Source organism: Pacificimonas sp. ICDLI1SI03 (genome assembly GCF_054740865.1).
The window spans coordinates 57,369-113,203 of record NZ_JBSQAU010000002.1 but is presented as its reverse complement, the minus strand read 5'-3'; the positions used below and the strand labels follow the sequence as shown (position 1 = coordinate 113,203).

At 62.3% G+C, this 55,835-nt stretch carries 57 protein-coding genes (2 of these 57 cut by a window edge); 20 read left to right on the top strand and 37 right to left on the bottom strand.

Features of this window, described 5'->3' with window-relative positions; genetic code table 11:
• Positions 1-940: the 3' portion of a cation diffusion facilitator family transporter gene (locus ACSMXM_RS12510; RefSeq protein WP_460316612.1), read on the top strand. It extends 26 nt beyond the left edge of the window; only the last 940 of its 966 coding nucleotides appear in the window; the start codon falls outside the window, past its left edge; its stop codon occupies positions 938-940.
• Here the strand turns inward: ACSMXM_RS12510 and ACSMXM_RS12505 are convergent.
• Positions 862-1,497 (bottom strand): exopolysaccharide biosynthesis protein, encoded by a 636-nt coding sequence (locus ACSMXM_RS12505; protein ID WP_460316611.1) that lies wholly within the window; start codon positions 1,495-1,497, stop codon positions 862-864. The genes ACSMXM_RS12510 and ACSMXM_RS12505 overlap by 79 nt on opposite strands.
• A gap of 67 nt (positions 1,498-1,564) precedes the next feature.
• On the bottom strand, positions 1,565-2,428 hold the full coding sequence (locus ACSMXM_RS12500) for a 3-hydroxyacyl-CoA dehydrogenase NAD-binding domain-containing protein (RefSeq protein ID WP_460316609.1): 864 nt from the start codon (positions 2,426-2,428) through the stop codon (positions 1,565-1,567).
• 156 nt (positions 2,429-2,584) lie between these two features.
• Between ACSMXM_RS12500 and ACSMXM_RS12495 the strand changes: the two genes are divergently transcribed.
• Both ACSMXM_RS12495 and ACSMXM_RS12490 read left to right on the top strand, forming a co-directional pair.
• Positions 2,585-3,619, top strand: coding sequence for a hypothetical protein (locus ACSMXM_RS12495; RefSeq protein ID WP_460316608.1), 1,035 nt, complete (start codon positions 2,585-2,587; stop codon positions 3,617-3,619).
• A gap of 32 nt (positions 3,620-3,651) precedes the next feature.
• Entirely contained in the window at positions 3,652-4,692 is a 1,041-nt protein-coding gene (locus ACSMXM_RS12490) for a sugar-transfer associated ATP-grasp domain-containing protein (RefSeq protein ID WP_460316606.1), read from the top strand.
• A gap of 52 nt (positions 4,693-4,744) precedes the next feature.
• Here ACSMXM_RS12490 and ACSMXM_RS12485 read toward each other — a convergent pair whose 3' ends face one another.
• Positions 4,745-5,677, bottom strand: coding sequence for an electron transfer flavoprotein subunit alpha/FixB family protein (locus ACSMXM_RS12485; RefSeq protein ID WP_460316604.1), 933 nt, complete (start codon positions 5,675-5,677; stop codon positions 4,745-4,747).
• Positions 5,674-6,423 carry an electron transfer flavoprotein subunit beta/FixA family protein gene (locus ACSMXM_RS12480; RefSeq protein ID WP_460316602.1) on the bottom strand — a complete coding sequence of 250 codons (750 nt, stop codon included), beginning with the start codon at positions 6,421-6,423 and terminating at the stop codon, positions 5,674-5,676. The genes ACSMXM_RS12485 and ACSMXM_RS12480 overlap by 4 nt, the downstream gene beginning before the upstream one ends.
• A 167-nt stretch (positions 6,424-6,590) precedes the next feature.
• On the opposite strand from ACSMXM_RS12480, the gene ACSMXM_RS12475 reads away from it, so the two are divergent.
• Positions 6,591-6,926, top strand: coding sequence for a DUF6481 family protein (locus tag ACSMXM_RS12475; RefSeq protein ID WP_460316600.1), 336 nt, complete (start codon positions 6,591-6,593; stop codon positions 6,924-6,926).
• Positions 6,927-6,979: 53 nt separating this feature from the next.
• Positions 6,980-7,657, top strand: a complete 678-nt coding sequence (locus tag ACSMXM_RS12470; protein ID WP_460316598.1) for a spermine/spermidine synthase domain-containing protein — start codon at positions 6,980-6,982, stop codon at positions 7,655-7,657.
• Between the two features lie 7 nt (positions 7,658-7,664).
• On the opposite strand, the gene egtD is transcribed toward ACSMXM_RS12470, so the two are convergent.
• From egtD to ACSMXM_RS12440, 6 genes are all read right to left on the bottom strand, one after another.
• Positions 7,665-8,636, bottom strand: coding sequence for an L-histidine N(alpha)-methyltransferase (gene egtD / locus ACSMXM_RS12465; RefSeq protein WP_460316596.1), 972 nt, complete (start codon positions 8,634-8,636; stop codon positions 7,665-7,667).
• Positions 8,633-9,802: an ergothioneine biosynthesis protein EgtB gene (gene egtB / locus ACSMXM_RS12460; RefSeq protein WP_460317596.1), complete on the bottom strand. Its 1,170-nt coding sequence runs from the start codon at positions 9,800-9,802 to the stop codon at positions 8,633-8,635. The genes egtD and egtB overlap by 4 nt, the downstream gene beginning before the upstream one ends.
• A gap of 19 nt (positions 9,803-9,821) precedes the next feature.
• Complete coding sequence (locus ACSMXM_RS12455) at positions 9,822-10,376, bottom strand: cob(I)yrinic acid a,c-diamide adenosyltransferase (protein ID WP_460316593.1); 555 nt, start codon at positions 10,374-10,376, stop codon at positions 9,822-9,824.
• Positions 10,369-10,572: an HIG1 domain-containing protein gene (locus ACSMXM_RS12450; protein ID WP_460316591.1), complete on the bottom strand. Its 204-nt coding sequence runs from the start codon at positions 10,570-10,572 to the stop codon at positions 10,369-10,371. Before ACSMXM_RS12450 ends, ACSMXM_RS12455 begins: the two co-directional genes overlap by 8 nt.
• A 65-nt stretch (positions 10,573-10,637) precedes the next feature.
• Entirely contained in the window at positions 10,638-11,144 is a 507-nt protein-coding gene (locus ACSMXM_RS12445; RefSeq protein WP_460316589.1) for a L,D-transpeptidase family protein, read from the bottom strand.
• On the bottom strand, positions 11,141-11,701 hold the full coding sequence (locus ACSMXM_RS12440) for a regulatory protein RecX (RefSeq protein ID WP_460316587.1): 561 nt from the start codon (positions 11,699-11,701) through the stop codon (positions 11,141-11,143). Before ACSMXM_RS12440 ends, ACSMXM_RS12445 begins: the two co-directional genes overlap by 4 nt.
• A gap of 178 nt (positions 11,702-11,879) precedes the next feature.
• Here ACSMXM_RS12440 and ACSMXM_RS12435 point away from each other — a divergent pair, with 178 nt between their 5' ends.
• The gene (locus ACSMXM_RS12435) at positions 11,880-13,649 is read left to right on the top strand and encodes a fatty acyl-AMP ligase (RefSeq protein WP_460317595.1); all 1,770 of its coding nucleotides are present in this window, start codon (positions 11,880-11,882) and stop codon (positions 13,647-13,649) included.
• A 45-nt stretch (positions 13,650-13,694) separates the two neighbouring features.
• Positions 13,695-14,615 carry an NAD-dependent epimerase/dehydratase family protein gene (locus tag ACSMXM_RS12430; protein WP_460317594.1) on the top strand — a complete coding sequence of 307 codons (921 nt, stop codon included), beginning with the start codon at positions 13,695-13,697 and terminating at the stop codon, positions 14,613-14,615.
• Here the strand turns inward: ACSMXM_RS12430 and ACSMXM_RS12425 are convergent.
• From ACSMXM_RS12425 to ACSMXM_RS12385, 9 genes are all read right to left on the bottom strand, one after another.
• A complete protein-coding gene (locus tag ACSMXM_RS12425) occupies positions 14,612-15,100 on the bottom strand; it encodes a hypothetical protein (RefSeq protein ID WP_460316584.1) in 489 nt (162 codons plus the stop codon). The genes ACSMXM_RS12430 and ACSMXM_RS12425 overlap by 4 nt on opposite strands.
• Positions 15,097-15,729 carry a hypothetical protein gene (locus ACSMXM_RS12420; protein WP_460316582.1) on the bottom strand — a complete coding sequence of 211 codons (633 nt, stop codon included), beginning with the start codon at positions 15,727-15,729 and terminating at the stop codon, positions 15,097-15,099. Before ACSMXM_RS12420 ends, ACSMXM_RS12425 begins: the two co-directional genes overlap by 4 nt.
• Positions 15,726-16,256 (bottom strand): RNA polymerase sigma factor, encoded by a 531-nt coding sequence (locus ACSMXM_RS12415; RefSeq protein ID WP_460316580.1) that lies wholly within the window; start codon positions 16,254-16,256, stop codon positions 15,726-15,728. Before ACSMXM_RS12415 ends, ACSMXM_RS12420 begins: the two co-directional genes overlap by 4 nt.
• A gap of 102 nt (positions 16,257-16,358) precedes the next feature.
• Complete coding sequence (locus ACSMXM_RS12410) at positions 16,359-16,754, bottom strand: MerR family transcriptional regulator (RefSeq protein WP_460316578.1); 396 nt, start codon at positions 16,752-16,754, stop codon at positions 16,359-16,361.
• Positions 16,754-17,050, bottom strand: coding sequence for an integration host factor subunit alpha (locus ACSMXM_RS12405; RefSeq protein ID WP_460316576.1), 297 nt, complete (start codon positions 17,048-17,050; stop codon positions 16,754-16,756). Before ACSMXM_RS12405 ends, ACSMXM_RS12410 begins: the two co-directional genes overlap by 1 nt.
• A 67-nt stretch (positions 17,051-17,117) precedes the next feature.
• Positions 17,118-18,098 carry a beta-ketoacyl-ACP synthase III gene (locus tag ACSMXM_RS12400; RefSeq protein WP_460316575.1) on the bottom strand — a complete coding sequence of 327 codons (981 nt, stop codon included), beginning with the start codon at positions 18,096-18,098 and terminating at the stop codon, positions 17,118-17,120.
• The gene (gene plsX / locus ACSMXM_RS12395) at positions 18,095-19,150 is read right to left on the bottom strand and encodes a phosphate acyltransferase PlsX (protein ID WP_460316574.1); all 1,056 of its coding nucleotides are present in this window, start codon (positions 19,148-19,150) and stop codon (positions 18,095-18,097) included. Before plsX ends, ACSMXM_RS12400 begins: the two co-directional genes overlap by 4 nt.
• 76 nt (positions 19,151-19,226) lie before the next feature.
• Positions 19,227-19,406: a 50S ribosomal protein L32 gene (rpmF, locus tag ACSMXM_RS12390; RefSeq protein WP_460316573.1), complete on the bottom strand. Its 180-nt coding sequence runs from the start codon at positions 19,404-19,406 to the stop codon at positions 19,227-19,229.
• Positions 19,407-19,574: 168 nt separating this feature from the next.
• Positions 19,575-20,243, bottom strand: coding sequence for an MBL fold metallo-hydrolase (locus ACSMXM_RS12385; protein WP_460316572.1), 669 nt, complete (start codon positions 20,241-20,243; stop codon positions 19,575-19,577).
• Positions 20,244-20,310: 67 nt separating this feature from the next.
• Here ACSMXM_RS12385 and pabB point away from each other — a divergent pair, with 67 nt between their 5' ends.
• Positions 20,311-22,080 (top strand): aminodeoxychorismate synthase component I, encoded by a 1,770-nt coding sequence (gene pabB, locus ACSMXM_RS12380; protein WP_460316571.1) that lies wholly within the window; start codon positions 20,311-20,313, stop codon positions 22,078-22,080.
• 50 nt (positions 22,081-22,130) lie between these two features.
• Complete coding sequence (locus ACSMXM_RS12375) at positions 22,131-23,333, top strand: pyridoxal phosphate-dependent aminotransferase (RefSeq protein WP_460316570.1); 1,203 nt, start codon at positions 22,131-22,133, stop codon at positions 23,331-23,333.
• Between the two features lie 25 nt (positions 23,334-23,358).
• On the opposite strand, the gene hisN is transcribed toward ACSMXM_RS12375, so the two are convergent.
• Positions 23,359-24,201 (bottom strand): histidinol-phosphatase, encoded by an 843-nt coding sequence (hisN, locus tag ACSMXM_RS12370; protein ID WP_460316568.1) that lies wholly within the window; start codon positions 24,199-24,201, stop codon positions 23,359-23,361.
• Positions 24,198-25,382, bottom strand: coding sequence for a CaiB/BaiF CoA transferase family protein (locus tag ACSMXM_RS12365; RefSeq protein WP_460316566.1), 1,185 nt, complete (start codon positions 25,380-25,382; stop codon positions 24,198-24,200). Before ACSMXM_RS12365 ends, hisN begins: the two co-directional genes overlap by 4 nt.
• Positions 25,383-25,509: 127 nt before the next feature.
• On the opposite strand from ACSMXM_RS12365, the gene ACSMXM_RS12360 reads away from it, so the two are divergent.
• Positions 25,510-27,057 (top strand): glycosyltransferase family 4 protein, encoded by a 1,548-nt coding sequence (locus ACSMXM_RS12360; RefSeq protein ID WP_460316564.1) that lies wholly within the window; start codon positions 25,510-25,512, stop codon positions 27,055-27,057.
• Here ACSMXM_RS12360 and ACSMXM_RS12355 read toward each other — a convergent pair.
• The 4 genes from ACSMXM_RS12355 to ACSMXM_RS12340 form a co-directional block, all read right to left on the bottom strand.
• Positions 27,054-27,941 carry a pirin family protein gene (locus tag ACSMXM_RS12355; protein WP_460316563.1) on the bottom strand — a complete coding sequence of 296 codons (888 nt, stop codon included), beginning with the start codon at positions 27,939-27,941 and terminating at the stop codon, positions 27,054-27,056. The genes ACSMXM_RS12360 and ACSMXM_RS12355 overlap by 4 nt on opposite strands.
• Positions 27,942-28,040: 99 nt before the next feature.
• The gene (locus tag ACSMXM_RS12350) at positions 28,041-28,268 is read right to left on the bottom strand and encodes an Hpt domain-containing protein (RefSeq protein ID WP_460317593.1); all 228 of its coding nucleotides are present in this window, start codon (positions 28,266-28,268) and stop codon (positions 28,041-28,043) included.
• A gap of 132 nt (positions 28,269-28,400) precedes the next feature.
• On the bottom strand, positions 28,401-29,660 hold the full coding sequence (locus ACSMXM_RS12345) for an MFS transporter (protein ID WP_460316561.1): 1,260 nt from the start codon (positions 29,658-29,660) through the stop codon (positions 28,401-28,403).
• Positions 29,660-30,553: a DMT family transporter gene (locus ACSMXM_RS12340; RefSeq protein WP_460316558.1), complete on the bottom strand. Its 894-nt coding sequence runs from the start codon at positions 30,551-30,553 to the stop codon at positions 29,660-29,662. Before ACSMXM_RS12340 ends, ACSMXM_RS12345 begins: the two co-directional genes overlap by 1 nt.
• A gap of 189 nt (positions 30,554-30,742) precedes the next feature.
• On the opposite strand from ACSMXM_RS12340, the gene ACSMXM_RS12335 reads away from it, so the two are divergent.
• Positions 30,743-31,819, top strand: coding sequence for a substrate-binding domain-containing protein (locus ACSMXM_RS12335; protein ID WP_460316556.1), 1,077 nt, complete (start codon positions 30,743-30,745; stop codon positions 31,817-31,819).
• 101 nt (positions 31,820-31,920) lie between these two features.
• Positions 31,921-33,585 (top strand): ATP-binding protein, encoded by a 1,665-nt coding sequence (locus ACSMXM_RS12330; protein WP_460316554.1) that lies wholly within the window; start codon positions 31,921-31,923, stop codon positions 33,583-33,585.
• Between the two features lie 12 nt (positions 33,586-33,597).
• On the opposite strand, the gene prfA is transcribed toward ACSMXM_RS12330, so the two are convergent.
• Positions 33,598-34,692, bottom strand: a complete 1,095-nt coding sequence (gene prfA, locus ACSMXM_RS12325) for a peptide chain release factor 1 (RefSeq protein WP_460316552.1) — start codon at positions 34,690-34,692, stop codon at positions 33,598-33,600.
• Positions 34,689-36,029, bottom strand: coding sequence for a histidine--tRNA ligase (gene hisS / locus ACSMXM_RS12320; protein WP_460316551.1), 1,341 nt, complete (start codon positions 36,027-36,029; stop codon positions 34,689-34,691). Before hisS ends, prfA begins: the two co-directional genes overlap by 4 nt.
• 159 nt (positions 36,030-36,188) lie before the next feature.
• Here hisS and rpmG point away from each other — a divergent pair, with 159 nt between their 5' ends.
• Positions 36,189-36,356: a 50S ribosomal protein L33 gene (gene rpmG, locus ACSMXM_RS12315; protein WP_460316550.1), complete on the top strand. Its 168-nt coding sequence runs from the start codon at positions 36,189-36,191 to the stop codon at positions 36,354-36,356.
• Positions 36,357-36,491: 135 nt separating this feature from the next.
• Here the strand turns inward: rpmG and ACSMXM_RS12310 are convergent, their stop codons facing one another.
• The 5 genes from ACSMXM_RS12310 to ACSMXM_RS12290 form a co-directional block, all read right to left on the bottom strand.
• A complete protein-coding gene (locus ACSMXM_RS12310; protein WP_460316548.1) occupies positions 36,492-37,403 on the bottom strand; it encodes a YihY/virulence factor BrkB family protein in 912 nt (303 codons plus the stop codon).
• 81 nt (positions 37,404-37,484) lie between these two features.
• Positions 37,485-39,362 carry an acetyl/propionyl/methylcrotonyl-CoA carboxylase subunit alpha gene (locus ACSMXM_RS12305; RefSeq protein ID WP_460316546.1) on the bottom strand — a complete coding sequence of 626 codons (1,878 nt, stop codon included), beginning with the start codon at positions 39,360-39,362 and terminating at the stop codon, positions 37,485-37,487.
• On the bottom strand, positions 39,359-39,829 hold the full coding sequence (locus ACSMXM_RS12300) for a nuclear transport factor 2 family protein (RefSeq protein ID WP_460316545.1): 471 nt from the start codon (positions 39,827-39,829) through the stop codon (positions 39,359-39,361). Before ACSMXM_RS12300 ends, ACSMXM_RS12305 begins: the two co-directional genes overlap by 4 nt.
• A 3-nt stretch (positions 39,830-39,832) precedes the next feature.
• Positions 39,833-41,434: a carboxyl transferase domain-containing protein gene (locus ACSMXM_RS12295; RefSeq protein ID WP_460316544.1), complete on the bottom strand. Its 1,602-nt coding sequence runs from the start codon at positions 41,432-41,434 to the stop codon at positions 39,833-39,835.
• Between the two features lies 1 nt (position 41,435).
• The gene (locus ACSMXM_RS12290) at positions 41,436-42,599 is read right to left on the bottom strand and encodes an isovaleryl-CoA dehydrogenase (RefSeq protein WP_460316543.1); all 1,164 of its coding nucleotides are present in this window, start codon (positions 42,597-42,599) and stop codon (positions 41,436-41,438) included.
• A gap of 115 nt (positions 42,600-42,714) precedes the next feature.
• Here ACSMXM_RS12290 and ACSMXM_RS12285 point away from each other — a divergent pair, with 115 nt between their 5' ends.
• From ACSMXM_RS12285 to ACSMXM_RS12275, 3 genes are all read left to right on the top strand, one after another.
• Complete coding sequence (locus ACSMXM_RS12285; protein ID WP_460316542.1) at positions 42,715-43,587, top strand: LysR family transcriptional regulator; 873 nt, start codon at positions 42,715-42,717, stop codon at positions 43,585-43,587.
• A 278-nt stretch (positions 43,588-43,865) separates the two neighbouring features.
• Positions 43,866-45,509, top strand: coding sequence for an MFS transporter (locus ACSMXM_RS12280; RefSeq protein ID WP_460316541.1), 1,644 nt, complete (start codon positions 43,866-43,868; stop codon positions 45,507-45,509).
• 91 nt (positions 45,510-45,600) lie between these two features.
• Complete coding sequence (locus ACSMXM_RS12275; protein ID WP_460316540.1) at positions 45,601-47,754, top strand: PQQ-dependent dehydrogenase, methanol/ethanol family; 2,154 nt, start codon at positions 45,601-45,603, stop codon at positions 47,752-47,754.
• A 34-nt stretch (positions 47,755-47,788) separates the two neighbouring features.
• Here ACSMXM_RS12275 and paaG read toward each other — a convergent pair whose 3' ends face one another.
• Positions 47,789-48,580 carry a 2-(1,2-epoxy-1,2-dihydrophenyl)acetyl-CoA isomerase PaaG gene (paaG, locus tag ACSMXM_RS12270; protein WP_460316539.1) on the bottom strand — a complete coding sequence of 264 codons (792 nt, stop codon included), beginning with the start codon at positions 48,578-48,580 and terminating at the stop codon, positions 47,789-47,791.
• A 101-nt stretch (positions 48,581-48,681) separates the two neighbouring features.
• Between paaG and ACSMXM_RS12265 the strand changes: the two genes are divergently transcribed.
• The 3 genes from ACSMXM_RS12265 to ACSMXM_RS12255 all read left to right on the top strand — a co-directional run bounded on the left by ACSMXM_RS12265 (position 48,682) and on the right by ACSMXM_RS12255 (position 51,203).
• On the top strand, positions 48,682-49,560 hold the full coding sequence (locus ACSMXM_RS12265; protein ID WP_460316537.1) for an alpha/beta fold hydrolase: 879 nt from the start codon (positions 48,682-48,684) through the stop codon (positions 49,558-49,560).
• Positions 49,561-49,792: 232 nt separating this feature from the next.
• On the top strand, positions 49,793-50,056 hold the full coding sequence (locus ACSMXM_RS12260) for a Zn-ribbon domain-containing OB-fold protein (RefSeq protein ID WP_460316536.1): 264 nt from the start codon (positions 49,793-49,795) through the stop codon (positions 50,054-50,056).
• A gap of 1 nt (position 50,057) precedes the next feature.
• Positions 50,058-51,203: a thiolase family protein gene (locus ACSMXM_RS12255; RefSeq protein ID WP_460316535.1), complete on the top strand. Its 1,146-nt coding sequence runs from the start codon at positions 50,058-50,060 to the stop codon at positions 51,201-51,203.
• A 10-nt stretch (positions 51,204-51,213) separates the two neighbouring features.
• Here ACSMXM_RS12255 and ACSMXM_RS12250 read toward each other — a convergent pair whose 3' ends face one another.
• The 3 genes from ACSMXM_RS12250 to ACSMXM_RS12240 are packed head-to-tail and all read right to left on the bottom strand — an operon-like array spanning position 51,214 to position 54,462.
• Positions 51,214-51,699, bottom strand: coding sequence for a hypothetical protein (locus tag ACSMXM_RS12250; RefSeq protein ID WP_460316534.1), 486 nt, complete (start codon positions 51,697-51,699; stop codon positions 51,214-51,216).
• Positions 51,690-53,105 carry a CoA-binding protein gene (locus ACSMXM_RS12245; RefSeq protein WP_460316533.1) on the bottom strand — a complete coding sequence of 472 codons (1,416 nt, stop codon included), beginning with the start codon at positions 53,103-53,105 and terminating at the stop codon, positions 51,690-51,692. Before ACSMXM_RS12245 ends, ACSMXM_RS12250 begins: the two co-directional genes overlap by 10 nt.
• A 4-nt stretch (positions 53,106-53,109) precedes the next feature.
• Positions 53,110-54,462, bottom strand: a complete 1,353-nt coding sequence (locus tag ACSMXM_RS12240; protein WP_460316532.1) for an MFS transporter — start codon at positions 54,460-54,462, stop codon at positions 53,110-53,112.
• Between the two features lie 137 nt (positions 54,463-54,599).
• Between ACSMXM_RS12240 and ACSMXM_RS12235 the strand changes: the two genes are divergently transcribed.
• Positions 54,600-55,484, top strand: a complete 885-nt coding sequence (locus tag ACSMXM_RS12235; protein ID WP_460316531.1) for an amidohydrolase family protein — start codon at positions 54,600-54,602, stop codon at positions 55,482-55,484.
• 18 nt (positions 55,485-55,502) lie between these two features.
• Here the strand turns inward: ACSMXM_RS12235 and ACSMXM_RS12230 are convergent, their stop codons facing one another.
• On the bottom strand, positions 55,503-55,835 hold the 3' end of the coding sequence (locus ACSMXM_RS12230; RefSeq protein ID WP_460316530.1) for an EthD domain-containing protein. The gene runs 429 nt beyond the window's last position; the window shows 333 of its 762 coding nt (coding positions 430-762); its start codon lies off the right edge, out of view — the gene reads right to left on this strand; it ends in the stop codon at positions 55,503-55,505.

The window sequence follows — 55,835 nt, the reverse complement described above, 5'->3', positions numbered from 1 at the left end:
TCAGAGTCATGGCCACGACCATGATGGCGGCCACGCGCATGTGCCGGAGGTGACGTCGCGCAATGCCCGCGCGGTCGGCTTTGCTGCGCTTCTGACCGGCAGTTTCATGCTGGTGGAGGTCGCGGGCGGGCTCGTCTCTGGCTCCTTGGCTCTCCTGGCCGATGCCGGGCACATGCTGACGGATTTTGCCGCGCTGGCGCTGGCATGGATGGCATTTCGCCTTGCGCGGCGGCCCGCCGACTGGAAGCGGACCTACGGTTTTGACCGGGTTTCGGTACTGGTCGCCTTCGTCAACGGCATGACCCTGTTCGTGATTGCAGGCTGGATCATGTGGGAGGCGGCGGAACGACTTGCCTCTCCGGCGCCGGTCATGGGACGGACCATGTTGCTGGTCGCGGTGCTGGGCCTGCTGGTGAACCTGTTCGTGCTGTGGATGCTCTCGCGGGGCGAGCGCGACAATCTGAACATACGCGCGGCCAGCCTGCATGTGATGGGCGATCTGCTGGGCTCGATCGGCGCGATTGCGGCGGCGGGCATCATCCTGACGACGGGCTGGACCTTGGCGGATCCCATTCTGTCGGTCTTGGTGGCGCTGATCATTCTCAGAAGCGCCTGGAGCGTGGTGCGCGACAGCGGCCACATCCTGCTGGAGGGCGCGCCGGAGGGGTTGGAAAGCGGCAGGATCGCCGCCGACCTGGTGGATCATGTCCCCGGGCTATTGGCGGTGGACCATGTCCATGCCTGGTCCATTACGCAGGACCGGCCCATGGTGACGCTGCATGGTACGGTCGCCCCGGAAACGTCCGCCGATCCCGTCTGCATCGCCATCCGGCAGCGACTGGCGGGTCATTTCCACGTCGATCACGCCACCATAGAGATCACGAGCGAGGCTGATTCGCTGCCGCCGTCCGGTTGTGACAGCCACAGCCAGCACAGATAGGCTGCGATCGCCGAAAGGGCGAAACCGACCAGCATGAACAGACCGTCCCGTGCCGTCAGGCCGATGCCGAAGATCAGGATGGGCAAGGCCGGCACGTCGACGGCAAAGGGGATCGCCTCCAGCGGCGGCGCGCCCATCACCAGCGCCAGTGCGGAAACGCAGAAGGCGGAAAACCATTGTGCCACGCCGCCTGCCGCCCATTCCAGTCTTGGCTTTACCAGCCTGTCGACACGTCTCAGCCATTTGGCGCTCTTGTCGCGCACGTTCTTCGCGTGATCGACATCAATGCTACGCTGGGCGATGGCGCCGGGGACCCATGGCTGCTTCTTTCCGAACAGCAATTGCACCGACATTAGCAGAATAACCGCCGCGATCACCATGGGCAGAAACGGAATCGCGCCGATCAGGATCGTAATCAGTGCCAATGTGGCGATGACCGGACCGAAGCCGCGCGTGCCATAGGCGCTCAGCAGGTCGCCGACGGACAATTTGCCGTCTTTGGCGCACTTGATTGCCTCATCCAGCAGACTCTCGAGTGGATGCTGTTGCCGGTCCATCGCCAATTTCCCCTTGTCGATGACTCGCGTAGGCCTAACCCACCAGAAAAGCTATATCTTTACAGCTTCACCGGGTTGGGACGGGTTGGTCCCCGGAATAGTCGTAAAAGCCGCGACCGGCTTTGCGTCCGTTCCAGCCAGCCTCCACATATTTCGTCAGCAGCGGTGCGGGACGATATTTCGGGTCGCCCGTCTGACGCTGCAATACCTCCATGACGGCGTGCAGGGTATCGAGCCCGACGAAGTCGGCCAGGGTTAGCGGCCCCATGGGATGGTTCGCGCCCAGCATCAGGCCGCGGTCGATATCTTCGACGCTTCCCACACCCTCTCCCAGGGCGAAGATCGCTTCATTGATCATCGGGCACAGGACGCGGTTGACGATGAAGGCGGGGCTGTCCCCGGCCTTGATGGGTTGTTTGCCGATGCGTTCGCAAAAGGTGCGAACCGCTTCGACGGTTTCGTCGCTGGTCGCCAGCCCGGGAATGACCTCGATCAGCTTCATGACCGGCACGGGGTTGAAGAAATGCAGGCCTAAAAAGCGCTCCGGCCGGTCCGTATGTGTAGCGAGGCCGGTGATGGAGATAGAGGAGGTATTGGTCGCCAGAATGGCGCCGTCTTTCGGCTGAAGCGTCGAAAAGATCTTGCGCTTGACCGCCTCGGCTTCCGTCGCCGCCTCGATGATCAGGTCGCAATCTGAAAATGCGCCCATGTCCGCCGTCGGTTCGATGCGATCGAGTGCGGCCTTGGCATCGGCCTCGTCCAGCTTGCCGCGCTCGACCAGTTTCATCAGACCCTTTTCGATCCCGGATTTGCCCTTTTCGGCCAAAGCCTGGTCCAGATCGGACATAATCGTCTGATATCCCGCCTGCGCCGCAACCTGCGCGATACCGCGTCCCATCTGCCCGCTGCCGATCACGCCGATTTTATTCATGCCAGATTCCAGTGAAATAAGAGGTTTGGCACAGGCATTAGGGCGGCAGCAGGTAAGTCTCAACCCCGGCGGCGGGTCTGCGGATTCCCGGCAATATCGAAGCACTTGCAAGCGCATGTTTTCAGCGCCGCTGCTAGTCAGAGGCGCTAAGGCGGATTGACGGAGGTCATATGGAAGTCGCAGGTGCCACCACCCGGCGTTCCGGGCCATATTTCTCGATCGCTGGCGGGCGCCTGTTCTGCAGTCGGCAGCAATAGGATGACGCTGGTGTCCGCCGACCTGCTGCAATCGGCGCGTGCGGCTCTGCAGGCGCGAAACGAGCCACTCCGCTCCGACGTCACCGAAGCCTATACCGAGGCGTGGGCGAAGCTCGACATCGGCTCTCACTATAACTCATTCCCGGATACGATCAGTTCGGCATGGCCTGCGCTGTCTGCGGCGGGAGAGCAGGAATTTGCCCGCATTCATGCGAAGATCATGGTGGCCGCTATTGACGGTTTTGAAGAACGGGCCATCGGTCAGCATTATCCCGTCTCTGTCCTGGACAATTTTCGTCTCAGCTATACGCGTATCCTGTCCACGATCGCGGCGGGGGATATCGGCCCTTATGGCAAGCCCTCCGATCTCCTGTGGAAAGAGATGGCCCTTGCGACACAGCGGTTGATGCCGGGCGGCGCCCGCGTTCTGGAGCCGCGCGCATTCCTTCCCAGATCGATCCTGTTTCGTGGCGGACCTCTGCAGACAGGGAGGGCTGCGCGCCTGCTTATCCGTTCCGGAACCGGCCCCTATTTGACCATGCACGTGCATGATCCCGAAATCGCGAAATTCAGCGAGCAGGGCTGGTTCGACCTGATGCTGCTGATCGCCGATGTTCTCACATTACGCCCCGATCTCAAGGGCGTCTTTGGTGGCGGCTGGCTTTACGATCCGCAACTGCCGACGGTCAGTCCGCGGCTTGCCTATCATCGCGCCCTGACCATTCCCAATGGCGCCATGACGTTCTTCTACGCGAAGGATGGCGAGAATAGTTACGCATTTTCAAAGTCTACCACGCGCCGCCGCCTACATTCTGAAGGGCAATACGATCCCGAACTGCACATGTGGGTGTGGGAGCGCACCCCCCTCATCGAGTGGGCGCAGAAACAGGCGGGCGGGGTTGGAAGGACTAATTTATATAGTCCCAATATCTAGAATAAACGCCATATTCTTAAGAAAGAACAACAATGTCGCTTCGCAATACCGTAAAAATCTGGCGTTCAATGCGATCAAACGGTCACGAAATAGTTAAACCAAAACTAATGCAATTATCAGAAATGATCTATTTGCTTCTTCTTAAAAGGAATGGTCCGGGGTATTATTTGTGTGGAGGATTCAATGTCCTAGGTCGTCCCGTAAGCCTGGCTAGAAATCACTTCACACATGCAGAATATAGTGAATTTATAGAAAAAGCTAATGCTCTCTCCAAGAACAGTAAATATCATTCCAAGGTATTTCAGAAAGAGGCGATGCGTCAGGGGGGCGTAACAACCCCGAAAGTATTGTTCGCTCAAGGAAAGGCAACCGATCCTGACCAACACAAATTTGATCAGGCCCTTGAACAAATTGTCGGACAAAGAGTAGTTGTTAAGCCTGATGTGGACTCGGGTAGGGGACGAGGTGTCCAAATATTGAAAGTGACCAAAAATAGCGGCCACATACATCTACAAAGGGAGGAACGAACTGTCTATTCTTACAGTGATATTTCCAAGTTATATAAGAACGCATTTTTAATCGAAGAGGTTGTTCAACAGCATGAGTGGTACAAGAGTATTCATCCCCATAGCGTAAACACTTTTCGAATCTGGATCATTTCTGATCAGCGGCAAGAAAAATATGTCTTGGGGTATTTGAGAATGGGTCGGGGACGTAGAGCGATCGATAATCAGTCAGCGGGAGGACTGGTCAGCATTCTTGACGCCGACCTTAAGCTGGGAAAAATTACCGACGGAGGGCTCGAAAGGCGCATTTTCACAAGTCATCCCGACACTCATATGGCAATTGACGGAAATTCACCTCCGATGATCGCTGACGTCATTACCTTCGCTAAAAAGGCACTGGCGGCTTTTCCGGGCCTGGCGTTTGCAGGCCTGGACGTCGCCGTGACTGCCGAGGGGCCGACACTAATCGAGATAAATCCCATGCCGGATCGGATGGGCGCCGCCCGGTGTGGGGTGCCCATGATCGCTTATTTGAAAAGCAACGGTCTCGAACATTTGCTCCCATAGGCAGCAATTTGGTTCGAGACCGTTTCGTAAATCCGACGTTTGGACCCGCGCGCTACAGCTTCTCCGTCAGTTCCGGGACCGCTTTGTACAGGTCAGCGACGAGGCCATAATCGGCGACGCTGAAGATTGGGGCATCCTCGTCCTTGTTGATGGCGATGATGGTCTTTGAATCCTTCATGCCGGCAAGGTGCTGGATCGCGCCGGAAATGCCGATGGCGATATAGAGTTCGGGTGCGACGATCTTGCCGGTCTGACCCACCTGATAGTCGTTGGGGACGTAACCCGCATCGACGGCCGCGCGGGATGCGCCCACAGCGGCACCCAGCTTGTCGGCCAGCGGCTCTATGATCTTCTCGAAATTCTCACCCGACTGCAGGGCGCGGCCGCCAGAGACGACGATACCGGCAGAGGTAAGTTCGGGGCGCTCGCTTTCCGCGATTTCGGCAGAAACGAAGCTGGACTTGCCCGCATCGCCCGCCCCGGAAACGGCCTCGACGCTGGCGGACCCGCCCTCTGCATCCGCCTTGTCGAAGGCGGTACCGCGGACGGTGATCACCTTCTTGGCGTCCGAGGATTTCACCGTGGAAATCGCATTGCCGGCATAGGTGGGCCGGTCAAAGGACCCGTCCTCGTTGATCGCGACGATTTCGGAGATCATCTGCGTGTCCATCTTTGCGGCGACGCGCGGCAGGACGTTCTTGCCGGTGGAGGTCGCAGGAGCGAGCAGATAATCATAATCGCCCATCAGCCCCTCGACCAGCGGTGCGAGATTTTCCGCCAGCGCGTGGCCATAGGCGGCGTCGTCGGCGTGCAGCACCTTCGCGACGCCTGCGACCTTCGCTGCGGCATCGGCTACGGCCTGCGATCCTTCGCCGGCGACGAGGACATGGACGTCCCCACCCAGTTTCGTGGCGGCAGTTACGGCGACGAGCGTGGCGGGCGCCAACTCTTTATTGTCGTGGTCTGCGAGAATCAGTGTGCTCATGCTGCGAACCCCTTTTCCTTGATCTTGGCAACGAGCGTGTCGACGTCGGGAACGATTTCACCGGCTTCGCGCTTCGGCGGTTCGATGACCTTAAGCACCTCCAGCCGGGGGGCGGTGTCGACGCCGTAATCGGCGGGCGTCTTCTCGTCGATCGGCTTTTTCTTTGCCTTCATGATATTGGGCAAGGAGGCATAGCGCGGTTCGTTCAGCCGCAAATCCGTCGTGATGATCGCAGGGGTGGACAGCGACAGCGTTTCCAGTCCGCCATCCACTTCGCGCGTCACGTTCACCTTGCCGTCGGCGGGTTCCACCTTCGACGCGAACGTGCCCTGCGGCCAGTCCAGCAGCGCCGCCAGCATCTGGCCGACTTGGTTGGAATCGTCGTCGATCGCCTGCTTGCCCAGAATCACCAGATCGGGGCTTTCCTCCTCGACCACCTTCGCGAGGATCTTTGCGACGGCCAGCGGCTCCGGCATTGCGTCTGCAACGACCAATATGCCGCGATCAGCGCCCATGGCGAGGCCGGTGCGTAGCGTTTCCTGCGCCTTCTGCTCGCCAATGGATATCACGACGATTTCGTCGGCCTTGCCCGCTTCCTTCAGCCTGATGGCCTCCTCCACGGCAATCTCGTCGAATGGATTCATGCTCATCTTGACGTTGGCCAGGTCGACACCGGATTGGTCGGCCTTCACCCGCGGCTTCACATTGTAATCGATGACCCGCTTTACGGGTACCAGGATTTTCATATGCGTCCCTCTTCGGAATAAATGTCGCCGCGCTCCATGGCGCAGCCCGTTCATGGGTGTCAACGCGTCAAAATGGGCAGTTGGTTCCATGCAGCCGTCCATTGCCGATGGCCACAAGCGTGCCTATGTCATGTCGCCCGCCGAACCAAAGGAACTCCGCGCCCATCATGCCTGCCTTCAAACAACCCGATCTTGCTGACCGCGCCGCCGCCGCAAAAGAAGCCAAACTTGCCGCGCTCGCAAAGATGAAGGCGCGCCCCAAGCCGACCGAAGAGGAACTCGCGGCGAAAAAGGCTGCACGTCTGGAACGGGAGGCGGAGGAACGCCGCAAGCGCGCCGAGGAAAAAGAGCGGCTGGAGGCGGAAGCCGAGGCCGCGCGCATTGCCGCCGAAGAAGAGGCGGAACGGATTCGCAAGGAAGCCGAGGGCGTAAAGGTCTCTGAATCCGTCAGGAAGGCAGCGCGCGACCTGAAATACGCCAAGCGCAAGGCGCGCCGCCGCTAGGGCCGCGCGGCTGCGTCTTCGCGCGGCCCTGCTTCCCCTGGTCCGACCGCTCCATGCTCGAACGCATCATCCTCGACGAGGCAGACCTGCTGAGCGGCGGGCGTCTGCGACTGATCCGTCGCGGCGATGAATTTTCGATCATGCTCAACCTGCCGCGCGAAGGCTGGAACGAGCTGATGAACAGCCGTCGGTCAGGCTCCGAACAGGCGCTCGCGACACTTGGCCTGCGAGGCGCTCCTGCCCGTGCCCGAGTGCTTATCGGCGGCCTTGGCATGGGCTTTACCCTGCGCGCCGCTTTGGCAGTCCTTGACCCCCGCGCCAGCGTCACCGTGTCCGAGCTGGTGCCGGAGGTGATCGCATGGGGCCGCGGCCCGATGGCAGACCTTCATGCCGGTACGCTGGATGATCCGCGCGTAACGATCATTCCCGCGGATGTCGGCGAACTGATCCGCGAAGACGGCGCGGCATATGATGCCATTCTGCTGGACGTGGATAATGGCCCTGCCGGCCTTACCAGCGTCGACAATGCCGGCCTTTACGGCGCGCGTGGCCTGGCGGTGACGAAGCGCGCATTGGCACCGGGGGGAGTTCTGGCGATCTGGTCCGCAGAGGCCGACCCGGCGTTCGGACGGCGGCTGGAAAAGGCGGGATTTACCGTCGATACCGTCACCGAACATGCCCACGCCTCCGGCAAGGGAGCGAAGCACACGATCTGGCTGGCGCGAACCTAGCTGCGGATCACCAGGTCAAGTCGGCCGGCAAGGCCCGCCACAATTGCAGGCTGAACAGATCCTCTTCGTCGGTCCAGGCCTGTACCTGTCGAAACCCTGATGCGCGGGCCAGCAGCGCGGCCTCCTCCAGGCTGTATTTGTGGCTGTTCGATATGTGCAGGGTTTCGCCCGTCGCCACCGTCCACCGCTGCTCGCCCAGAGAGATGCTGGTATTGGCGTCGGCGCGCACATGCATTTCGATGCGGCCCATTTCGGCATTCCAGAAGCTTTGATAGCTCCAGTCTTCCTCGCGCAGATCGGCGCCCAGGTCCGTCTTCATTCGGTGCAGGATGTTCAGGATGAAGCGGGCCGTTACCCCCTGGCTGTCATCATAGGCCGGCTCCAGAATGCGCGCGTCCTTCTTCAGATCCACGCCGATCACCAGATGCGCGTCCGACCCCAAAGTTTCCTTGAACGCACGCAGCAGATCGACGGCCTCCGCCGCCGTCATATTGCCGATGGTGGATCCCGGAAAAAATCCCAACTTGGGAGTATCGGCGATCCGCGCTGGCAATTTCAAGACTTTGGTGAAATCGCCCGGCAGCGGAAAGACCTCGATCCCCGGACAGTCGATTCGGATATTCTCGGCCGCCTGCTCCAGAAACTGCGCGCTAATGTCGATGGGCACATAGGCCCGCGCCTTGACCGCGCGCAGAAAGGGGGGCGTCTTGGCGCTGGAACCGGAGCCGAATTCCACGACGGTGCGCCCCTCGCCCACCTGCTTTGCAATGGCGCTGCTATTCGCCTCGATCAGGGTGACTTCGGTGCGGGTAGGATAATATTCAGGCAAGCCGGTGATCTGCTCGAACAATTCGCTGCCGCGCTGGTCATAGAGATAGCGTGCGGGAATCTCCTTGCGGTCGCGCGACAGACCCGCACGCACGGCACCTTCGAAATCGTCGATTACTGCATCTTGCGCACGGGTGGCGGCGGCATTCACAGGCTTTTCGCCAGACGCAGGCCGCTGAATTGCCAACGCTGATGCGGATAGAAGAAGTTTCGATAGGTGTCCCGCTCATGTCCCGCAGGTGTCGCGATGCTGGAGCCGCGCAGAACGAACTGTCCCGACATGAATTTCCCATTATATTCTCCGACGGCGCCGGCGGCGGGCCGGAAGCGCGGATAGGGCAAATAGGCGCTGCCGGTCCATTGCCAGCACTGGCCATGGGCGTCGGACAGTTGCGGTGCCAGGGTTTCCCACTCCGCCTCGGTGGGCAGCCTTAATCCCGCCCATGTGGCGAACGCGTCTGCTTCATAATAACCTATATGGCACACGGGTGCCGCCAGATCGAGGCTGCGTCGTCCGCGCAGAGAAAACTGGCTTGGACGGTGGTCTGATTCCGCCCGCCAATAAAGCGGCACCTCGATGCCTTCCTGATTGACCCAGGCCCAGCCATCCGACAGCCACAGGCTTGCGGTGCGATATCCGCCATCGTCGATAAATTCGTCCCATTCCGCATTGGTGACCAACCGGCTGGCGAGCGCATAGGGTTCCAGATGAACCTTGTGGCGCGGTCCCTCGCAATCATAAGAGAAATCATCTTCGCCCGTGGCCCCGATCTCCACGAGACCACCCGGATGGTCGATCCAGTCGAGTCCGCTTTCCGTCGCGGCCGGTATGGGGCCCGCACGAGAATAGCCTGGCTCGACCGGGTTCTGGGCGAACAGATGCAGGATATCCGTCAGCAACAATTCCTGATGCTGTTGCTCATGGTTCAGCCCCAGCACCACCAATTGGCGTAATTCTGCGTCGAATTCGGGAATGGCGGCCAGCAACGCCGCATCGACATGCGCGCGATATGCAAGAATGCGGTCAAGCGAGGGGCGGGTGATCAGTCCGCGTGCGCTGCGTGTATGGCGCGGACCCGCAGCCTCGTAATAGCTGTTGAATAAAAAGGAAAAGTCCTCGTCGAACGGCCGATAGTCCGCGACATGCGGGATCAGCAGGAATTGTTCGAAAAACCAGCCGACATGCGCCAGGTGCCATTTCGCGGGGCTGGCGTCCTCCATCGACTGGGGCGTCGCGTCGGCGTCGGACAGCGGGGCGGCCCGCCGCTCCGTCTCTTTGCGGATGGCGGGGTACTGCGCCAAAAGATCGTCGATCAGTACCTGCACGCCCTCGACCCTACCGATTCGCCCCCGGTACCCACAGCACATCTCCGCCCTCTCGCGCATTAACATGGCGCGACATGACGAACAGATGATCGCTCAGCCGGTTCAGATAATGTAGTGCGGCATCGGCGATCGTTTCTGCCGATGCCGCTTCGGTCGCGTCGCGCTCGGCGCGCCGCACGATCGTTCGTGCCAGGTGCAGATGGGCCGCAAGCGGCGTACCGGCGGGAAGAACAAAGCTTTTCAGGGGCTCAAGGGCGTCGTTCATGGCGTCGATTTCGCGTTCCAGCCGCTCGACCTGCGCGGGGGAGATACGCAGCGCCCCCTCCACCTCTCCGGGCGTGGCAAGATCTGCGCCCAGATCGAACAAATCGTTCTGAATCCGCGACAAAATGTCGTCGTCGTCCTTACCGGCGTGCAAGCGGGCAAGGCCGATGGCGGCGTTCGCCTCGTCCACAGAGCCATAGGCGGCAACCCGCGCGTCCGATTTCGCCCGGCGCGATCCGTCGACCAGTCCCGTGGTACCGTCATCGCCCGTGCGCGTGTAGATTTTGTTGAGCTTAACCAAAGGCGCCGGCCATCATGGCGCCGATCACGATGACGAGCACCACCGCCGCCTGCAAATAGACGCGGGTGAACATCAGATTATTGGATTTCCGCCCCCCTAGATCCTTGCCGGAGGCCATGACGATGATGCCCCGGATCAATACGGCTGCGGTTGCAAGGGCGCCGATGACGATCAGGACGATGATGAACGTGTTCATGTCGCCAATTTGGGACCGCACACCCAAAAAGTCACCCCCCCCCGCGCCAACCTGTCGCCATGACGTCAGTCAATGGCGATAATTGCGCCGGGGGAGAGTGAGGCGAGGAGCCGGAACAGTTCGTCCCGCGCGACAGCGACACACCCCTCTGTCCCCGTTCGTCCGTCGACGGTGCAGTGCAGAAAGATCGCGCTGCCGGCGCCGGCTTTCGGCGGGGTATTGTGATCGGTCGTGACGATCAGATCGTACAGTCCGTCCTCGCGCCACAGATGTTCGGCGCTGTATCCGTGCGGATGCCGAATCGGATAATTATAGGCGGGGTCGGTGGCTCCGTCCGACCAGCCGTCGGACCGGCTCAGCCAGCGCCATGGCAGCCGGGTTGTGGGGGCGGGCATTCGGTCCGGCCGGACCAGCACGGTCAGCAGGCGATATTCCCCCAGCGGTGTCGCGCCGTCGCCCTCGGCCTTGTCAGCTTCGGCAATAGCGCCGCCCTTCCCGATCAGACAGGGCAGGCTCAGCTCTCCTGCAATTAGCGTCCGCGACGCAGTGTCTACGACGATCCTGTCGATCATGCTTCCGTGTCGTTCCATTCAGCTTCCAATAACTCGGGCGAACTTGCCTGCATCAACTGGGTGATCAGGTCGGGCGAATGGCCCGCCCGCGCCATGGCGGCGAACTGCTTTTGCTGCGCTCGCCGATCCAGAACCTCTTTTGCCCAGGGGCCGAAACGGCGCCGCTTCGCCAGCGTCAGAAGGGCGCTGCGGTCATCCACGTCCCGGCCGATCTCCTCGCGCAGTCCTTCATCCACGCCGGCCTCGCGCAGCGCCCCTTCCACGCGCCGGGCACCATAGCCCCGCGCGGACAGGCTGCGCGCCTTTGCCTCGCCATATATGCGGTCATCGACATAGCCCAGTTCGACAAAGCGCGCCGTCAAGGCGCCCAGGTCCGGCGGACGTCCCCCTTCCCACCCGCGTTCGCGCAGCTTGCGCGCCAGATATGACTGTAGTTTTGCCTGCGTCGTCGCATATCGTTCGACGTAACGCAGCGCCAATCCGCGCAGGGATTCCTCCTCCAGCGGGCGGGGCGGTCGCTTTTTGCGGTCGCGGTGGGAGGGTGCATCTGCGGACACGCCGCATTCCTGCCATAGTCACGGCTGATTTTGAACGCTAGCACGCGGCATCTCGAAAAAAGTGCCGTCTGCCAATTCCGTTTTGGCAGGCGCGACACTTTTGTGTAACACACCCCCGAATGAGGCTGATCCTGTGAGGACCGTGAGTGACGAGACGCCGGAAACCGACGTGTCTGTAATGGTTTATGCGAGCGGCCCGGATAACTCGGCCTCCTCCGGCACGACGCCCACCAGAAGCGGCGTGGCGCGCCGCCTTGCCAATTTTGAAACGCTGGGCGCGGCTCTCGATTATGCGGCGACCAGCGATGCGGGCCTGAATTTCTTTGACGCACGTGCCGAAAACCCGCGAATCCTGCCCTATAGCGACCTGAAACAGCAGGCCATGCGCCATGCGCGCAGGTTGATCGCCCTTGGGGCGCAACGGGGCGACCGTATCGCCCTGATCGCGGAAACAGGTCCGGAATTCGTCGCAACCTTCTTCGGCGCCATCTATGCGGGTGCGCTGCCCGTGCCATTGCCGCTGCCGACCAGCTTTGGTGGTCGCGAAGGCTATGTCGAACAAATCCGCAATCAGCTGAAATCATGCGATCCGATGCTGGCGCTGTCGCCGCCCTCTCTGGTGCCCTTCGTAAAGGAGGCGGCGGGGGCGCTGGCGGATGTGCAGGTCCTTGGCTGGGACGATCTTGACGGCCTGCCGGCCCCTCAGACGACCCTGCCGCAAGCCGCGACGGACGACATAGCCTATCTGCAATATTCCAGCGGCTCGACGCGCTTTCCGCATGGCGTGGAGGTCACGCATGGGGCACTGCTGGCCAATCTGAACGGTCATGCCGTCGGGGTGGAGCTGCGCGAAACGGACCGCGTCGTATCCTGGTTGCCCTTCTATCATGATATGGGTCTGGTCGGCTGTCTGCTGTCGCCAGTCGCGAACCAGGTTAGCGCCGATTATCTCGCGACAGAGGATTTCGCGCGCCGCCCGCTCAGCTGGCTGACCCTGATCAGCCGTAATTCGGGCACAACGCTCAGCTATTCGCCGACATTCGGCTATGACATCTGCACCCGGCGCATTTCCAGTCAGACGCGGGCAGGGGACAAGTTCGACCTGTCGCGATGGCGGGTGGCCGGCAACGGTGCCGACATGATCCGGCCATCCGTGATGGACCAGTTCGCCAGCACCTTTGCCCCGGCGGGGTTCGACGCGCGCGCCTTCCTGCCCAGCTATGGCCTGGCAGAGGCGACGCTGGCCGTCACGATGACGAAACCGGGCGTCGGGATCGAAGTGGACGAAGTCGACGAACAATTGCTTGCCGGCCATGGCGCCGCGGCCGATGGCGCCGAAAAGGGAGAGGCGCGCACCCGCCGCCTCGTAAATTGCGGCTATGCACTGCCCGGCATGGAAATCGAAATTCGGGGGCCTGCGGACGAAGTGCTTTCCGACCGGCAGATCGGCCGTGTCCTGACGCGGGGTCCCAGCATCATGACGGGCTATTTCCGCGATACGGAGGCAACCGCCGCCTGCCTTTCGGACGGCTGGCTCGACACGGGCGACATGGGTTATCTGAAGGACGGCGCCATCTATATCGTCGGTCGTGCCAAGGACATGATCATCGTCAACGGCAAGAATCACTGGCCGCAGGACATTGAGTGGAGCGTCGAACAGCTGCCCGGCTTCAAGGCGGGCGATATCGCCGCCTTTGCGATCACCACGCCAGAGGGGGAGGAGAGCCCTGCCGTGCTGGTCCAGTGTCGCACGACCGACCGGGAAGAACGAGCACGCCTCGTCGCCCTGATAAAGGAAAAGATCCAGGCCCTTACCGGCATGAGTTGCGTCGTGGAGCTGGTTCCGGCCCGCAGCCTGCCGCGCACCAGTTCCGGCAAGCTGTCGCGGTCGAAGGCACGGTCGCTTTACCTGTCCGGTGAGATTCAGCCGCTCGAAATCGCGGCCTAATCGCGCGCCGATGAGGGCTGTATCGTTTCGCCGCTCCGGGCGCAGATCGTGAAAATCGCGATAACGGGCGGGACCGGTTTCGTCGGCGCGCACCTTGTCGACCTGGCGCTTGCCGGGGGTCATCAGGTCCGCGCCCTTACGCGCCGCGCACAGCCGGAACGTCAGGGCGTCACATGGATCCCGGGTGATCTGAGCGCGGATGCCGCGCTGCTGGACCTGTGTGCGGGCGCGGCGGCGATCATTCACGTCGCGGGCGTCGTCAATGCGCCCGACCATGCGGGGTTTCACACGGGGAATGTTGGCGGCACCCGCGCCGTGCTGGCGGCGGCGGAGCGTGCCGGTGTCGCCCGTTTCATTCAGGTTTCGTCCCTGTCGGCCAGAGAGCCGGACCTTTCGCTTTATGGCGCGTCGAAGGCGCGGGCAGATCAGCTTGTGCAGCAATCCTCCCGCGCGTGGACGATTGTGCTTCCGCCGGCGGTGTACGGTCCCGGCGACATGGCCATGCTCGATCTTTATCGCCTTGCACGCAGGGGATGGGCGTTACTGCCCGGCAAGGGCCGGTTTTCGCTGATTTATGTCACCGATCTTGCGGCGTCCCTGCTGGCGCTCGCAACGGTGACGACTGGTGTTGGTCAGTCATTCGAAATCGACGACGGTAGCGGCGGTCTCGGTCATGGGGAAATGGCGGATCTGATCGGCGAAGCCGTGGGTCGGGTGCCCCGAAAAGTAAGATTGCCGACGGCTGCCCTGACCGTGGGCGCTGCACTTGATACTCTGCGCGCACGCCTGTCGGACGATTTGCCGACGCTCAGCCTTGATCGGGCGCGCTATATCGCTCATCCGGACTGGACCGCAGATGTGGCACCGCTAGCGGATCTGGGTATCTGGCAACCGCATGTGCGACCCCGCGAAGGGATTGCACGAACAGCGGCATGGTACCGGTCACAGGGGCTGCTGCGGCCTTAGTCAGACACTTGCTGCGCAGGACCGCGCCCGTCGCGCAGGCGCCGCAAATCTTCCTGATGCTGCGTCATCATGCGGTCGAAACGCTCCATCCGGTCTTTTGCCAGTTTCATGCGCTGCTGCATCCGCCGCTCCCGCATCGCCATCATGGTGGCAAAGGCCTTTCTGTCGGCGACAGAAAGGTCGGCATAGGCCGCGCGCATGCGCGCGGCCGCGCGGGCATAATCCTGCATCACGAGCTGTCGTTCCGCCTTTTGCGCATCCTCTATGGCATCCAGGTCCAGTTCGTCTGCTGCCAGCAGAGAAAGTATCTTCGTGCGGGCCGCCCGGACCTCCTCGTCATGACCGGGAATTTCTTCCTTCGCCATGGCGGCCGCCAAAGTGGCGCGCCCCTCCGCGCTCAGGCCACCGAACGGCTGCTGCGCGGCCGTACCGGACGCCAGCCCGATCACCATCGCGGCTGCCAGGATGGTACCGCGCGTTCTCATGGCAGGTCCTCCTCTTCCGGCCGCGGCGTGAAGACATAGCCGGCCATGAACAGGTCGTCATTGGCTTCGGTGAAATCAAATTCCTCCATCCCTGCCGTGGCCAATTGCGCCCCTGCGGCCAGGCGGCGCGGGGCGCCAAACGGTGCATCGCCGGGGGCAGGTTCGTCGGCGGAGGCGAGAGCAACGGGCGGCGCCTCCGGGGCGGGGCGGTCGGGCTCAGGCACTTCGGCGGGCTCGGTCGACGCCAGTTCCACCGGGGCGATCTCCGCCACCGGCGCGGGCGCGGTAAAGGCGGCGGGCGGCGCTTCCGTCGCGGCGATTTCTGCCGTAGCCGCCTGGGGCACGGATCCGGCGGGCGCGGGGGCACCGACGGGGCCGCCACCGCTGCTGACGAACATAACGCCCGCGATCGCGGCAGCGATACCCCCGCCGAACAGGGCAGGCGGCATCCAGCGGCGGTCATTTGCAGGCGGTGCCATCGCCTCGATGCGGGCGGTCGCCATGGCGCGGTCGGCGGCGGCCATTGCCGCGCCAGGTTCGATGGCGGGATCGCGATCGGTTGTCGCCCAGCGCGTCAGCAACGCGTCGACGCCGTCGCGGTCCATGTTCAGTTCCGTGGGGCCTGTCATGCCTCCAACTCCTCTTTCAACGGCGCCAACCGCTGGGCCAAATCCGCCCGCGCCCGTGCGAGCAATCCTTCGATCGCCTTGGGTGTCGTTTCTAGCGCCTCGGCAATCTCGTTCATCGTCGCCCCGTCGCCATAAAACAGCGTGATCGCCGCCCGCTGGCGCGCGGGGAGTTTCATGACCTCGGCATTGATACGGCGGTCGCGCATCAGATCGCCCGTGGCCTCCTCCGGGCCTGCCTCCTCGCTGGCGGCATCCCGGACATCATCAATATCTTCGACGGGCTTCAGCGCCCGTTTCCGATCGATGCAGCAATTGACGACGATCCGCCGGAACCAGGTGGAGACTTTGGCCCGTTCGGGGTCGAAGCGTTCCGCCGTTTTCCACAGCTTCACCAGCGCGGTCTGTACCGCGTCCTCCGCCTCTGCGCGGCTGCCCAGCACTTTCATCGCGGTCCCGATCGCGGGACCGTACAAAAGCTCGGTCAGTGCCCTAAAGGCGCCATCGTCGCCTCTGGCCACGTCTGCCATCAGCGAAGAGGGATCGATTGGTGAAGGACGCGTCATCACCTGCAACATCGGGATGGATACGGCGAATGTCGAGAGCATCCCCCGCCATCGGCATCCGGAAGTTCAGGATATTTGTGCGGACTGGAGCGCACCGGACAGACGGTCGCGTATCGATCTCAGGTCACGCAGGAAGGCGGCGTCCATGCTGGGGCCGCCCTCGGAATGCGGTGTGGCGACGGGCGGCGGCGCAGCGGTTTCGCCCGACGTGACTGCCTTGACGCCCTGCTCCCGCAGCAGCTTCTGGACGCCCTTTATCGTATAGCCATGAGAATAAAGCAGCCGATTGACGGCGCGGATCAGATCCACGTCCTCTGGCCGGTAATAGCGGCGGCCACCGCCGCGTTTCAGCGGGCTGACTTCCTTGAACTTGGTTTCCCAGAACCTCAGTACGTGCTGAGGCACGCCGACCTCGTCGGAAACCTCGCTGATCGTACGGAAGGCTGAGGCGCTCTTGCCCATTATTTGCCGTTGATGCGGTCGCGCATGATCTGGCTGGGGCGGAAGGTCAGCACGCGGCGCGGTTCGATGGGAACCTCTTCGCCTGTCTTTGGGTTGCGCCCCATGCGGCGATTCTTGTCGCGCAGGACGAAGCTGCCAAAGGACGAGATCTTGACGTTCTCGCCGCGTACCAGCGCGCTCGATACGGAATCGAGTACCGTTTCCACCAGTTGCACGGATTCGGACCGCGACAGCCCGATCTGATCATGCACATCGTCGCCCAGTTCGGCGCGGGTCAGGGTATTTGTGTCGGACATGGCCTTTGCGGCTCCCTTTCTCAGATTAACCTACATCTATCAAAAATGCGCGGTCAGCGAAAGCACATTACCAGCGTACCGCCGCCGCTCCCCAAGTAAAGCCGCCGCCCATCGCCTCCAGCAGCAAAAGATCGCCATCCTTGATGCGTCCGTCGCGTACACCGGCGTCCAGGGCGAGGGGGACAGAGGCGGCAGAGGTGTTCGCATGCCGGTCGACGGTAACGATGACATCCTCCATGGACAGGCCCAGCTTCCTGGCCGTCGCCTCCAGGATGCGGAGGTTCGCCTGATGCGGGATGATCCAGTCGATCTGCGATTCGTCGAGCCCGGCCAGGTTCAGCGCCTCCGACACCACACTGGCCAGATTCTTTACGGCGTGCCGGAACACTTCCTTGCCGGACATGCGCAGCTTTCCGACCGTCCCGGTAGAGGAGGGGCCGCCGTCGACATATAACAGGCTCTTATGATTGCCGTCGGCATGCAGCTTTGTCGACAGGACGCCCTTGGTTCCGGTTTCCGCCGTGATCACGGCGGCGCCGGCGCCATCGCCGAACAGGACGCAGGTTCCGCGATCCTCCCAGTCCAGAATCCGGCTAAAGGTCTCCGCCCCGATCAGCAGCGCCTTTTCATGGCCGCCGGCGCGGATCATCGCATCGACGACGGACAGTCCGTACAAGAAGCCTGAACAGACGGCTTGCACGTCGAAGGCGGCGCAATCGCCGGCGCCCAGTTTCTGCTGCACGGTCGTCGCGGTGGCGGGAAAGGTCTGATCGGGTGTCGCGGTCGCGACGATGATCAGGTCGATATCGCTGGCGGCAATTCCGGCCGCGGCCAGCGCCTCCTTGGCCGCGGCGGTGGCGAGGTCCGACGTGAACTCCCCCTCAGCGGCGATATGCCGTTGGCGAATGCCGGTGCGCTCAACGATCCATTCATCGCTGGTGTCCACCTGCTGGGCCAGCGCCGCATTGCTAAGGATATTGGCGGGCAGATAGGTGCCCGTGCCGACAATGCGGGCGCGCCTGATGGACTGTGTCGCGTCATCTGTCATTCGGCTGCCTGTTGTTCTGCTGCGGGGGCGTGCCGTTGCGCCTGAAAGCGGGCAAGGTCGGTGGCGATGCGCTCTTGGATGCCGTCCGCGACTAGATCGTGGGCGACACCGATGGCGTTGGCGAAGCCCTCTACATTGGCGCTGCCGTGCGATTTCACCACGACGCCGTTCAGGCCCAGAAAAACGGCGCCATTATGGGCATTGGGGTCCAGGTGAGCGCGCAGGCTGGACAGCACGCGCTTCGACATCACGAAGCCCAGAATGGACCAGAAATTGGCGCGAAAGGCGCGACGCAGCAGTTCCACCACCAGCCTCGCGGTTCCTTCGATACTTTTCAGTGCGATATTGCCGGAAAAACCATCGGAGACGATGACATCGACCTCGCCCCGGCCGATCTTGTCGCCCTCGATGAAGCCGGCGAAGGTGAAGTCCAGCTTGGCGCTGCGAAGTGCCTCGGCCGCATCCTTGTGGTCGTCCGTACCCTTCAGGTCTTCCTCACCAATGTTCAGAATCGCGACGGAGGGCGTGTCGATACCCAGCACGATGCGCGCGAAACAGGCGCCCATGACGGCAAACTGGCTGAGATTTTCGTCATCGCACTCGGCATTGGCGCCGAGATCCAGCATGACGACGTCGGATTTCATCGTCGGCAACAGGGCGGCGAGCGCGGGCCGGTCGATGCCGGGCATGGTTTTCAGCCCGATTTTCGCAAGGGCCATCAAGGCGCCGGTATTGCCGGCGGATACGGCTGCGTGCGCTTCGCCCGCCTTTACCGCGCCGACCGCGAGCCCGATGGAGGATTTGCGTGCAGACCTCAGCACCTGGCTGGGCTTGTCGGTGCCCAGCACCCGAACGTCGGTGTGGATGATCTGCGATTCAGCCTTCAGGGCGGGATATTTTCTAAGCGCATCCTCGATCACCGCTTCGTCGCCATAAAGGCGAAAGCGCGTCTCGGGATAGCGCATGCGGGCAAGCGCAGCGGCGGCCACCGTTACCGATGCCCCTTCGTCGCCGCCCATGATGTCGAGCGCGATGATGGGGGCTACGGTCATAAGCTGCGATACGCCAGAAATGGCGACCCGTTACAAGGCGTCGTGGGGGTGCGAGGCAAGAATCCGGTCGGTCGGCTCAAAGGCCGACTTCGAGGATTTCCATACCCTTATAATGGCCGCAGGAAATGCAGACATGATGCGGCAGCTTCAGCTCGCCGCAGTTCGTGCATTCCTGGTAGTTCGCGGCCTGCAGCGCGTGGTGCGAACGGCGCTTGTCGCGACGGGCAGGCGAGGTTTTTCTTTTCGGGACGGCCATGGGGCACCTGTTCCTGTAACTGATTGTCTCGATTCGGGATCATTGCGGACGCACGACAGGGCGCGCGAGCGGAAGACCCGATGCAAGCGGCGCGATATAGCGCCCCTTGTCCGCTTTGCAAGCCGACTCGTGACGGTATGGGCCGATGCCTGGTGGAATGGGTCGGGTTCAGCCATAGGCGCCGACAAAGGGATTCGTCTTCTTTTCCTGCCCCAGCGTCGACATCGGTCCGTGTCCGGGAACGAATGCGGTTTCGTCAGGCAGCTTCCAAAGCTTCTGCGTGATCGCGTCGATCAGGTCCTGATGATTGCTTTTCGGAAAATCGGTTCGACCGATGGAATTCTGAAACAGCACGTCGCCCACGATCAGCAGCTTCGATGGCGCATGGTGGAAAACGACATGGCCCGGCGTATGACCGGGGCAGTGAATGACATCCAGGGTCAGGTCGCCCACCGTCACCTGGTCGCCCTCATGCAACCAGCGTTCCGGGGTGAACGACTTCGTGCCCGTCATGCCGAATCGCGCGCCCTGTTCCTCTGCCTGGTCGATCCAGAAGGCGTCGTCGGGGTGGGGTCCCTCGATCGGCAGATCCAGTTCCTCCGCCAGCACCTTCGTCATGCCGCAATGGTCCAGATGGCCATGCGTCACCAGCAGCTTCTCGAGCGTAACGCCTTTTTCCGCCACGACCTGCTTCAGCCGGTCCAGGTCGCCGCCAGGGTCGACCAGGGCGCCGCGCATGGTTCGCGTGCACCATAATAGCGTGCAGTTCTGCTGTAGCGGGGTCACCGGCACGATACAGGCGGCGAGCGGTGAGGGTGCGGATGTCTGTTCGGTCATCGGGGACAGAGATGGTGCCGGCGGCGAAGGCTGTCAACGCGGGCAGGCGTTCAGTAAACCCTGGCCCGTGACCGCATTCGACCCCACCCAACCCTTCATCCTGTTCGACGATGCGCGCGGCGCTGCGCCGCTGCGTCTTTACCGCGACGAAGTCGCCCGTATCGAGGCCTACGAGGTTGATGACGTCGTCCCGGCCATAACCGCCGTCCGCGCGGCACTGGCGCAGGGCCGCCATGTCGCGGGTGCAATGGCGTACGAGGCGGGAGGCGCCTTCGAACCCCTGCTGGCGACGCAGCGGCCGCTTCAAACACCCCTGGTTTCCTTCGGCGTCTATGAACGCGCGCTCATGCTTGACTGGCAAGAGGTCGAGGCGTTGGTGGCGCAGCGGGGCGTGGACATCGGCCCCTTGTCGCCGCACGTTACCCAGGCCGAACATGCCGCCGCGGTGGCGCGAATCCTGGAATATATTCACGCGGGCGACATTTATCAGGCGAACCTGACCCTGGGGGTGTCGGCGCGTTATCGCGGGCATCCGCTGTCGCTCTATGCACGGCTGCGGCGGGCACAGCGGATGCCGCACGGCGCACTGGCCCATCAAAATGATGGCAGCTGGATATTGTCCGCCTCTCCCGAGCTTTTTTTCGCGGTGAGCGGCGGGATGCTGACGGCGCGCCCGATGAAGGGCACGGAACGGCGCCAGGCGGGGGCAAGGGCAGACAGGCAGGCAGCGTCCGCGCTGGCCGAGGATGTGAAGAATCGTGCCGAAAATCTGATGATCACCGACCTGATTCGCAACGATTTGTCGCGTGTGGCGTCGCCCGGATCGGTGCGGGTGGAGGCGCCGTTTGCGGTGGAACGATATCCAACCGTGCATCAGATGGTGACGACGGTGAAGGCGCAAATGGCCCCCGGTCATGACGCCATTGACGTCCTGACCTCGATGTTTCCTTGCGGCAGCATCACGGGCGCGCCAAAGATACGCGCTTGCGAAGTGATAGAAGAGGTCGAGTGGCGGGCGCGCGGGATCTATACGGGTACGATTGGCTGGCTGGAGCCTGGGGGCGACGCCGCGTTCAATGTCGCCATTCGCACGGCGGAGCTGCGGCAGGGGCGTCTGACCATGGGGGTGGGTGCCGGCATCGTCGCGGATTCCGATGCGACGCTGGAATGGCGGGAAACCCTCACGAAGGCGAGCTTTCTTAATATGCCCGCGCGCGCATTTCACCTGATCGAAACCATGCGGTTCGATCCAGAGGACGGCATCGCCTTTCTGGACCTGCACCTGGACCGCCTGGCGGCCTCGGCGGAGCGCTTCGATTTCAAGTATAACCGTCACCAACTGCGCAATATGCTGCAAATCATGATCGGCCGGGAACGGCGCCGGCGCCGGGTGAAGCTGACTTTGTCGCGCGATGGCAGCCATGCGTTTTCCATTTCGCCGCCGCCGCCGGCGGCGCAGGACATGACGGTACGTATTGTCCCCCTGCCGGTCGATGAAGCGGACTGGCGACTGTTCCACAAGACCAGCGACCGGGTCTTTTACGACCAGGCGCGTGTCGAGGCCGGCACCGATGAGGTCCTGTTCGCACGCCGCGACGGCCTGGTGACGGAGGGGAGCTTCACCAATATTTTCGTCGAAAGGGATGGCAAGTTCCTGACGCCGCGGGCGGAGAGCGGCCTGCTGCCGGGTGTCCTGCGCGAATCGATGCTGGCGCGTCACGAGGCGGTGGAAGCGGATTTGACCGCAGAGGATCTGCAGGATGGGTTCCTGGTCGGCAATGCCGTGCGTGGATTGATACCTGCAAAGCTTGTTGCGGCGCAAAAAGACGGCGCGTAAGCCGCCTGCGCAACGCAGCCGCAATGTTTCTGCAAGGAGAAGGTTTCCCCATGTCCCTCACGTCGAAAGCCATTGACCGTATCGCCCCGTCCGCGACGGTGGGCGTCAATACGCGCGCGGCCGAATTGAAGGCCGAGGGAATGAACGTGATCAGCCTGGCGGCGGGGGAGCCCGATTTCCCGGTGCCGGACTTCGCGCAGGAAGCGGCGATCCAGGCGATTCGCGATGGCAAATCGAAATATACCGCGCCCGATGGCACGCCCGAACTGAAGGATGCAGTGCGCGCCAAATTCAAGCGCGACAATGGCATCGATTATGATCGCAGCGAGATCACCATCAATGTCGGCGGCAAGCACACCATTTTCAACGCGATGATGGCAACGCTGGACGTGGGTGACGAGGTGATCGTCCCCGCCCCCTATTGGGTCAGCTATCCCGACATCGTGCAGTTTTGCGGCGCGACGCCGGTGATCGTCGAATGCCCCGCCGATGCCGGTTTCAAGATGACGCCGCAACAGCTGGAGGCGGCGATCACGCCGAAAACCAAATGGCTGGTGTTCAATTCCCCTTCCAACCCCACCGGTGCTGCCTATACCAAGGCAGAGGTGGCGGGACTGGTGGAGGTGCTGCGACGGCACCCGCATGTCTGGATCCTGGCCGACGATATTTACGAACATATCGTCTATGACGATTTCGAATTCGTCTCCCTGGTACAGCAGGCGCCTGATCTGAAGGACCGGACCCTGACGGTGAATGGCGCGTCAAAGGCCTATTCCATGACGGGATGGCGCATCGGCTTCGCCGGCGGTCCTAAGCCTCTGATCGACGCGATCCGCAAATTACAGTCGCAGTCGACCACCAATCCGTGTGCGATCGCCCAGGCCGCGGCATGCGCCGCGCTGCAGGGGCCGCAGGACTTCCTCGCCGACCGTGCCCGCGCGTTTCAGGAACGGCGCGACCTGGTGCTGTCCATGCTGGGACAGGTCGACGGGCTGAAGACCGTGAAGCCGGAGGGGGCGTTCTACGTCTATCCCGACTGTTCGGGCCTGATCGGCAAGCGCACGCCGGATGGCAAGACGCTCGATACCGACGAGGATGTCGCCACCTATTTGCTGGAATCGGAAGGCGTTGCGGTGGTCCATGGCGCGGCATTCGGCCTCAGCCCGGCGTTCCGCATTTCCTATGCGGTGTCGTCCGAAGTGCTTGAGGATGCCTGCGAACGCATTCAGCGGGCCTGCGCCGCGCTGACCTGATGCGGGCGGCTATTCGCCCGGCCAGCTAATCGTCATGGTCGTGTCCGTGATGGTGTTCGTCATCATGGGCATGACCATGCAGCGCCGCCAAGACGTCCTCCAGGCGGGCGGGGTCGCCCAGGGCAATGACATGCCCCTCGGAATCCGCCGTCAGGGGATCGCCGTTCCAGTCGCACATCATTCCCCCCGCCCCCTCGACCAGCGGAACGAGTGCGGCAAAGTCGTGAAGTTTCAGCCCGCTTTCGACCACGAGGTCAATATGGCCGGACGCCAATAGCCCGTAATTATAGCAGTCGCCGCCATAGACCATGCGCGAATGGGCGGTCTGGGCGGCCAGCGCCATGAAACGATGTCCCTCCTCATGGCTGAACAGATTGGGGCTGGTGGTCGCCAGCACCGCATCCTTCAATTCGCGGCAGCGACGGGTGCGGGCAGGGCGATCCTCGTCCCTGCCGCCATTGCGCAGGAAGCGCGTGGGTGCGCCGATCGCACCGGCCCAGCGTTCGCGAGCGATCGGTTGATCGATGACACCCAGTACCGGAAAGCCGCTCCGCAACTGCGCGATCAGCGTGCCGAATATGGGGCGACCCGCCATGAAACTGACCGTGCCGTCGATCGGGTCCAGCACCCATATTCGTTCGGCATCCGCGCGCACCGTGCCATATTCCTCACCGACGATGCCGTCTGCGGGAAAGGCGGATTCGATACGCGCCCGCATGGCCGCCTCCGCCTCTCGATCGGCCTGCGTCACCGGCGATTCGTCGCCTTTCGATTCGGTATCGAAATCGGCGCGGAAATAGCCACGAATAATGTTCCCCGCGATGTCCGCGAGTTCCTTTGCGAAGTCCAGGTCGAGTGCAGGGGTCATGTGATTCCAAAATCTGCCAGAATGGCGCTGCGATGTTCGTCGAGTGCCGGGGCTTTCGCGCGCATGGCGGGGTCGTCGAACCCGCTCATTTTTATCGGATTGCCCGCCGCCATCAGCGGTGTCCCGTCCTCGAATGCGGTGGTGATCGCCATATTGCGCGCCCTTACCTGCGGATGTGCCAGCGCCTGCGCGACGTTCTGCAGCGGTCCGCACGGAACTCCCGCCGCTTCCAGCTCTGCCAGCCAATGGACGGCGGGCCGCTTGCCCAATTGGGCCTCCATCAGCGCCGCCAGCTCTTCCGCATGATCGCTACGCCGTTCATTGCTGGCAAAGCGGGCATCCCCCGCCAGCTCGTCCAGCCCAAGCGCGCCGCACATGGCGCGGAACAGGCCGTCATTCCCGGCGGCAATGACGATATGCGCGTCCTGGCACTCATAGGCAGCGAACGGCGTGATCGACGGGTGCCGCGCGCCCAGCGGTCCGGGTGCCTCTCCGCTGACCGCATAGCGCGCGATGGCGTTTTCCAGAATGGCGATCTGGCCGTCCAGCATTGCGACGTCGACGAAACAGCCCTTACCCGTGCGGGCACGATCGTGAACTGCGCTGACGATACCAATAGCTGTGAACAGGCCGGCGGTGATGTCGCCGATGCTGGTGCCAACCCGCGTCGGCGGCCCGCCGGGATGGCCGGTGACAGACATGATGCCGCCCATCGCCTGCACCACCATATCATAGGCCGCCTTGCCCGAATCCGGCCCCGTATGGCCAAAACCGCTGGCCGCGGCATAGATCAGGCGCGGGAAGCGTTCCTGCAGCACTTCCCATTCCAGGCCCAGCTTTTGCATCGTCCCTGGGCGATAATTTTCCACCAGAATGTCCGCCCGCGACAGCAGCTTCAGCAATATTTCGCGGTCCTCCGGCGCCTTCAGGTCCAGCGCGATGGACTCCTTGCCGCGATTGATTGAGGTGAAATAGGCGCTCTTGCCGTCCTGGAACGGGCCGATCTGGCGCGCATCGTCGCCGCTGCCGGGGCGTTCCACCTTGATCACGCGGGCGCCCAGGTCGGCCAGCACCATCGTGCAATAGGGGCCGGCAAGAACACGTGAAAGATCGATGACAAGCAGGCCGGACAATGGACCGGCGGGCGCCGCCGCGCTAGGGGCCGCATCATGGGGGCTCATATTCATTGCGGCCCCTGTCCTACAAGACGGCATGGCCGCGCAAGGCCTTGTCAGGGAATTCTGAAAGTCGCGCGCCTGTCATGAAATCCCCAATGGACAGACTTTTCGGGGGCGTGGGGCTGTTCGCATGACCGATTCGCGAAAACTCAACGTGCTTCTTGAAATGCGCCCCGCGCTGGAGGGGTATGCGGGCATTCCGCAGGAGGTTCGCCTGTTGTTTCGCGGCCTGGATCGCATTCCCGGCATCGAAGTGGCGGGTTTGCTGCAAATGTCCGGCCGCTCTCTCGCTCGGGGGACCAGCATGGTCGAGCGGTCCGGCCTGTTCGGCCGCCCCCTGACGACCGACGAGCGGTTCAAACGCTATTCCAATGTCGTGATCTCGACCGGCAAGCCGCTTAAGGAGCCCGCGAATGCCCGGTTCGTCGCCTATTTGCGGCAAAGGCTGACGATCCTGAACCTGATCCTGCGGCAGCTCTTCGGTGCCGACCGCATCGCGCTCAGCCGTTTCGAATCCGCTGCGTTCGAGGATTTTACGTGGCGCACGCTCTTCGCAAAGACGCTGCCGCCCGCCGACTTTCAGGCGCTCGCCGGCCGCGACCACCTGATTTGCCGAATTCCGTGGCGGGCCCTGCATCAGGTAGGATTCGGCTCGCTGACCTATCGCCGCCGCGCACGCTATCCTCAGCTGCTTACCCGCGGGCAGGACGTGATGATCGGCCAGACGCCCTATCCGGGCCGCGTGTCGCCGGGTACCAGCCTGGTGATCCGATATCATGACGCCATCCCCCTGTTCATGCCGCACACGATTCCCGAACAGGCGTTGCACCAGGCACAGCATTATCATGCGCTGAAGGGCAATGTGCATAATGGCGCCTGGTTCAGCTGCGTGTCGGAAACGACGCGCGCCGACCTGATCCGCGCCTTTCCGAATGCCGAACCGCGTGCTGTGACGATCCACAACATGGTGTCGCACAGTTATTTCGCTGTGGATGGAGAGAAGCCCGTCCGCATTGGGGACATCATCCGCTCGCGACTGAACGAACAATCAGAATGGCTGCCCCGGTTTGGCAGCGCCGCGGACAAGACGCGGTTCTACGACCGCCACCTGCCGGAAAAGCAACCGAACTATCTGCTGATGGTTTCGACGATAGAGCCGCGCAAGAATCACCTGCGCCTTATCGCGGCGTGGGAAAGGCTGCGTTCGGAAACGGATCCGACATTGAAACTGGTTATCGTCGGAACGCTCGGCTGGGCGAATGAGGATATTCGCGATCAACTGGCGCCCTGGCTGGAACGGGGCGAGGCGTTTCTGCTGCACAAGGTTCCGTCCGACGATCTGCGCCGCCTCTATGCCCACGCCGCCGCCACGATCTGTCCCAGCTATGGCGAGGGGTTCGACTATTCGGGGGCGGAGGCAATGGCCTCGGGCGGCGTCGTGGTGGCGTCGGACATACCGGTCCATCGCGAAATCTATGACGACGGCGCGCTATATTTCGATCCCTATTCCACGGCGGGTCTGGTGGCACAGCTGAACCGGCTGCTTTATTCGACTGAGGCGCAGGATGTGCGGCAGCGCCTGGCCCATGCGGGTCGCGCCGTCGCCGGACGCTATACGCCGGAAAATATCCTGCCCCGGTGGGAGGCGTTCCTCAGGCGCGTTGCCGACAGCGACTAGCTGCCCGGCTGTACCGGTGGCGGCGGGCCGTCTTCCGGCAGGGGGATGCGGTCATGCAGGTCGCCAGGCACCAGGGGAAAGCGCCCCTCCCGCCAATCGTCTGCGGCTTCGGCAATGCGCTCCGGCCGGGACGAGACCAGATTCCACCAAATGTGCCGGTCGCCCAGATGGGCACCGCCCAGCAACATGATCGTCGCATCGGTCTTGGCAAGGATTGGCGCCTCGTCCTCGGCTGCCATTACGGCCATCGTGCCCTGGCTCAACGTGCCAGCCGGTAACTCGACCTCGCCCTTGGCGACATAGATGCCGCGCTCCTCGTGACCGCTGGGCAGCGGAATTTCCGCGCCCGCTTTGGCATCCACGTGCAGATAGAAGATCGGCGCCGGATAGCGGACGGGCGCCGTCTCACCATAGGCTGTTCCCGCGATCAGAGTCCCGGTGGCGTTCGGCCATTCGATCCTTGGCAGGCTGTCCGCCGGATGATGAGTGAATGCCGGCTCATCCTCCTCATGTTCGGCGGGCAGGGCGACCCATGCCTGAATGCCCTCCATCACCTGTCCGCTGCGCTCTGTCTCGTCAGAGCTGCGTTCCGAATGCACGATGCCCCGCCCGGCGACCATCCAGTTGACCGCGCCCGGACGAATCGCCTGTTCGGACCCGAGCGAGTCGCGGTGCATGATCTCACCGTCGAACAGATAGGTGACAGTGGCCAGGCCGATATGCGGGTGCGGGCGAACATCGAACCGCTGCCCCGGCGCAAAAGTCGCCGGCCCCATATGGTCGAAGAAAATGAACGGCCCCACCATGCGCCGCCGGGGACTGGGCAGAACCCGCCGCACATGAAAGTTATCGCCCAGATCCTTTTCCCGGCCGTCGATGCGCATATGATAGCCTCCACTGCTGCTGGTCCATTTGCGTTCTAGCCTGTTTTGGCGGAACGTGCCGCACATTTTGCTGGAAGGGGCCGCCCTTCGCGCCGCCGATCACATGGCCGGTGCCGCAGGGCCGTCCAGCTCCCGGCCCAAAGATTCCAATAATCCGCCCAGCATTGCGCTCGCGCGTCCCTCGGCGATTCGATCTTCGATCAGGTGCGCGGCTTCGGCAAAACCCTGCAGGCCGTAGGCCATGGCAATACCCTTCAGCGAATGCAGTTCTCGCTGGAATGCCGGCATGTCCGTCAGCCCGGTCATCGCCTGCAGGCGCGCCTCCAGTTCTTCCCGGGCAACATCGATATCTTCAGGGTCCGTCTGCCGCGTCTAGCGGAATGCAGGTTGCCGCTGCGTTAATCCGTGCGTGCGCCGGGGTCTTCCATCGCTACCTCCCCCATCGCTACCTCCCCGTCGCTACCTCCCCGTCGCTACCTCCCCCTCGTCCGCCAGGTCGGTGCTCAGCAGGCGCGAGCGCAAGCTGTACACGAGGATGATCGCGAGCAGGACCGCGCTGAGTATATAAGGAAGCGGCTGGTGGAACTGGTACAAGGCGACGCCCACGGTAGGCGCGACGATGAAGCTGGCGCCGTTCACGGCCGTGACCGTTCCGGCGGCGGCGCCCTGATCCTCCTGCCCCACGGAAAGAGAGGCGCCCGCCGAAAAGCCGGGCCGGGCAAAGCCGTAACCCAGCATGGCAAGGGCAAAGCTGACGATGATGGCATGGATGGATGTGGAAAACGCCATGCCGCACGTTCCCGCCAGCGCAAGCCCCGCGCCCCAGCGCGTCAGCTGTTTCGGACCCATGCGGAAAATGCCGATCAGGCCCCATTGTGCCAGCAGCGTTGCGCCCGCACCCGCCATCATGGCGACGCCGATCAGATATTGCGCCGCCACCGGGTCGCGCCCGCTCATGTCGATGACGAAGAAACCCAATGTCTGGCCTGTCGCCGCCTGCGCATTCCCCACCACCAGCCCATAAAGGATGAAGGACCGAATGCGCGGGTCCATCCAGCTGAGCCGGTGCGCGCCGCGTCCGGCATTGCGGGCGACCTCCTCCGCATCGTCGCGGGGCAGAAAGCGCCACACCAGGAACAGCGTCACCAGCGCGAAGAGCGTGAACATGAACAGCGGACCGGACAGCTCTACTTCGGGGAAGATGAAGAACGGGGCGACCGCAGGGCCGACGATGGTACCCAGGCCAAAGGCGCTGGCCAGAATGGAAATCGCCGCCGTGCGTTGCCGTGGCGTCGTACGCACCGCGACATACGCCTGTGCCGCAGGGCTGCTGGCACTGCCGAACAGACCGAACAGCGCACGGAACAGCGCGAACAGGGACACGATCAGCACAGGCCCGATCCAGCCCTCCAAACCAAAGAAGATGACCAGCGCACAAAGCAGGGTGGACACGAAATAGCCCCACATCCCCAGCATGATCAATTTCTTGCGGCCGCGCTGGTCCGATTGCCGCGCCCAGAACGGAGCGCTGATGGTCCATGCCAGCGCCGACAGACTGAAAATGGCCGCGATGAACACGTCGGGGATATGCAGTTCGCGGCCAATGGCGGGCAGGACAGATTGCAGCGCCGTATTGCCGGCAGCGACGGTGAACAGCACCAGGAACAGCAGGCGGAAATCGGTGCGTTGAAATCCCGAGATGGCTGGGATGGCAGGCATCAGGCGGCGCTTTTCTTTTGCAGAATCTGAGCCGCGCGCCGCTCGTGCAGGCTGGCGAACAGGCATGCGCCGATGATGATGCCCGCCCCCATGAATATCTGCAGGCGCGGCACCTCGTCAAACAAGGCCCAGCCGAGGAGGGCGGCCCAGAACAGGCCGGTATATTCAAAGATGATCAGCAACTGCGCCTCCGCCCTGGCATAGGCGAGGGTGAGCAGCAGAAAGCCGCATGTCCCCGCCGCCCCGGCTGCCAGGCCCAGCGGTAGGGAGGCCGGCGCCGGCAACGGCGCGAATGCCAGCGCGAAGGGCATGACGCAGACGAAGGGAATGGCGGTGCTGAGCATCGTCACCGTCAGGGGGTCGTCCCGCTGTGCCATTTCGCGCAACAGGATCGATTGCACGGCGTAAAGTAGTGCGGAGACGAGCGCCGCGCCGATCCCCAGCAGGCGCAATTCGCTGGCCTGCGGGGTGGTCATGTCGCCGCCGTTCAACGTCACGAGCACACCGACAAATCCCACCAGTCCCGCCAGTGCCGCACCAAGCCTGATCCGTTCGCCCAGGAACAGGGCGCCAAGAGGCGGGACCAGCAAAGGGGCAATAAAGGTAATGGCCAGCGTTTCCGCCAGCGGCAGGGCCGAAATCGCAAAGAAGAACAAATAGCCCATCACCGCCATGATGGCGCCCCTGAACAGATGACGCGGCCAGCGCGCGCGGGGTGGCAGACGGCGCCTCAGCATGATCACCAGCGGAATCGTCGTCAGGGTGCCGAACAGATAGCGCAGCCAGGCCGCCGTCACGACCGCTTCGCTCAGCGATATCTGCTTTACCAGCGCATCCATCAGGCAAAGCGCCGCAATACCGCCAATGGCGAGAAGGATGGGAAGTGCCGGCATGGTCTTGCCGCGCTTCTGCGCGCCTTCTTGCCCCTGTCAATAGAATCGGCGGATATGCGAAGGCGTCATGCGGATCGCGCGAAACCGTCATGTGATTGTCACGCTACCGTCATACGTCGCGGGCAAATGACGCCTGAACGACGGCGGAAACCGGCTTGCCCGGGGCCAGACGAACAAAAGGATAAATCGATGCGCGCCTTTCTTTCTGCTCTTACGGCGACAACCGCCCTTTTGACACTTGCTGCCTGTGACAATGGATCGCCCAGTGCGCCAGCGGGTGGCGGCGATGCCTCGGTTGCCGGGCCTGCGCTGCGCATTGTCGGTTCCTCCACGGTTTATCCGTTCACGACGGCGGTCGCGGAGAATTTCAAGAACTCCAACCCCGGTGCCGCGACGCCGATCGTCGAGTCCACCGGGACTGGCGGCGGGCTGCAGCTGTTCTGCGCGGGTGTCGGCGCGGATTATCCGGACATCGCCAACGCGTCGCGCCGCATCAAGGCGAGCGAAGTCGAAATGTGCCAGGGTAATGGCGTCAATCAGATCATCGAAGTTCAGGTGGGTATGGATGGCATCGCTTTTGCCGAAAGCCGGGACGGCGATGACATGCAGCTGACGGCCGAAAATATCTATCGGGCCCTGGCCGCGACCGCCCCCGACGGTTCGCCGAACCAGATCACCAATTGGAACCAGGTGGACCCCAGCCTCCCGGACCGCCGGATAGAGGTGCTTGGACCGCCGCCGACGTCCGGCACGCGCGACGCCTTCAACGAATTGGTCATGACATCCGGCTGCAAAGAAGTGCCAGAGGTGGCCGCGCTGGAAGAGCAGGACGAGGATCTGTTCAAGGAGCGCTGCACCCGGCTGCGCGAGGACGGTGCCTTCGTGGAATCTGGCGAGAACGATAATCTGATTGTTCAGAAGCTGGTTTCGAACCCGGTCGCCGTTGGTATTTTCGGCTATTCCTATCTTGAGGAAAATCTGGACCAGATCAAACCGGTGCCACTGAACGGTGTCGACCCGACCTACGAGAATATCGCCAATGGCAGCTATATCGCCGCGCGTCCGCTCTACATCTATGCCAAGGGCGAACATCTTGCGGCAAAGCCCAGCCTGCAGGCGTTTCTTGAGGAATATGTCGGCGACCAGGCGATCGGCCCCGATGGCTATCTGAAGGGTCGCGGTCTGATCGCATCTCCCGACGATGTACGCGCCGCCGACCGCGACGCGGTGGCCAACGGCACGCCGATGGATGCCTCGACGCTCTAACAATTCGGGCAGGGATGGCGGAACACCCGGGGCCGCTAACCCTTCCTTATCCCTGTAGGCGTAGGCGGCTTTCTGAAACTTTTTTCAGGAGCCGCCGCGTCATGGACCAGAGCTTTTCCCCGTCACCGACGTTCGAGCCTGCGGGTTTCGCCTCTGCCGATACGGCCAGCCATGGCGTTGCCATTGGCGAGGTGCGGGAAATCGATGGTGGCAGCGCGACGTGCCGGTTCCATCTTGCCGCCCTGCAGGCGCTGAAAGGCGACAAGGACAATACGGTCGCCTCGTCCGGGCAGGTCGGCAGCCAAATAAAGGTTCGCGTCGGCGGCCTGTGGCTGATCGGCAATGTCCGCAATCTGAAGATCGACCCCTCCAGCGACGGTGCGGTCCTCGCCGCCGTGGATTTCCTGGGCGAGGGCGAGGAGAATATGGACGGTGTCCTGTCCGGTTTCCGCCGGGGCGTCACGCGCTACCCCATGCCTGGGTCCGCCATCCTGACCGTCAGCCGGTCGGATCTTGGTGCGGTCTTTCAGGCTGACGAGCGCGCCCATATCGAAATCGGTACAGTCTATCCGACGGAGGATGTGCGCGGCGCACTCTATATCGATGCGATGCTGGGCAAGCACTTTGCGCTGCTTGGCTCTACCGGCACCGGCAAATCCACCGGTGCGGCGCTGATTCTGCACCGCATCATCCAGCAGAATCCAGAGGGGCATATCGTCATGCTGGATCCGCATGGTGAATATGCGGCGGCGTTTTCTTCCAACGGTCAGATCTTCAACGTCGACAATCTGGAACTGCCCTACTGGCTGATGAATTTCGAGGAGCATTGCGAGGTCTTCATCACGACCGAAGGGTCGCAGCGAGAGATGGACATGGACATCCTCGCTAAGTGTATTCTGCAGGCGCGCTCGAAGAGCCGGGTGGCGCAGTCGCTGGGCAAGCTTACCGTCGATTCGCCCGTCCCCTATCTGCTGTCCGACCTGTTGCAGGCGATCTCCACCGGCATGGGTAAGCTCGACAAGGCGAACGATTCGGCGCCCTATATGCGCCTGAAATCAAAGATCGAGGAGCTGAAGGGCGACCCGCGTTATTCCTTCATGTTCAACGGCCTGCTCGTTTCCGATTCCATGGCCAGTTTCATGGCGAAGATTTTCCGCCTGCCTGCGGAGGGGCGGCCGATTTCGATCATCGACCTGTCGGGCGTTCCCACCGACATCGTCACCGTCGTCGTTGCAGTCCTTTCCCGCCTGACGTTCGATTATGCGATCTGGGCGCGGCGAGAGGCGCAGCGTCCCATCCTGCTGGTGTGCGAAGAGGCGCACCGCTACGTCCCGTCCGACCGGTCCACCGCCCCCAATGCGGTCAGGAAGGTGCTGGAATCCATCGCCAAGGAAGGCCGCAAATACGGCGTCTCCCTGGGCCTCATTACCCAGCGTCCTTCCGACCTAGCGGAGGGCGTGCTGTCGCAGTGCGGGACGATCATTTCCATGCGTCTCAATAATGAGCGCGACCAGAATCATGTCAGAAACGCCATGCCGGAGGGCGCGCGCGGTTTCATGGACGCGATCCCCGCGCTCAGGAATCGCGAGTGCATCGTTTGCGGAGAGGGCGTAAACATACCGATACGCGTCCGCCTCGACGATCTGGAGGCGCAGCTACGCCCCGCCTCCGACGATCCCATGTTCTCTGAACTGTGGAAGGAATCGGGCGGCGAAGCGGAAATCCTCGACCGAACCATTCACCGCTGGCGCGGCCAGGGGCGGTAGTTCAGGCGCTTCTCAGCCCGCTTCGCCCAGGCCCATCAGGCGTTCCGCTTCGTCTTCCGCGATCAGGGCGCCGATCAGCTCTTCCAGATCGCCTTCGATGATCGTCGGCAGGCGATGCAGCGTCAGGTTGATGCGGTGATCCGTCACCCGCCCCTGCGGGAAATTATAGGTGCGAATGCGTTCCGAACGATCGCCGGAACCGACCATGGATTTGCGGGCGCCGGCGCGTGCGTCGGCCAGCTTTTGCCGTTCCAGCTCGAACAATCGGGCCCGCAGCACCTTCATCGCCTTTGCACGGTTCTTGTGTTGCGATTTTTCATCCTGCTGAATGACCACCAGGCCAGACGGGATATGCGTGATCCTGACGGCGCTGTCCGTCGTGTTCACCGACTGGCCGCCGGGACCGGATGAACGAAACACGTCGATACGCAGATCGGCGTCGTTGACCTGTACGTCGACATCTTCCGCTTCGGGCAGAACGGCGACGGTCGCGGCGCTCGTATGGATACGGCCGGACCCTTCGGTGGCAGGCACGCGCTGTACGCGGTGGACGCCCGATTCGAACTTCAGCTTGGCGAAGACGCCCTTGCCACTGACATTGGCGATGACTTCCTTGACGCCGCCGGCATCGGCACCGGACATGTCCATGGTCTCGACCTTCCAACCCTGCGTTTCCGCATAGCGCGAATACATGCGGTAGAGGTCGCTTGCGAACAGGGCGGCTTCCTCGCCGCCGGTTCCGGCGCGAATTTCCAGAATGGCGGACCGCTCGTCGGCGACGTCGCGCGGCAATAGCAGCACCGCCAGCCGCCGCTCCGCCCGCGGCAGCGATTCCCGGATCGCCTCCAGTTCCGCCTCGGCCAGTTCGCGCATCTCGGCATCGCCGCCGCTATCGCTGGCCAGTGCCTGCAATTCCGCCAGTTCCTCACGCGCGCTCCGCACGTCCTTCGCCGCTGCGGCGACAGGGTCCAGCTCGGCATATTCCTTTGACAGTTCTACGAATTTTTCCGGCGGCAAATCGCCGGAGGCCATGGCTGCCGTCAGGTCTGCATGGCGTGCGATAATGGCGGTAATGCGCGCCTCTGGAACGATCGGCGTCTCGCTCATTGCGCCTGTCCCCCCAATGTGCGGGTTCGCCAGGCGGGGAAATCCGGTCCATCGTCGTCCATGCCCGTCAGCCGCATCAGGCGCAGTTCCGACAGATAGCCACCGATAAAGCCCGTCTCTGCTTGCGGAATCCGTACCTGTTCGCCCGATGCCAGATCCTTCACCTGCAGCATATCCTCGGCCAGTTCGTCAGCACCCAGGATCAGGGCAAGGCGCGCGCCGCTGGCGTCGGCGCGCTGCATGCGCTTCTTCATATTGCCCGTCGCGAAGGTCTCCACCGCAACACTGCCGCCCCTGCGCAGCGCCGCGACCAGCATCTGGCCGCGCGCGCGCGCTGCGTCATCCAGCGGGATGAACGCGACATCGACGCTTTCGGACGGTGGCGCGTCCAGCAGCATGGACAGGCGCTCGATGCCGGCGGCCCAGCCGACGGCGGGAACATGCGGCCCCCCCATCGCCTCGATCAGGCCGTCATAGCGTCCGCCGCCCAGCAATGTCCCCTGCGCGCCAAGGGCATCGGTCACGAATTCAAAAGCGGTGTGGCGGTAATAATCGAAACCGCGCACCAGGCGCGCCTGCCGCCGATAATTGACCCCCGCAGCCTCCAGCCCGGATGTGACTGCGCCAAAGAAATCCTGTGCTTCCGCCGTCAGATAGTCGTCGATGACAGGTGCCGTCGCGACGATCTGTCGATCGCCCCCATTCTTGGAATCGAGGATGCGCAAGGGGTTGGTGTCCAGTCGGCGCAGGCTGTCCTCGCCCAGCTCGTCGCGATGCGCCTGGAAATGCTCCAGCAGCGCGGCCTGCCAGGCGGCGCGGCTTGCCGGATCGCCCAGCGTGTTCAGCTCCAGCGTCACATTGCCCGCAACGCCTAGCTCCTCGATCAGATGCTGGCCAAAGGCGATCAGTTCCACATCCGCCTGCGGATCCGGCGCGGCCAATATCTCTGCGTCCAATTGGTGAAACTGGCGAAAACGGCCCTTTTGCGGACGTTCATAGCGGAAACACGGGCCATGCGCGGCCAGCTTCATGCGGCCATGCTGCTGCCAGCCATTGGATATATAGGCGCGGGCGATGCCGGCGGTGAATTCCGGACGCAGGGTCAGTGAATCGCCGCTGCGATCCTCGAACGTGTACATTTCCTTTGAAACGACATCGGTCGTCTCGCCCAGCGTGCGGGCGAAAATGCCGGTATGTTCAAACACGGGAATGTGCACGGACCGAAAGCCGTACAGGCGGCGGACGCGCGCGAAGGTATCGACGACGTGGTCGAACCGCGCCGCCTCTTCGCCCATGAAATCGTTGGTGCCACGGATGGCGGCAGGCTTATCAGACATAGCGCGCGACTTAGGGCGACGCGCCCGTGAACGCCAGCACCGCTTGACTCAGCACCGCTTGACTCTGCGGGCTCAGTTCGCCATTGGCACTGCTACATGCTCGCGGGCGCAGCAATGCAGCCCGCATTTTCTGTTTCTGCGCAAAGAGGATCGGCCGTCATGGCGAAACCGGCAACCGTCAAGATCAGGCTCGTGTCCACTGCGGACACCGGCTTCTTTTACGTGACGAAGAAGAACCCCCGCAATTTGACCGAGAAAATGGTCATGCGGAAGTACGACCCGAAGGCGCGCAAGCACGTCGAGTTCAAGGAAGCCAAGATCAAGTAAACGCGTCTTTTCGCGTTTCTGCTGTGCGACCGGTTTGCTTCCCCTGGACGATGGGGGGAGCGAACCATTTTCTGTTTCTTACGTAATTTTCCTATCTACGCTCGCGAGGAAACGCGATCGGTCTGAAATATCCGCTTAGCTGGCGGCGGCGGTCTTATGTACCGGCGTTGAGGGGTCCGCACCGATCAGCACGGAATTCACCTCCGCCCCGAACAGCAGCACATAGGCTGACAGGAACAGCCACATCAGCAGCGCGACGACAGCTCCCAGCGCGCCATAGGTGGCGTTGTAATCGGCAAAATTCGCCACATAAAAGCCGAAGCCCAGCGTCACCAGCAACCATCCGACGGTCGCAAAAATCGCACCCGGCATCAGTTCCTGCCAGCGCCCCTGCTGATAATTCGGGCCATATTTATAGACCAGCGCAATCCCGCTTGCCGCCACCAGCCCCGCGGTGATCCAAAAGGCAATGCGTATCAACAGGATCGCCCATCCCGGCAGGCCGGGCAACAGGCTTTCCAGAAATGCCAGCGCCGCAATGGCGACGACGCCAAAGATTGCCGCGCCCACCATGCTGAGCGTGATGCCGGCGGCCAGCAGCAGCTTTTTAAAAAAACCCCGCCCGTCGTGCAGCTCGAACACAATATTCAGCGCCGTGATCGTGGCGGTAGCGCCACGCATCGCGCCGTAAATCGTCACCAACAGCGTAATGATCAGCCCCAGGCCCTGCGACCGTTTCGATTCCCGGGCGATCTCGGCCATCTGCTCCGTCATCAGGGAGGCGGCGTCAGGCGGCATCAGTTCGAACAGCAGCCGACCATGTTCCAGGACCATGCGACTGTCCGCGACCAATCCATAGATCAGCACCGTCGCCGCAATCAGCGGCACGAAGGCCAGAAAGCTGTAAAAGGCGACACCCGCCGCGATCAGGCTGATATTATCGTAATTCGCCTCGTTCCATACGGTCTTGGCTAGCTGGAAAAGCGTCATTGGCTTGGCGCCATGGCGGCGCAGGCGGGATACGAAATCGGGACGGGTCGCACTCATGCCCGGGTACGTAACACGGCCGGTGAACGGATCGCGAGGCCTAATTGAAGCAAAACCGGGATGTTAGGCGCGCTTGCCTGCTCAGGCTTCCGGCGCCTCGATCCGCACCAGCACTGCGTCGACCTGGACCTGGCCGCCTTCCGTCACATTCAGGGCCGCTACCGTCCCGTCAAAGGGGGCGGTCATGGAATGCTCCATCTTCATCGCCTCCAGCACCAGCAGGCGTTGCCCGGCGGTAACGCTGTCCCCTTCCGCCACGTCGATGGCAATTACCTTGCCCGGCATGGGCGACAGGATCGCGCCGTCGCCAGCGCCCGCCGCCGCACCTTCACCTGCGCGGGGCAGGCCAATGGCAAAGCTTTGCCCCGCCTTGGTAACCAGGACCGTCTCCGTCCCGATTGCCGCTGCCGTCACGCCATCTGCGGGCGCGGCGGCGATTGTCGCGGGGTACGTTTCGCTACCGCTCTGCAACATGATTTCAGACCGGATCGGCGCGTTCAGGCGAAATCCCCGCAGGCCTTGGCGCCCCGCAGGCGTACGAGCATCCGCCAGACGGCGTGCCGCCTCGGTCAGCATGTCCTCGCCCGGATCCGACGCCGGGATCAGCGTATCGCCCGCCTCCTCGATCAGCGCCGTCGTCATGTCGCCCGCCAGGAACACGTCGTTCTCCAGCGCACGATACAGGAAGGCGGCATTGGATTTGACCGGCCAGACCGCCGTGCGCCCCAGCGCCGATTTCAGGGCGTTGATCGCCTCGTCCCTGCTTGCCGCATGGGCGATCATCTTCGCGATCATTGGGTCGTAGAAGGGTGATATGACAGAGCCCTGCTCGACACCGCTGTCGACGCGAATATCGCGTTCCGGCAGGTCGAAATGGTCCAGCGGTCCGGTGCTGGGCAGGAATCCGGTGGCGGGATCCTCTGCATATAGGCGTGCTTCGACCGCATGGCCGTTGATCGAGATCTGGTCCTGCGTGCGGGGCAGGGTTTCCCCACGCGCGGCCCGTAATTGCCACTCGACCAGATCGATCCCGGTGATTTCCTCCGTCACCGGATGCTCGACCTGCAGGCGGGTATTCATTTCCATGAACCAGATGCGGTCGGGCTTCAGCCCCTCGCTGGCGTCGGCAATGAACTCGATGGTGCCCGCGCCGACATAATCGACTGCGGCGGCGGCGCGCACGGCGGCGTCGCAAATGGCTTTGCGGGTTTCCGCGTCCATGCCGGGTGCGGGCGCTTCCTCGATCACCTTCTGGTGGCGACGCTGCAGCGAACAGTCGCGTTCAAACAGGTGGACGATATTGCCGTGGCTGTCGCCAAAGATCTGAACTTCGATATGGCGCGGGCTGGTGATCCATTTTTCCAGCAGCACTTCTTCATTGCCAAAGCTGGCGCGCGCTTCACGGCGGCAACTTTGCAGCATGTCGGCAAAATCGGCGGCATTGTCGACCTTGCGCATGCCCTTGCCGCCGCCGCCCGCGACGGCCTTGATCAGGACGGGATAGCCGATCGCCTCGGCCTCTTTTGCCAGACGCTCAGGCGATTGATCTTCGCCCATATAGCCGGGGGTGACGGGAACGCCCGCATCCTGCATCAGCTTCTTGGCAGCGTCCTTCAGGCCCATGGCACGGATACTGTCGGGATTGGGGCCGACCCAGATCAGGCCGGCGGCCTGCACCGCCGCCGCGAAATCCGCATTTTCGGACAGAAAGCCATAGCCGGGATGGATCGCGTCGGCGCCAGTGCGCTTCGCGGCGTCCAGAATCTTGTCGCCGATCAGATAGCTTTCGGCGGCGGGTGACGGGCCGATGTGAACCGCCTCGTCGGCCATGCGCGCATGCACCGCCTTCGCATCGGCGTCCGAATAGACGGCAATGGTACGAATGCCCATCTGGCGCGCCGTGCGGATGATGCGACAGGCGATTTCGCCGCGATTCGCGATAAGAAGGCTCTGGATCATCGTGCTTCGCACCCGGTCTGCTCATGTGTGTAGGTAACGTGGTACAGGCGCCATGTGCCGCCCTGCCTCAGCAGCTCGAACAGGTTCGTGCCGCAGTGCGAGAAATTGTCGCCGACATGCAGGTCGAACCGCGCCCACACCATTGCCATGTCGCCCTGAATGCGGACTTCCGGAGCAAAGATGCGTTCGCGAAGGGGCGCAGGCGCATTTTCAACGCGTTCGGCAAAATCATCCCAGCCAAGGGGCGACAGCGGGTCATCCCCTTCGCCATTGGCCTGCGGAATCGCCGTGATCACGCCGCTCGGCACGCTCAACGCTGCAATCGCGTCGCCGTCGCCCGCCGCCATCCCGTCGAACAGGCGATCGATCACCGCAAGCACAGCGACGCGATCGGCCTCCGCGCCGTTTTCCTGCGCGGCGGCAGGCGCGCTGATCAGGATCAGCAGAAAGGCAAGAAAAGCTCGCATGGATTACATCCTGAAAACGCCGAAGCGCGGCGGCTGCGAAATGGGCGCATTCAGCGTCGCCGCGAAGGCCAGGCCCAGCACGTCGCGCGTCTGCGCCGGGTCGATGACGCCATCGTCCCACAGGCGCGCCGTGGCGAAATAGGGATTGCCCTCGGCTTCGTATTTTTCGCGGATGGGCGCCTTGAACGCCTCCGCCTCTTCCTCGGTCCAGTCGGCGGCGTCCTTGTGCACGGTGGCCAACACCGATGCCGCCTGTTCGCCGCCCATGACGGAGATACGGGCATTCGGCCAGGTAAAGAGGAAGCGGGGGGAATAGGCGCGTCCCGCCATGCCATAATTGCCGGCGCCAAAGCTGCCGCCGATGACGACGGTGATTTTCGGCACCTGAGCCGTGGCGACGGCCGTCACCAGCTTCGCGCCATGCTTGGCGATGCCCTCCGCCTCATATTTGCCGCCGACCATGAAGCCGGAAATATTCTGCAGGAACAGCAGCGGGATGCCGCGCTGCGCCGCCAGTTCGATGAAATGCGCGCCCTTTTGCGCGCTTTCGGAAAATAGGACGCCATTATTCGCCAATATGCCGACCGGCATGCCCCAGATATGGGCGAACCCGCATACCAGCGTCTTGCCATAGGCCGACTTGAATTCGTGGAATTCGGATCCGTCGACGAGCCTGGCGATGACCTCGTGCACATCATAGGGGGCACGCACATCGTCGGGGATGATGGCATAGAGGTCGTCCGCATCGAATTTGGGGGCGACGGGCGCCTGCAATTCCACATCGGGCTGGTGGGGCTTGCCCAGATGGCTGACGATGTCGCGCACTATGGTCAGCGCATGTTCGTCATTTTCCGCCAGATGGTCGACCACGCCCGACGTTTTGCCGTGCAGATCGCCGCCGCCCAGATCCTCGGCGCTGATCTTCTCTCCGGTCGCGGCCTCCACCAGCGGCGGGCCAGCCAGGAAGATCGTGCCCTGATTGCGCACGATGACGGTTTCGTCGCTCATCGCTGGCACATAGGCGCCGCCCGCCGTACAGCTGCCCATGACGCAGGCGATCTGCGGAATCTGCAGCGCCGACATGTTCGCCTGATTGAAGAAGATGCGGCCGAAATGATCGCGGTCCGGGAACACCTCAGACTGGTGCGGCAGATTTGCGCCGCCGGAATCGACCAGATACACGCAGGGCAGGCGGTTTTCCTGTGCGATCTCTTGCGCGCGCAGATGCTTCTTCACCGTCATCGGATAATAGGTGCCGCCTTTGACGGTGGCGTCATTGGCGACGATCATCACCTGCCGACCCGCGACACGGCCGATGCCGCAGATCAGGCCCGCGCCCGGAATCTCGTCTCCATACATCTGGTTGGCGGCCAGCTGGCCAATTTCCAGAAACGGCGATCCGGGGTCCAGCAGCCGCTCGACCCGCTCGCGCGGCAACAGCTTTCCGCGCGATACGTGACGTTCCCGGCTTCGCTCGCTGCCGCCCTGCGCCGCACGCGCGACTTTCTTGCGCAGCTCTTCGGCCAGCGTGCGATTATGGCTTTTGTGGGCCTGCGCCGGGGCGCCGTCCACGTCGATAGCAGAGGTCAGGGCCGGTGCCGTCACGTCAGCCTGCTCCGATCAGTTCGCGGCCGATCAGCATGCGGCGGATCTCGTTCGTGCCGGCGCCGATATCCAGCAGCTTGGCATCGCGCAGATAGCGTTCAACCGGCCAGTCGGTGGTGTATCCCGCGCCGCCCAGCGCCTGCACGGCCTCTCCGGCCGCGGTAAAGGCATTCTCGCTGGCCAGCAGGATCGCACCCGCCGCGTCGAAACGCGTGGTCTGTCCGGCGTCGCATCCCTTTGCCACGGCATAGGTATAGGCGCGCGCCGATTGCAGCGCGACGTACATGTCGGCGACCTTCGCCTGCAACAGCTGGAACGTGCCGATGGGCTTTCCGAACTGCGTGCGCTCGCGAACATAGGGGATGACCGTGTCGAGACAGGCCTGCATGATGCCCAGCTGAATGCCCGACAGGACGACGCGCTCATAATCCAGCCCGCTCATCAGGACGCCGACACCGCCGTTCAGCGGGCCCATGACGTTTTCGTCGGGAACGAAGCAATCGTCGAAGACCAGCTCGGCCGTTGGCGATCCGCGCATGCCCATCTTGCCGATCTTCTGGCCGATGGAAAAACCGTCCATGTCCTTTTCGATCAGGAAGGTGCTGATGCCCCGGCTGCCCGCATCGGGGGAGGTTTTCGCATACACCACCAGCACGTCGGCGTAGGCGGCGTTGGTGATCCAGAATTTGGTGCCGTTCAGGCGCCATCCGCCGTCGACCTTGTCGGCCTTCAGCTTCATGGAGACGACGTCGGACCCGGCATTGGTTTCCGACATGGCGAGCGAGCCGACATGCTCGCCGCTGATCAGCTTGGGCAGATATTTCGCCTTCTGCTCTTCATTTGCCCAGCGGGCGATCTGATTGACGCACAGGTTGGAATGCGCGCCATAGGACAGGCCAACGCTTGCGCTGGCGCGGCTGACCTCTTCCACCGCGATGACATGCTGCAAATAACCGAGGCCCAGGCCGCCATCCGTTTCTGGAACGGTGATGCCGTGCAGGCCCAGTTCGCCCATTTGCGGCCACAGCTCCTGCGGGAACCAGTCCTCGCGATCGACCTTCTCGGCCAGCGGTGCGATCTGCTCGTCGGCAAAGCGTTCGGTCGTTTCGCGGATCATGTCCGCGGTCTCGCCCAGGGCGAAATCGAATTCGGGGGTGGCGCGCATATTTGCTCCAGAAACCAGATGTGCCGTCGCGCGAAAAATGCGCGCCCCGTCTGGATACAGGCATTTATAGCATAAAGAAAATTGATTTTATTATAGTTGAGTATAGACTGAAGCTATGATCTCTCGCGTTCAAATCCGCCATTTTCTCGCCGTCGTCGACAGCGGCAGCTTTACGCGCGCGGCAGAGCTTATCCACGTGACGCAGCCCAGCCTGTCGAGTGGCGTTGCGGAGTTGGAGCGGCAACTGGGCACGAAGCTTCTGATCCGTGACAAGAAACGCATCCAGCTGACGGAGGCGGGCAGCCGTTTTCTGGTTCACGCCCGTCGTATCCAGCGAGAATTCCGCCTTGCCGAGGAAAAGATCGGCCAGGTGTCGACGCCTGCCGAACCGCTCAGGCTGGGTCTGATCGACACGCTCGCATCCGCGCTGGTCGAACGAATCGTCTGCGAATATCTCGGACTGCCCGACGCACTTCCTCTGATCGTGAAGGAGGGGCGGGAGGCAGAGATTGCGCGGGCGCTGTCAAATCATGAGGTCGACGCCGCCCTGACTATCCTCGACAGCCAGATGCAGGCAGCGGGTGCCGTCGCTCTGGTCGACGAACCCTATGTCTTGATGGTGCCGGACAGTCATCCGATCGCAGGGCGCGGACGCGTCGCGCCAGAGGAGGTCAGCGGCGAAATCATGATCGCCCGCCGTTCCTGCGAAGTGCTTGTCGAAACCAGCAAATTTTTCACCTCCCACGGCATACGGCCTCCGTTCAGCCTGCGGTCGCCCAATGACGACCGCGTTCTGCGCATGGTCCGTGCCGGCCTGGGTATCACGGTGGCGCCGCTGTCCAGCCGGATCGACGGGGTAAGCGCCGTCGAACTGGCGACATTCGACCGCCGCCGCACCATCGGCTTCGCCTGGCTGGAGCCTGAGGGTGCGGATATGTCTGCCATCTCCGCCCTGCGGGGAATTGCCCAAGGCGTTTTCCGGACTTAGCCTTCCCGGCGCTTCCCCGCACCTTACGGCTTATGCGCTAACTCCGGACCGCGCAGGCTAGATCCAGTTCAGCCAGGCGTCGGTAGGTAAAACTATTGATCCGTACATATGAATTATTGCAGGGCGAATTTGGCTTTTGGGCGGCGATCACGATCAATCCGACTTTGGCACCGCGCAGGAAAGACGCTAATTTGCTGGGTAGTTGCATGCAGGGACTTTCGCTATTTCAGCGCGAATGCCGGAACAACGCATGCCGCGCCTGTGCTGGCGTGGCATAAATGAGCCGTTTCGCATCGACTCTCGCACCGTTTAAGCACCGTATCTTCTTGAAGATCTGGCTGGCGAATACGGTCTCGAATGTGGGTGGCCATATCCAGACCGTTGCGGCGGCCTGGCTCATGACGTCCCTGACCAGTTCGGCAGATCTGATTGCGCTGGTCCATACGGCGTCCACCTTGCCCGTCCTTCTCCTGGCGCTGTTGGCCGGCGCGGTCGCCGATCTGTTCAACAGGCGCGTCGTGATGCTTCTGGCGCAGCTAACCATGCTGACGGCCGCCACGGTACTCGCGGTGATTACCTATCTGGACCAGGTCGATCCCACATCGCTTCTTGTGCTCACGCTCTTGCTTGGCTGTGGGCGCGCGTTCAACGGGCCCGCATGGCAGGCGTCGGTGGGGGAGCAAGTGTCGAGGGAGCACCTCCCCGGCGCGGTCATGCTGAACAGCATGGGGTTCAACCTCGCACGCACTCTCGGGCCCGCGGCGGGTGGACTGATCATCGCGGCTTCCGGCCCCCCGGCGGCCTTTCTCGTCAATGCACTGACATATGTCGGCCTGTTGGTGGTGCTGGCCAATTGGCGAGCCCCGAAACAGGTGCGAGACCTGCCGCCCGAGACGCTGAAGTCGGCGATTTCGGCAGGCATATCCTTTGCATGGCTTTCGCCTACGATACAATCGGTCCTCGTCCGGGCGCTCGCATTCGGCGCGGCGTCGAGCGCACTTCTCGCCCTGGTTCCCGTGGTGGTACGGGAGGCGCTTGGGCTAGGCGCGGCCTCCTACGGATTGATGATGGGTGCCTTCGGCCTTGGCGCCGTCGCCGCGGCGCTCTTGAGCGGTCGGATACGGCGCTCTGCCAATGACGAGGTCGTCGTTGCGATCGCTGTCCTGGGGATGGCGGCGTCGATATTCGTCATCGCCACCAGTTCCTGGCTGGCGGTCGCACTCGCTTCAATGGCGGTAGCGGGTGGCTGCTGGGTGATGGTGTTGTCGACATACAATGTTACCGTTCAGATGTCGGCGCCGCGCTGGGTGCTGGGGCGCGCGCTTTCGCTGTTCCAAATGGCCAATTTTGGCGGAATGGCTATTGGAAGCTGGCTATGGGGCCATTGCGCGGAATCCTTTGGGCTCCAAGCCGCGCTAACGCTGTCCTCGCTGACTGTGATGGCGAACCTGTTGCTCGCTTTCAAATGGAAACTCGACGCCGCAGGGTCGCTCGATCTGGCGCCGGCGCGCAGGGGCCGCGACCCTCATCTCGCTACCGACCTGAACCCGCGTGCCGGTCCGGTGGTGACGTGGGTGGAATATCGGGTGCGCGAGGCGGACGCGCGCGCATTCATGGCTGCCATGGAGGCCAAGCGAAGGATAAGGCGCCGCGACGGCGGGCGGCGATGGACTTTGCTTCAGGATCTGGCGGATCCCGAAATCTGGATCGAAAGGTTCGAAAGCGCCACCTGGACTGAGCGTCTGCGCCTGCGCCATCGTGTTACGCGGGCCGACGAAGCGGTCGAGCAGCGCGTGAGGTCATTTCACTTCGGCGGCTCGCCGATAAAGGTGCGCCTTCTCCTCGTTCGTCCCGCGGGTTCCGAGCCGGTGTCACGTGACAGGCCAGCTCCGTACGATGGCGGTGTTCATCAGGATACATAGCGGTATCATCCTGGAACAAATGAACCATACTTGCCAATATTAAACCAATGAATTAGGTTTATGGTCTTTAGCTCGGTGTTGGGGAAGGCATGTGCTAGGGCTGTCATCACGATTGGTATTTGTCGCCGCGCTCGCATTGGCGCTTCTGGCCGGATGCTCTCCCTCCGCCTCCGGTGAAGATAATGCAGAGTCGCTGAAGGCTGTCTCGCAAATCGCCGCGATCGATGACGCACGGATGCTCGCGGCCAATGCAGAGCCACAGAACTGGCTCGTCAACGGCGGGACGCTGAATGGAGAGCATTATTCGCTGCTGGACCAGATCAATCCGGACACCGTCGCCAATCTGAAGCCTGCCTGGTTCTTCGAATATGACACCACGCGCGGTCAGGAGGGTGAACCCATCGTGGTCGACGGCGTCATGTTTATCAGCACGTCCTGGAGCAAGGTTTATGCGCTCGATGCGGCGACGGGAAAGGAGCTCTGGTTTTACGATCCTGAGGTCTCCGGCACCGACGGGGCAAAGGCATGTTGCGACGTCGTCAATCGCGGCGTCGCCGTCTATAAGGGGAAGGTGTATGTCGCCGCGCTCGACGGGCGGCTGATCGCGCTCGATGCGCGTGACGGGCGCGTCGTCTGGAGCACGATGACGCTGGATCCGCAGGGGATGCAGACCATCACAGGTGCACCGCGCGTGGTGCGCGACAAGGTGATCATCGGCAATGCGGGCGCCGATTTCGGCGCGCGGGGTTTCGTCAGCGCCTATGATGCTGAGACGGGGAAGCAAATCTGGCGCTTTTACCTCGTCCCCGGTGACCCCGCTTCTGGCCCGGACGGTGCCGCCTCCGACAGCGTCATGGAAAAACTGGTCAGACCGACATGGTCGGGTGATTACGCAAAATTAGGTGGCGGCGGTACGGCATGGCAGACGATCATGTACGACGCCGAATTCAATCGGCTTTACATCGGTACGGGCAATGGCTCGCCGTGGAATCCGAAATACCGGACCGATGGCAAGGGCGACAATCTGTTTCTCTGCTCAATCGTCGCGCTGGATGCCGATACGGGGGAATATGTCTGGCATTACCAGGAAAATCCGCAGGAAGCCTGGGATTATAATTCGACTCAGCCCATGATCCTTGCGGATCTGGAAATCGACGGTGCGAAGCGAAAGGCGCTGATGCACGCCCCCAAGAACGGTTTTTTCTATGTCATCGACCGGGCAACCGGAAAGCTGATCTCCGCCGAGCCAACCGTGCCGGTGACCTGGGCCAAAAGTATCGACATCGCGACCGGCCGCCCGGTGGAGGCCGAGAATTCGCGCTACACCGACGGCCCTTTCCTTGGGAAGCCAGGGACGGCCGGTTCCCACAACTGGCATGCCATGGCGTTCAGCCCGCAGACGGGCCTCGCCTATTTCTCGGTCGCCGAGAATTCGACCCTGTTCCGCAACAATCCGGACTTCACGCCGGTAAGGATGGGACCATTCAACCACGGCATCATCTCTGAGCACAAAGCCGGGTCCAGCTATTTGCTGGCCTGGGATCCCCTGAAGCAACGCGAAGCGTGGCGTGTCCCCTATCGCGGCGGCGGCGTATTGGCGACTGCGGGCGGATTGGTGTTTCAGGGAAGGGGCACAGTGATCGGAGAACTCGTCGCGATCCGCGCAGGGGATGGCGAGGAAATATGGCGCTGGCCTACACCAAATGGCATCCAGGCCGCGCCCATCAGCTACAGCGTCGATGGTGCCCAATATGTCGCCATCTCCACCGGTGCGGGTGCGGGCGCGATGACCGGCGGCGCGGAGGCCCGGATGCGCCAGCCGGGACGCATGCTTGCGTTCAAAATTGGCGGTACGGCAACGCTGCCCGCTGAACCGGAACCTGCACCACCCGCAAATCCAGCCGATGAGACATTCTCCGCCGAAATGATCGAAAACGGGCGGGCGGCTTATGGCAAATATTGCTACCGGTGCCACGGACCGAACGCGGTCTCGTCCAATGTCATCCCCGATCTTCGCAGGTCGGCCTCATTGTCTGACAAGGATATTTGGCACATGATCGTGTGGGAGGGGGCGCTCGAACCCGCCGGCATGATCGGCTGGTCGAAGTATCTCCAGACTGAGCAGGTCGAGGAGCTGCGCGCCTTTGTCTCCTCAGAGGCTGTCAGGCTCAAAAATGGTGAAGCGCTGGGGTCGAAACAGGCGGGTACGCGTCGCTCCAGCGAGGCGGTGGTTCAGGAACAATGATCTCGCTCAGACCGCATCGCGTCGTCGGGGAATTCTAGCGACCCGTAAAAACCGGGGGCCGCTTGTTCATAAAGGCGGCGACGCCCTCCCGATAATCGGCGCTGTTGCCCAGTTCGCGCATCAGATCCCGCTCGATGGCGAGTTCCTCATCCAGCGTTTTGAGCATGGATCCGCGGATCGCATGTTTCGTGGCAACGAGACCCCGGGTCGGGCCGCTGGCAAATTTATGGGCGAGCGCGCTGCTTTCGGCCTCCAGCTGATCGTCATCCACACATTTCCAGATCATGCCCCAGCTTTCGGCTTTTTCTGCGGACAGGGGCTCGCCGGTCATGGCAAGGCCCAGTGCCCGCGCCTGACCGATCAGGCGGGGTAATATCCAGGTGCCGCCGGAATCCGGAATAAGGCCGATATTGGCGAAGGACTGAATGAACCTTGCGCTGCGTGCGGCGAACACGATGTCACATGCCAATGCGATGTTCGCGCCAGCCCCGGCCGCGACGCCATTGACCGCGCAGATCACCGGCTTGTCCATCGTCGCAAGTCGCCGCACGAGGGGCGAATAATAGCGTTCAACGGAATCCCCCAGATCGACGGGGGCCGCATCTGCAGAAACGACGCGGTTGGACAGATCCTGCCCCGCGCAGAACCCGCGACCGGCCCCCGTTATCAATAATGTCCGAACCGCATCTTCGGATTCGACAATTTTCAAAGCTTCCGAAACTTCCTCATGCATCTGGACGGTAAAACTGTTCAGCCGCTCAGGCCGATTCAGCATGAGGCGGGCTACACCCTCAGTCACATCAAACTGAATCGTCTCACATTGCATAATATCATTCACCCTATAATCTGACCTATTAGGCCAGATAGCCTAACACGCCTCGGCAAGCGACGCTAAATTACGGGACTCGGAGGGCAGGGGAACTCGCAATGAACATGTGCATCGATCGTCGCAGCCTTTTGCGACAGGCCGTCCTGCTTCCCGTCGCAATTGGTGCAACGTCACGGGCGGCTCTGGCAGGGCCGGCAGAACATGGACGAAAAATCCCCGTTCCGGGAGCCGAACTCTGGTGTACCGACACGGGGGGAGACGGTGACGCGATCGTCCTTTTGCACCCCGCCACCGGCAGCGCACGAAGCTGGGAACACCAGATCCCTACGCTGAAAGCTGCAGGCTTTCGCGTGCTGGCATATTCGCGGCGTGGGCATGAGGGGTCGAGCGCGATAGATCCGGCGCATCCCGGCACCGCGGCGGGTGATCTTGCCGCGCTTGTCGATGCGCTCGGGCTTGACCGGTGCCATTTGGTGGGTTCGGCTGCCGGGGCTTTCACCGTCATCGATTATGCCATGCTTCATCCGGGGCGGCTGATCAGTGCGACTGTCGCGTCGAGTTTCGGGGGATTCACGGACCCCGACTATCGTGCGACACTGGACCGGCTGCTACCGAGGGAGTTCCATAGCCTTCCCGCAACATTTCGCGAACTAGGCCCCGAATATCGCGCGGCGGACCCGGCGGGCGTTAAGCGCTGGGAGGCAATTGAACGTACGGCAAGGCACGGTCCCGACATTCGTCAGCCGCGCGCCGGCACGGCCGATTGGGCCTCTGTCGCGCGCATCCGCACCCCGATGCTGATGATGACCGGCGGCGCTGACCTTTATGCCCCGCCAGCCCTGATGGGTCAGGCCGCCCGTCATATCCCGAACTGCGAAGTGCAATTTGTTGCCGACGCCGGACATGCGCTTTTCTGGGAAAAGCCGGAGGCGTTTAACGGCATTTTACTCGATTTCCTGAGGCGACATTCGCGCTAAGCAAAAAGCGGGCTTTGAAAGGTCATATAATTGACCTATAGAGCGCGCCAAACCCTAATTGGAGCTGCCAGCCGTGAGCGAAGCCGACCTGCCGAAACCCGTACGGGCCGATCTTTTTTCGGGGCCCACCACTCAACTGGATAGCATCGGGCTTGCAGGAAGCCGCTGCGGCGAGTGCGGAGAAACAACTTTGGGAGCCAACGCGCTGTGCCCTAATTGCAGCAGCGAAGACATGACCGATATTCGCCTGTCGGACGATGGCAGTGTCTGGTCTTACACCGTTGTACGCTATCGTCCCCCAGGGAATTATAAGGGTGGCGATCCGTTCCAGCCCTTTGCAATGGCGCTGGTCGATCTGCCCGAAGGAATTCGTGTGGTCGCGCCGATTGCGGGTGATCCCGACGCAGTGAAGATCGGAATGCCGGTCCGATTCCGTCCGGTTCTGCGCACCGACAATGTTGTCGAATTCGACTATCGACCGGTGGAGCAGGCCTGACATGAGCGAAGTGGTCATTATCGGCGCCGGCATCCATCCGTTCGGTCGGTTCGAAGAGAGCGCCGAGGTCATCGGTTCCCATGCGGCGCGGATGGCGCTGCAGGATGCCGGGCTTAAATGGAGCGACATCGACGCCTCCTATCTTTCGCGCATGTACCTGCCGGCGACGTCTGGCGCGCGCATTTTGCGAAAACTGGGTGCAACGGACATGTCGATCGTCGACGTCGAAGCTGCATGCGCCAGCGGCGGGGTCGCCCTGCGCCAGGCAGTGCTCGCCATCAAGTCGGGCGAGTGCGACGTGGTCATGGTGCTGGGGGCGGAAAAGATGCCGCGCGGGTTCATGGATCCGCGCATGATCTATGCCGACTGGCAGATTGAAATGGGCATGTCCCTGAACCCCGCATATTGGTCAATGCGGGCGATGCGGCACATGCATGATTATGGCACGACCGAGGAGCAGATCGCCAAGATCGCCTATAAAAACCACCGCAACAGCGTCCATAATCCCAACGCGATGTATCGCAAGGAATTCTCCATGGAGGAGATCCTCGGCTCGCCGCTGATCTGCGATCCGATCCGGCGGCTGGAAATCTGTGCGCCGGATGACGGCGCGGCGGCTGTCATCGTGGCATCGGAGGCCTATGCCAGGCGGATCGGCGCGCGTTCCCCGATCCGAATCGCGGCATGTACCCATTCAATCGCCCGCTATTCCGCCGACTTCCGCTGCCCCGCCGAGGCGATGAGTGGCACGACGCAAAATGAGGGGCCGACCGAGGTGACCGCCGCCATGGCCTATGAGCGCGCCGGTTTGGGCGCCAAGGACATTGACTGTTTCGAAGTGCAGGACACCGACGCCTTTTGCGAACTCGAAATCTATGAGGAGCTGGAGCTTTGCCCCCGCGGCGAGGGCGGCAGGCTGATCGACGAGGGGGTGACCGAAATGACCGGGCGCCATCCCGTCAATATGAGTGGTGGCCTGATCTCCAAGGGAGAGCCGGTGGGCGCTTCGCATCTGGGTCAGGTTCACGAACTGGTGCTGCAGCTTCGCGGCGAGGCGGGGCCACGCCAGCTCGAACGCGCGAATGTCGGTCTTGCGCATGTCCTGGGTGCAGGCGGTAACTGCGCCGTTACCATTCTTAAGAAATAAGGCCTGACGTCTAAACCGGCACGAACATATAACTACGATAGCTTAGGCTCAGTCGCTTCATGCGAGCCGTCCACGGTGTTCGCGCGGCGACCAGCCATTCCGGCCCCTCGGCAATGCGCGCGTCGGACAGCTCGAATATAGCGAGATAGAGCGGCGAACCGGATGTCGCGCGATACCGCATGGCACGCGCGACGCCGGGCACCGCACTTAGTCTCGGCAAATGCTCGCTATCGTACCAGGCATTGAATTCGGAAGCATTTTCCGCGCCAATATCGATAAAATTGGTCAGCAATATCGCATGCGGGTTCGGCAAGGATGGCGTTGTGCCGATGGCTTCGCCCGTCCACATCAACAATGCAGGCGCGTCGGTGTCTTGGGGGTTAATGGAAAGGCTGAGTGGACCATCGTCGTTCTGACCGCCGCCGCCGGCGCGGGCGTGGCCGATCCAGCCACCGTCGCTTGACGCCGCCGCCGCGATCCGAATGTTCAGGCGCACGCCTTTTCCGACATTCTCATGCGTGCGAGAACGCGAATGACCCGCTCCGGCGAGCGCCGAAAAGGGATGCCGGCGGCGGCCATTTCCGCCATCAGTTCAGGCGCCAACGGACTGGTATCGCCCATCATCACATAGACCAGCGGTTTGCTGACCGTGCCCAGTTGCGACAGTGTGGCGCGCGCATTGCGCAGGCCGATGTCGGGCGGGCCGGGCATGATCGACAGCATGATACCACCCACCGCCGGATGGTCGAGCAGGCAGCGCAGCACACGGCCATAGACGTCCCAGTCAGTGAGCCCCTGTCCCGACAGATCAAGCGGATTTGCGGGTTCACCTTCGCGGATTTCGGCACGCAACCTATCGACGAGGTCCGGCGGGAACCCGGCCAGTGACAGTTCCTCGCGCGCGCAGCTATCCGCCAATATCCCCTTCACGCCGCCATCCGTGACCACGGCAATGGGCGCGGCGGGTGGGGCGTCGAAGCGCAGCAGGATCTCGCCCGCGTCCCACAATTCTTCCAGCGTGTCGACGACGATCGCGCCCGCGTCGACAATAGCATGCAGCAGCGCCTCCCGATCCTCGATGATCGCGCCGGTACTGGCCGCCGCCGCCGCACGGGCGGCCTCACTCCAGCCTGGGTGAAGCATGACGACATGCTTGCCCGCCGACCGCGCTGTGCGGATCGCGGCGATCAACCGCTCGCCTTCCCGAACCCCTTCGGCATAGACGAGCACGACGCCCGTATTGGCGTCTCCGGCGATGAATTCGATCAGGTCGACGATTGACAGATGCGCCTCGTTACCCGTGCATATCGAATAGGAAACCGGCACTCCCAGCGCCTCTAGTGCCAGTCGTGACTGGCCGCTGACACCACCGGTCTGAGTAAACAGCGCCACGCCTTTTCCGGTCAGCGCAATCGGCTTGTGGTTGCCAAAGGACAGAGACACGCCCTCGACAAAATTGCTAAGTCCGACCGTGTTGGGCCCCAGCAGCAATATGCCGCTTTCCCGCGCGATGCGGCCGAGCTCCGTCTGACGCGCGCGCCCTTCTGGCCCAGCCTCTGCAAAGCCAGAGGCGTAAAGTATAGCGGCGCGGACCGATCGGGCCGCGCATGCCCGAAGGGTATCCGCCGCATCTTCCGCGTCAACGGCGAGCAAGGCGACGTCGACCCCGGCGGGTAATTCTTCGATACTGGCGAGCGTGGCGCGTTCGCCAATTTGCGGAGAGCGGCTGACCAGATGCAGGTCGCCCGCAAAGGAGAACCTTTCAAGATTGGCCAGCGCCCGTACCCCCATCGTCTCCCAATGGGTCAGCGGCATGCTTTTGTCGGACGGATCGGCGATGCCGATAATCGCTATGGATTTGGGGTTAAGCAGCTTGCCAATGCTTTCGGTCGCTATTGTCATGCGCTTATTCCGCCACCTCTGTAATCGCGCCGCGGCGCCGACGAAACTGCCCATGCGCCCCCACACACAGGATCGCGACTGTGCCCAGAATGGCCGCAACGGCGTAAATCGGCATGACGCTGGAACGATCCAGGCCCATGCCGATCACGACGCCACCGAAATAGGGGCCGGCGATCGCGCCCACGCGACCGATGCCGACTGCAAAACCCACGCCGGTGGCGCGAATTTCGTCAGGATATAGCCGCGCAGCCGTGATCATAATGCCCGAAAAGGTCGCCTCTACCGAGAACATGGCGAGGACGGCGAATGCGATCAGCGCGGCCGGGGCATCGAACATGCCAAACCCGAACAGGCTGATCGCGCACATGGCGAAGGTGATCGCTGCTGCGCGGGGCGCGCCAAGACGCGTTGCGGCAAAGCCCATGGTGAGCACCCCAATCGCCGCTGCGAAGCTGGTGAAAATACCGACCATTGCAGCGTTCTCCGGGGTGAAGCCCGAGAGTACGAACAGTTGCGGCTTCCAGCTCGTCAGGAAGTAGCTGACGAAATAGCGCAGGAAGGCCGCAGCCCAAAGAAACAGCGTTGCCGCCACCAGCATCTTTGTAAACAGCGCGCGAACAGGGATGGGTGCGTTGCGTTTGGGCACTGTTTTTTCAGGCAGGGCGTCGAGCGTCTGCACCTTGAGGCGGGTCAGCAGGCGATTGGCGCGCTGAAGCGCGTTGCGCGGCTGGCGCGTAACCAGGAAGTGCAGCGATTCAGGCAGCAGCACGGCGCTGGCCAGACCCGCCAGCGCAGTCAGGCATCCTGCGGAAAGGAAAATGGACCGCCAGCCATAATCACCCAATAGCGCGGACCCCAGCGCTCCGCCGAGCATTGCCCCGATCGCAAAACCGATGTGGACAATAGCGAGAAACATGTTGCCGCGCGCCTCGTTCGAATATTCGATCACCATGACGCTGAGCGAGGGGAGCAATGACCCGACCGCAACCCCTGAGATGAACCGGAATATGACCAGCATTTCAAGCGAGGTGCTGAATCCCATACCGAACATCGCGAGTGCGCTGATCAGCGTGGCCGCGATGATCAATGGTCGCCGTCCAAACCGGTCGGCCTGGGGCGACACAAGTAACGCACCGACCATCAGCCCTGCAGAGCCGATGCTGAGTATACTACCCATTGTCGCCGCTGGCAGATTCCAATCCTGGATAAGCACCGGCGCGGCGAATGATGTTGCCGTGGTGTCCAGACCATCGCAAATATTGATAAACACGCACAACAATACGACCATCAACTGATAGCCGGTCAGAGGCGAGTCAGCAGCGAGCGGCTTGGTTTTTGCTCCGGACGGCAGTGTCATGGCAATCCTTCCGGGTTGACGGGCCGGCTGAGCCCGCCTCGCTTATGTCGCAGCACGACAGATGGAAATATAGAAAAACACGTATAACTAGTCTAATGATTTATGCTTATCGTCTGAATGTATCTGGAGAGGTTGTTATGGCGGAAGAAATTTTCGAACTGCCCAAGGTAACGGCACCGCCAAAAAAGCTGCCGCCAAACGCATGCGATACTCACGCCCATGTTTTCGGCCCCTTCGATACCTATCCGCTGCCAACGGGACGTTCGTACACGCCGCCGCTGGCCCCTGCGGAGGCGCACGATGCGATGCTGTCGACATTGGGTTTTGACCGGGCGGTGATCGTTCAGGCTTCAGCCTATGGCACCGATAATCGCTGCACACTGGACGCGATTGCACGCCATCCCGATGCCCGGCGCGGTATCGCGGTTGTCGATCAGGATTTTGACGCAGCCCGTCTCGATACCCTGAAGAAAAATGGCATGTGCGGTGCCCGCTTCACGGAAATCATCAGCAAGCAGAGCGGCAAGCGGCTGGCAGGGGCGGCCGGTTTCGACAGGCTCGCGCAGGTGGCCGGGGCGCTCCGCGAAACAGGCCTTCATGCCCAAACATTTGCCCCATTCGATATGCTGATCGAATCGCTCGACACCCTGCTGTCATTCAATGTGCCATTGGTGCTTGACCATATGGCGCGGATTACACCTTCTGGTCGAACCGTCGACGATCCCGGCTTCCAGCGCATTCTCGGCCTGCTTCGCGATGGGCGCATTTGGGTAAAGATGATTGTCTTCCGCAATTCGCAGCGACCGGACGACTATGCCGATATCCGGCCGTTTCACGATGCCATGGTCGCCGCCAATCCCGATCAGCTGGTCTGGGGGACCGATTGGCCGCTCCTCAACCTGGCGAAACAGCCCGATCCCGGCGACCTGCTGAGGCTGTTAGACGACTGGGTCGACGGCGACGCGTCATTGATACAGCGCATTCTGGTGGACAATCCGGCACGTCTCTATGGGTTTGCCTAGGCCGGGGGATGTTATCGGCTAACGCGCGGGCGCGATGACAATTTGCTCTTCGACATAGATCAGCATGTGTGCGTCGAAAAATGCCAACCGCTCCCCCAGTTGCGGGCGAATGGCGATACGCGCGGCCTCGAACGCTTCCCAATCTGACCACCACAAGGCGGCATATCCATCGAATGCGTTGCTGGGCGGGCGTATGCCTTTGCGAAAGTTCAGCCGATATTCGGTCAGGCCGGGCTGGCGCGCCGCCTCCGCGCCATGATGCTGCCATTTGCGGAAAAACGCCGCCTCGCTGGTGCCAGGATGGCGTCCGACCAATCCGATCCGCTTTGCCGTGCCGGCAGGAGAGTTCGG

Bases quoted from the DNA above. Each gene is read 5' to 3' on its own strand.
- ACSMXM_RS12505 (WP_460316611.1), bottom strand. From the start codon at position 1,497: ATGGACCGGCAACAGCATCCACTCGAGAGTCTGCTGGATGAGGCAATC.
- ACSMXM_RS12500 (WP_460316609.1), bottom strand. From the start codon at position 2,428: ATGAATAAAATCGGCGTGATCGGCAGCGGGCAGATGGGACGCGGTATC.
- ACSMXM_RS12490 (WP_460316606.1), top strand. From the start codon at position 3,652: ATGTCGCTTCGCAATACCGTAAAAATCTGGCGTTCAATGCGATCAAAC.
- ACSMXM_RS12485 (WP_460316604.1), bottom strand. From the start codon at position 5,677: ATGAGCACACTGATTCTCGCAGACCACGACAATAAAGAGTTGGCGCCC.
- ACSMXM_RS12480 (WP_460316602.1), bottom strand. From the start codon at position 6,423: ATGAAAATCCTGGTACCCGTAAAGCGGGTCATCGATTACAATGTGAAG.
- ACSMXM_RS12475 (WP_460316600.1), top strand. From the start codon at position 6,591: ATGCCTGCCTTCAAACAACCCGATCTTGCTGACCGCGCCGCCGCCGCA.
- ACSMXM_RS12470 (WP_460316598.1), top strand. From the start codon at position 6,980: ATGCTCGAACGCATCATCCTCGACGAGGCAGACCTGCTGAGCGGCGGG.
- ACSMXM_RS12450 (WP_460316591.1), bottom strand. From the start codon at position 10,572: ATGAACACGTTCATCATCGTCCTGATCGTCATCGGCGCCCTTGCAACC.
- ACSMXM_RS12445 (WP_460316589.1), bottom strand. From the start codon at position 11,144: ATGATCGACAGGATCGTCGTAGACACTGCGTCGCGGACGCTAATTGCA.
- ACSMXM_RS12435 (WP_460317595.1), top strand. From the start codon at position 11,880: ATGGTTTATGCGAGCGGCCCGGATAACTCGGCCTCCTCCGGCACGACG.
- ACSMXM_RS12425 (WP_460316584.1), bottom strand. From the start codon at position 15,100: ATGAGAACGCGCGGTACCATCCTGGCAGCCGCGATGGTGATCGGGCTG.
- ACSMXM_RS12420 (WP_460316582.1), bottom strand. From the start codon at position 15,729: ATGACAGGCCCCACGGAACTGAACATGGACCGCGACGGCGTCGACGCG.
- ACSMXM_RS12415 (WP_460316580.1), bottom strand. From the start codon at position 16,256: ATGGCAGACGTGGCCAGAGGCGACGATGGCGCCTTTAGGGCACTGACC.
- ACSMXM_RS12410 (WP_460316578.1), bottom strand. From the start codon at position 16,754: ATGGGCAAGAGCGCCTCAGCCTTCCGTACGATCAGCGAGGTTTCCGAC.
- ACSMXM_RS12405 (WP_460316576.1), bottom strand. From the start codon at position 17,050: ATGTCCGACACAAATACCCTGACCCGCGCCGAACTGGGCGACGATGTG.
- ACSMXM_RS12400 (WP_460316575.1), bottom strand. From the start codon at position 18,098: ATGACAGATGACGCGACACAGTCCATCAGGCGCGCCCGCATTGTCGGC.
- plsX (WP_460316574.1), bottom strand. From the start codon at position 19,150: ATGACCGTAGCCCCCATCATCGCGCTCGACATCATGGGCGGCGACGAA.
- rpmF (WP_460316573.1), bottom strand. From the start codon at position 19,406: ATGGCCGTCCCGAAAAGAAAAACCTCGCCTGCCCGTCGCGACAAGCGC.
- ACSMXM_RS12385 (WP_460316572.1), bottom strand. From the start codon at position 20,243: ATGACCGAACAGACATCCGCACCCTCACCGCTCGCCGCCTGTATCGTG.
- ACSMXM_RS12375 (WP_460316570.1), top strand. From the start codon at position 22,131: ATGTCCCTCACGTCGAAAGCCATTGACCGTATCGCCCCGTCCGCGACG.
- hisN (WP_460316568.1), bottom strand. From the start codon at position 24,201: ATGACCCCTGCACTCGACCTGGACTTCGCAAAGGAACTCGCGGACATC.
- ACSMXM_RS12365 (WP_460316566.1), bottom strand. From the start codon at position 25,382: ATGAGCCCCCATGATGCGGCCCCTAGCGCGGCGGCGCCCGCCGGTCCA.
- ACSMXM_RS12360 (WP_460316564.1), top strand. From the start codon at position 25,510: ATGACCGATTCGCGAAAACTCAACGTGCTTCTTGAAATGCGCCCCGCG.
- ACSMXM_RS12355 (WP_460316563.1), bottom strand. From the start codon at position 27,941: ATGCGCATCGACGGCCGGGAAAAGGATCTGGGCGATAACTTTCATGTG.
- ACSMXM_RS12345 (WP_460316561.1), bottom strand. From the start codon at position 29,660: ATGCCTGCCATCCCAGCCATCTCGGGATTTCAACGCACCGATTTCCGC.
- ACSMXM_RS12340 (WP_460316558.1), bottom strand. From the start codon at position 30,553: ATGCCGGCACTTCCCATCCTTCTCGCCATTGGCGGTATTGCGGCGCTT.
- ACSMXM_RS12335 (WP_460316556.1), top strand. From the start codon at position 30,743: ATGCGCGCCTTTCTTTCTGCTCTTACGGCGACAACCGCCCTTTTGACA.
- ACSMXM_RS12330 (WP_460316554.1), top strand. From the start codon at position 31,921: ATGGACCAGAGCTTTTCCCCGTCACCGACGTTCGAGCCTGCGGGTTTC.
- prfA (WP_460316552.1), bottom strand. From the start codon at position 34,692: ATGAGCGAGACGCCGATCGTTCCAGAGGCGCGCATTACCGCCATTATC.
- hisS (WP_460316551.1), bottom strand. From the start codon at position 36,029: ATGTCTGATAAGCCTGCCGCCATCCGTGGCACCAACGATTTCATGGGC.
- rpmG (WP_460316550.1), top strand. From the start codon at position 36,189: ATGGCGAAACCGGCAACCGTCAAGATCAGGCTCGTGTCCACTGCGGAC.
- ACSMXM_RS12310 (WP_460316548.1), bottom strand. From the start codon at position 37,403: ATGAGTGCGACCCGTCCCGATTTCGTATCCCGCCTGCGCCGCCATGGC.
- ACSMXM_RS12305 (WP_460316546.1), bottom strand. From the start codon at position 39,362: ATGATCCAGAGCCTTCTTATCGCGAATCGCGGCGAAATCGCCTGTCGC.
- ACSMXM_RS12300 (WP_460316545.1), bottom strand. From the start codon at position 39,829: ATGCGAGCTTTTCTTGCCTTTCTGCTGATCCTGATCAGCGCGCCTGCC.
- ACSMXM_RS12290 (WP_460316543.1), bottom strand. From the start codon at position 42,599: ATGCGCGCCACCCCCGAATTCGATTTCGCCCTGGGCGAGACCGCGGAC.
- ACSMXM_RS12285 (WP_460316542.1), top strand. From the start codon at position 42,715: ATGATCTCTCGCGTTCAAATCCGCCATTTTCTCGCCGTCGTCGACAGC.
- ACSMXM_RS12280 (WP_460316541.1), top strand. From the start codon at position 43,866: ATGAGCCGTTTCGCATCGACTCTCGCACCGTTTAAGCACCGTATCTTC.
- paaG (WP_460316539.1), bottom strand. From the start codon at position 48,580: ATGCAATGTGAGACGATTCAGTTTGATGTGACTGAGGGTGTAGCCCGC.
- ACSMXM_RS12265 (WP_460316537.1), top strand. From the start codon at position 48,682: ATGAACATGTGCATCGATCGTCGCAGCCTTTTGCGACAGGCCGTCCTG.
- ACSMXM_RS12260 (WP_460316536.1), top strand. From the start codon at position 49,793: ATGACCGATATTCGCCTGTCGGACGATGGCAGTGTCTGGTCTTACACC.
- ACSMXM_RS12255 (WP_460316535.1), top strand. From the start codon at position 50,058: ATGAGCGAAGTGGTCATTATCGGCGCCGGCATCCATCCGTTCGGTCGG.
- ACSMXM_RS12245 (WP_460316533.1), bottom strand. From the start codon at position 53,105: ATGACAATAGCGACCGAAAGCATTGGCAAGCTGCTTAACCCCAAATCC.
- ACSMXM_RS12240 (WP_460316532.1), bottom strand. From the start codon at position 54,462: ATGACACTGCCGTCCGGAGCAAAAACCAAGCCGCTCGCTGCTGACTCG.
- ACSMXM_RS12235 (WP_460316531.1), top strand. From the start codon at position 54,600: ATGGCGGAAGAAATTTTCGAACTGCCCAAGGTAACGGCACCGCCAAAA.